A 55,353-nucleotide genomic window follows, 5' to 3' on the forward strand; every position below is an offset into this window, starting at 1 on the left:
AGCGCCAGGGCCCGCGAATCAGGCAGCAGCCCCGATCCCCAGCTGGCGCCGGCCAGCAAGCCCGAGTTCGGCGACTTCCAGGCCAACGGCGCCCTGCCCCTGGCCAAGCCTCTCGGCCAGCCGCCCCGCCAGATCGCGGCGGCCATCGTGGAGCAGCTCGCCGCCGATCCCGCCTTCAGCGCGCTTTGCCTGGAGCCGCAGATCGCAGGCCCCGGCTTCATCAACCTCACCCTGCGGCCCGAGCGGCTCACGGCCGAGGTGGCGGCTCGCCTCGGCGACCCCCGCCTGGGGGTGTCCACGGCCTCCGAGGAGGCGGGGGGGCAGGCGCCGGCTCCGGTGGTGGTGGATTTCTCCAGCCCCAACATCGCCAAGGAGATGCACGTGGGGCACTTGCGCTCCACGATCATCGGCGACTGCCTGGCGCGGGTGCTGGAGTTCCGCGGCCATCCGGTGCTGCGGCTCAACCATGTGGGCGACTGGGGCACCCAGTTCGGCATGCTGATCACCCACCTCAAGCAGGTGGCGCCCGAGGCCCTGGACACCGCTGATGCCGTCGACCTGGGCGATCTGGTGGCTTTCTACCGCCAGGCCAAGGCCCGCTTCGACGACGACGAAACCTTCCAGACCACCGCCCGTGAGGAGGTGGTGAAGCTGCAGGCCGGTGATCCCCTGTCGCTGAAGGCCTGGGGTCTGCTCTGCGACCAGAGCCGGCGCGAGTTCCAGAAGATCTACGACCGGCTCGACATCCGTCTGAGCGAGCGCGGCGAATCCTTTTACAACCCCTTCCTGCAGGCCGTGGTCGACGACCTCACGGCCGCCGGCCTGCTGGTGGTGGACGCCGGCGCAGGTTGCGTGTTCCTTGAGGGGGTGAGCGGCAAGGACGGCCAGCCCCTGCCGCTGATCGTGCAGAAGAGCGACGGCGGCTTCAACTACGCCACCACCGACCTGGCGGCGATCCGCTACCGCTTCGCTCCCAAGCCCGAGGGTGACGGCGCCGGCCGGGTCATCTACGTCACCGATGCGGGCCAGGCCAGCCACTTCGCCGGCGTGTTCCAGGTGGCCCGCCGCGCCGGCTGGATCCCGGAAGGCGCCAGCGTGGAGCACGTTCCCTTCGGCCTGGTGCAGGGCGAGGACGGCAAGAAGCTCAAGACCCGCGCCGGCGACACGGTGCGGCTGAAGGACCTGCTCGATGAGGCAGTGGAGCGGGCCGAGGCCGACCTGCGCCGCCGCCTGGCCGAGGAGGAGCGCCAGGAAGACGACACCTTCATCGAGCACGTGGCCACCACCGTGGGTCTGGCGGCGGTGAAGTATGCCGATCTGGCCACCAACCGGATCACCAACTACCAGTTCAGCTTCGATCGCATGCTGGCGCTCACGGGCAACACCGCCCCCTATCTGCTGTATGCGGTGGTGCGCATCGCCGGCATCGCCCGCAGGGGAGGGGATCTGGAGGGTGCTGGTGAATCGGTGGCTGGATCGGCTGCTGTTGCCGGTGGGGCTGCTCCTTGCGGGGACCTGAGCTTCAGCGAACCCCAGGAGTGGGCGCTGATCCGCGAACTGCTCAAGCTTGATGGCGTGATCGCCGAGGTGGAAACGGAACTGCTGCCCAACCGCCTGTGCAGTTACCTGTTCGAACTGAGCCAGGTGTTCAACCGCTTCTACGACCAGGTGCCGGTGCTCAAGGCCGACGAGCCCGCCCGCAGCTCCCGCCTGGCCCTCTGCCGCCTCACCGCCGACACGCTCAAGCTCGGCCTGGGGCTGCTGGGGATTCCCACCCTGGAGCGGATGTGAGGTGTCGGGGCCTCTCCGCGATGCAGGGGGAGGCCATCGGTGTCGACCCTTAAGACCTCAACGGCGCCATGGTCATCCTCAGGGACCGAGATCGTCCTCCCCCTGAGGCGCCAAAGGCCCCGCTGGTGGGTTTCGCTCCCCCTGTCGTTATCCGCCCACGCCGAGTCCCATGGATTCACGGACTCGGCTACCCAGATCGTTCGATGGACAAGGCCGATGGGTGTACAGACCTCCACTATCCTGATCCATGGGTAGGGATGCCCCGTGATGTCTCCAGCAACGGCATGACTCCGCTCCCGTGACCGATCCCCCCTTCCCCCTGGCCCGCCCCGAGGTGGAGCACCTGCAGGCCTACAGCGCCCCGCTGGAGGGGCGGCGGGGCCTGCTGCGGCTCGACTTCAACGAGAACACCATCGGACCGAGCCCCAGCGTGGTGGAAGCGCTGCGGGCGATTCCGGCCGATCAGATCGCCATCTATCCCGAATACGACGGTCTGCGCGAGGCGGTCGTGGCCAATCTCAGCCTGGCGGGGTTAGCCCATCCCCTCGGTCCCGACCAGATCGGCCTGTTCAACGGCGTTGACGCCGCCATCCACGCCATCTTCCACGCCTACGGCGACAGCTGGGAGACGCTGCTCACCACCAGCCCCACCTTCGGCTACTACACCCCCTGCGCCCGCATGCAGGGCATGGTGATCGAAGCGATTCCCTACGAGGGGCACCAGTTCGCCTTTCCCCTGGAGGCCATCCGCAAGGTGCTGCTGGATGAGCCCCACCCCCGGTTGCTGCTGATCTGCAATCCCAACAACCCCACCGGCACCCGGCTGGCGCCGGAGGTGATCCTGGAGCTGGCGGCCGCCGCCCCGCTCACCCTGGTGGTGGTGGACGAGCTGTATGAGGCCTTCACCGGCGACAGCGTGCTGCCCCTGGCCGACTTCAACGCCACGCCCAATCTGGTGGTGCTGCGCTCCCTGGCCAAGACTGCGGGACTGGCGGGCCTGCGCATCGGCTTCGCCATCGGCGCCGCGCCGGTGATCGAGCGCATCAGCCGCGTCACGGGCCCCTACGACATCAACAGCTTCGCCGTCACCGCCGCCTTCGCGGCCCTGGCCGACCAGCCCTACACCGATGCCTACGTGGCCGAGGTGCTGCGGGCGCGCGACTGGCTGCTGGAGCGCCTGCGCGAGGCCGGCGTGCGCCACCACGCCGCGGGCGGCAATTACCTGCTGATCTGGCCCGAGGGCCCGGCGGCGGAGGTGGAGCGGCGCCTGCGCAAGGCCGGCATCCTCGTGCGCTCCATGGCCGGCAAACCCCTGATCGATGGCTCCCTGCGGGTGAGCATCGGCACCGGCGCGCAGATGCAGCGGTTCTGGGAGGCCTATACCGCCATTATCTCCAACGACTCTTAGGGTTGAACAAGATGCGCTTGCTCACGATCAGACAATCCATGATCGGGGGATGACGGACGAAGGCTGATGGATGCATGCAATTGCATAGCATTGCGCCAAAAATCTGGGTGCCTGAGATTCCCATGTGGTCATTGATTGGCTGTGTAGCGCTGATTGCAGCAGGAGAGGAGCTTTATCCATTGCATGTTGCATGCCTGATTGTTGCCGCTGAATTAGAAATTGTTAGCTGGATTCTTGACTTACTCCGGAAGTGTTTCAAGCGCTAAGTCTGTATTGCCAGGAATGATTGCGGCCTTGCAATTGGATTCGCGGTGGTTGCTTCTCGGTGCGGCATGTATTTGATGGAGTGAGGGCCTGGCAGCCTCAACCACACCGTTGAAATGTTCATCGGCGGATATTCTTCGTTTAGAAGCTAGCTCCTATGCCGAAGTTAAACACATGCTTGTTGGACTCCTTGTCTGTATTCAGGATAAAGTCCGTAGTTGTTGGGCCGAGGTTAATGTAGGTATATCCCAGGGTGGCGAATGCGCTGAATGTCTCGTTGGAAAGCGCCTTGATGGGAATTGTCAATTGTGGACCAACGGAGAAAAATCCATAGGTTGAACCATCGTAAAACTTATTTCCCAGTCCAACCCTGAGCGGCAGTGAAAGCGTTACAGGTAGAGAAGATTCTGGTTGAAAAATGTAAGTAGGGGTGAGTCCAGGCTCAAATAGGACTGAATCAGATTGCAGGCCGAGTGTTGAGTCCCATGGGATCGTGTACAATAATGTGATTCGAGGCATCAAGCCAAAATTCTTCGCAGTCTGGCCTAGATCGTTATAGGCTATATCTGCTTTAATATAAGCTCCTTGGCCAAAAGCGTCAGCGGGAGATGTATATGTTGTGGCAGAGGCAGTAAAGTTGAGCCTGTCTGCCATGGTTATAGATAAGCCTGCGATCAGGTCAAGTTCTGTAAAGTTTTTGAACGATGAAGTTGGACTTGAAAGATTGTCGCTTGTGCTGAAGTCGTTCCACTGGGAAATAAATCCGGTAACGTTATTGACGAAGCTTTCGGGCCTGTTGTCGATGGCTTTGTCGAAAAAGCTGTAACGCAGGGAAACGAGGGTTTGAATTGTGGCGCCTTCTTCCTGAATCGTGACGCCATATGAAATATAATCTGACAAAAGATCGACTTTTATTAGGCCGGAGAATCTCTGGTCGCTCGATTCATCTGTAGCAGTGTTCTTGGCATTATCGCTTTCAGGCTTGGGTGCTGCACCTGGCTGGGACTGTTGTTGTCGGGCCTGTTGGCGTTCTCGCTTCCACTTCTCGGCAAGGTCATATTCAATTTGATCCATGTAGATGTCATTTGCTTCTGCCGGCAAGGCAGTAGCTAGAATCACTGCTGATATTCCTTTCAGGGCGGCTTTCTGAAGTGAATTCATGGCGCTTAGAACGTGTAGCGAGCACCGGTCTTGATCGTCCAGTTGCGGGCGCCATTAGGCATCAACGTGCCAAATGATGTGTCCTCGAACAGGAAAGTTGAGGTGTAAGTATATCTCCCGCCAAGGTAGAATTCCATCTGGTCTCCGAGCAAATAAGAAATGCCGGCCTCAAAGTTCAGAACTGGTTGGGTGTCGCTGGCATCCAGTTTGCGATCCACGCCGATTGAAGGAAAGAATGCTGGCTGGAGCCCGGAGATTTTGCTTGTCATCAGGCCTACGCCAGCGCCGATGTAAGGGCGAAAGCGGCGTTCATAGCCAAAGCCATTAAGGTCGTAATAGACGTTTACGGTATAGCTGTCAAGCTTCACGTCGCCATTTGCGGGAAATCGGGCGCCGTTATTGCCCACGGGGCCAACGACGGGATCTTCAACGGGAATAGGAATGCCTGGTCGGATCTTGGACACGGCATTTTGCATTGTGGAGTATTCAAAGCTAAATCTGAAGTTTCTGTCATACCGGTAGCCTATGCCCACGCCACCGTAAAGGCCCGGTTCGAATGTCAGATTCGTAATCCCGTTCTCCCCTGCGAACTCGCGCTGCTGCAGTCCGATATCGCCCTGCACATAAATGCCATTCTTGGGAAGTGCAATCTTTTTCCCCTCAGGAGTCACGCCTGCGGCGCGCTTGAGGATCATAAGCTGAACTTCAAGTTGCTTGATCTGTTCAATGATCTCGTCCTTGGAGAGTTGAGGTTCAGGCCCTACTTTCTCGTTGATTTCAGGTTGTGGCTGAGACTCTTCTCCTGAGGCCAGCGTATGAACTGAGTCGCTGACCGTTTTCTGCAGGTCGCTTCCCGTCAGGGAAGGCGAGGGTGCGACTAGAGGTTCAGCCGCCAGGGCTGGAGGCGCCATGAAAATGATGAGGAGAGGAGCAGCGCCTCGCATGGACCATGCCTCATGAATGTGGGCGATGTCTACGCGATGTCCCAGGGAAGCCGTGTTCGCCAGTGCCGCTTCAGTTACTGCACACTGATCCCGCCACTCCTGAAGAATTTCTAATGCTGATGCCTTCGTTGTGAGTTTCGCCTCGATGGAGAAGCGCACACCTGTCGAAGCCGCCTGTTGGTGCCGGGTGGATCTGCCGTTGCTCGCGATCCGCCGGGCATAGGCTTCGATGCCAGGCCCTTGCCCATGAGCTGTTCGTGATCTGGCAGTTCGGTTGGACAGGTTTGTTGAGGTTGGGCGGTGTGTGCGCGATTGGTGACCTCAGCACCAGGGATCTCACCGCAGCACCTTGATCACCGGGCCCTCCCCCAGCCCGGTGGAGAGGTTGACGGTGCGGCCGGGGCGCTGCACCGGGGTGCCGCCCATGGCCTGCAGGAACGGCTCCACGCTGCCCTGATCGCAACCGGCGGGCACCGCGCCGCTCACGTACTGCACCGGGATCACCACCCGCGGCCGCAGTTCGCGCACCACCTCGGCCGCTTCGCCGCCATTGAACACCTTGGCGCCGCCGCCCACCCCGAGGATCAGCACGTCCGGACGGCTGAGCATCACCTTGTCGGCGGGGCTGAGGGGGCCGGCGGTGCCGCCCATGTGGACGAAGCTCAGGCCCCCCTGCTGCCAGCGCCAGAGGGTGGCCCGCCCGAAGCGGCGGCCGCCCACGCGATCCCGCGGGGTGCTGAGGCCCTCGATGCGCAGCCCGCCCACCTGGAAGCTGCCCGGATCGGCCAGGAACCGCCCCGAGGCCACCGGCGCCCCCTCATCCAGCAGCCGGCTGCTGGCGAGGATCACGCTGGCGCTCACCCGTGGCTCCGCCAGACCCGCTGCGCAACCCACCGCCTTGAAGGGATTGAGCAGCACCCGGGCGCCACCGCCCTGGATCAGCAGGGCGCCGTGGCCGTAGCTGGTGATCGACACGCCGCTGGCGGCGGCTGCCGGTGGCAGGGCCACGCCCTGCAGCACGACGGCAGGCAGCGCCGTGGCGGTGGCGGCGAGGGTGGACAGCAGTCGCATCGGCGCAGCCAATCAGGGCAGCCAGCAAGGGCGCGACGCTACTGCAGGCGGCGGGGCGCCAGAACCTTTGGGGGGACGCTCGGCCGGCTGCCTGCGCTTCAACCGGTCGCCGGCCGCTCGGCCTGGCGCAGGAAATTGGCCAGCAGCTGGTGCCCCGCCTCGGTGAGCACACTCTCGGGGTGGAACTGCACCCCCTCGATGTGGGGCAACTGCCGGTGGCGCAGCCCCATGATCGTGCCGTCCTCCAGCCAGGCGGTGATCTCCAGGCAGTCGGGCAGGCTCTCGCGCTCGGCGATCAGGCTGTGGTAGCGGGTGGCGGTGAGCGGATCGGGCAGCCCCGCGAACACCCCCTGGCCGCTGTGATGCACCGGTGAGGTCTTGCCGTGCATCAGCTCGGCGGCCCGCACCACCCGGCCGCCGTACACCTGGGCGATCGACTGGTGCCCCAGGCACACCCCCAGGGTGGGCACCGTGGGGCTCAGCTCCCGCAGCACCTCCAGGCACACCCCCGACTGGTCGGGATCGCCGGGTCCCGGCGAAATCACGATCGCCGCCGGTTTCAGGGCGCGGATCTGCTCCAGGCTGAGGGCGTCGTTGCGCTCCACCCGCAGCTCGGCGGCCAGGGGGTGCTCAGAGGCCAGCTCGCCCAGGTACTGCACCAGGTTGAAGGTGAAGCTGTCGTAGTTGTCGAGCACCAGCAGCATCGGCCTCGTTTCTCAACGCCGGATCGGCGCTGGGCAGGTGGGAGCCTCCATTCAAAGGCCGAGCCGCGCCAGCAGGGGCGGGGCCAGCAGCAGCAGGGCGATCAGCAGCGAGGCCAGGGCCCCCACCAGCACGGCGGCGGCGGCGCAGTCCTTGGCGATGCGGGCCAGGGGGTGGAACTGGCGGCCGATGGCCAGATCCACCACCGCCTCGGTGGCGGTGTTGATCAGCTCCAGCACCAGCACCGCCGCCACGGTGAGCACCAGCACGGCCAGCTGGGCCGCGGGCAGCCCCAGCCACAGGCCCAGGCCGAACACCACCGCACCGGTGACCACGTGGATGCGGAAGTTGCGCTGGCTGCGGAAGCCATAGGCCAGCCCCTGGGCGGCGTAGCGGAAGCTGGCCGGCAGGTCGTTGGCCACCGCCCAGGCGCCCAGCCGGGCCGTGCGCCCGCGGCGTCGTTGCATCGGGGCCACGGTCTGGTGCTCCGCTGGACGGTCGGCTGGAGGAAGGGGCAGGGGCAGCACGTTCCTCGGAGGCTCCGGCTGCACCCTACCGCCGTCATTCGGGCTGACCAGGGGTGGTGAGCAGACGCTCCTGGCGCGCCAGCATCGCCGTCAGGCTGGCCTCGTCGGGATGGTCCCAGCCCAGCAGGTGCAGCAGGCCGTGGCTGGCGAGAAACCGCAGCTCCCGCTCCAGGCCGTGGCCATGCCCGGGGGCCTGCCGGCTGGCGGTCTCCACCGAGATCACGATGTCGCCCAGCTCCAGGGGCTCGGCGGGGCCGCGGCTCCCCGCTGGGTCGTCTTCTGGGTCGGCCCAGCTGGGCATGGGCAGCGGCGGCGTGTCATCGAGCCCCTCGTCCCGGGCGGCGAAGGCGAGCACGTCGGTGGGTCCGTCCTGGGCACGCCAGTCGGCGTTGAGGGCGGCGATCTCGGCGTCGCCCACCAGGCTCAGCCCCAGGCTGTAGGCGGGGGCACGCAGCTGCGGCGGCAGCTCGGAGGCCAGCTGCCCCAGCCAGCCGCTCAGGAGGGAGTGCCAGAGATCCGCCCCCTCCAGGGGATCGAGCCAGGCACCGGCGGCCCGGCGCAGCTCCGGCCCCAGCTCCGGATCGGCTGCGAAGGCCAGGTCAAGGTCGACCGGGGCGGCCATCTCAGCCCCCGGGCAGCTGGGGCCGGCCCAGCCAGGCGATCAGGGTGATGAAGGCCAGGAAGCCAGCCGCCGTGAGGCCGAAGTGCAGCAGGCTCTGACGGCCCTTGCGCACCATGTTGCGCATCGCCAGCTTCACGAAGCTGGGGTTCTCGCCCTGGGGCTCAGGGGCGTTGCCGGGCTCAGTCATCGCCGCCGCCGCCTGAGCCCACCTCCACGCCCGCGTGCAGCAGGCTCTGGATGAAGGGATCGAGGTCGCCGTCCATCACGCCCTGCACGTCGGTGGTCTCGTGCTGGGTGCGCAGGTCCTTGACCATCTGGTACGGGTGGAACACGTAGTTGCGGATCTGGTTGCCCCAGGCCGCTTCCACGATGTCGCCGCGGATGTCGGCGATCTCGGCGGCGCGCTGCTCCTGGGCGATCACCAGCAGCTTGGCCATCAGCAGGGCCATCGCCTTCTCCTTGTTCTGGAGCTGGGAGCGCTCCTGGGTGCAGCGCACGAACAGGCCGGTGGGGATGTGCAGGATGCGCACGGCTGTTTCCACCTTGTTCACGTTCTGGCCGCCGGCGCCGCCCGAACGGGAGGTGGTGATTTCGAGGTCTTTCTCGGGGATGTCGAGCTTCACCTCCTCCTCGATCTTGGGCATCACCTCCACGCCGGCGAAGCTCGTCTGACGCTTGTCGTTGGCGTTGAACGGACTGATGCGCACCAGGCGGTGGGTGCCCTTCTCGTTGCGCAGGTAGCCGTAGGCGTAGCGGCCCTCGATCTCGATCGTGCAGCTCTTGATGCCCGCTTCCTCCCCCTCGCTGAGCTCGTCAACGGTCACCTTCATGCCGTGGTCCTCGGCCCAGCGGGTGTACATGCGCATCAGCATCAGCGCCCAGTCCTGGGCATCGGTGCCGCCGGCACCGGCGTTGATGCTGATCACGGCGCCCTCCTTGTCGTAGGGGCCGCTGAGCAGGCGCTCCAGCTCCCAGCGGTCGAGGTCGGCCTTGAGGCTCTGCAGGCCCCTGTGGGCTTCCTCCAGCAGGTCGGCGTCGGGCTCCAGCTCGTAGAGCTCCAGGGTGGCCTCGGCGTCGGCCACGGCGCCGCGCCAGCGGGCGAGCTGCTCCAGCTGGCCCTTCACCTCATCGAGCTGGCGCATCTTGGCCTGGGCCTGCTTCTGGTCGTCCCAGAAGTCGGGCTGGGAGGCCAGTTGCTCCAGATCCTGCTGGCGGGCTTTCAGGGCAGCTTCGTCAAAGACAGTCCTGGGCTTGGCCCAGGCGGTCGGTGAGCTCGGAGAGGTCGCGCTTGAAGTCGGTGAGGTCGAGCGGCGCGGTGGCGGCTGGGGAGCCGGCGAGGCCGCTGGTGGTGGTGGCGGTCACGGCGGGGCGACGGACAGGGCTGGCTCGACCGTACTCAATGGCGGCCACTTCTAGGATCCGCCCACCTGCTTCGAGGCCCCGCATGGCGGCGAAGGTTGAGATCTACACCTGGCGCTTCTGTCCCTTCTGCATCCGTGCCAAGGCCCTGCTCGACCGCAAGGGGGTGGACTACACCGAGTACGCCATCGATGGCGATGAGGCCTCCCGTGCCGTGATGGCCGAGCGCGCCGACGGTCGCCGCTCCCTGCCCCAGATCTTCATCGACGATGCCGGCATCGGCGGCTGTGACGAGCTGCACGCCCTCGAGCGCGCCGGCCGGCTCGATCCCCTGCTGGCGGCCTGAGGCATGGCCAGCGCCGGAGCGGACAGTCCCGCGGGCGGCGGTGCCCAGCTGTTCGTGATCGATCCGATCGAGCGGCTCAATCCCGCCAAGGATTCCAGCGTCGCCCTGATGCAGGCCGCCGAGCGCGCCGGCCGGCCGGTGTGGGTCTGCACCACCGCCGCGCTGATGGCCCGCCAGCCCTCCGCCGGGGCCGCGCCTGGTGCCGGGGGGCACGGCGCCTGGGTACGGGCCCGGCCGGTGCGCACCCAGCCCTGGCATGCGCTCGGAGCGGCCGAGCTGCTGCCGCTGGAGGCCTTCGCCCACGTGTGGATGCGCAAGGACCCGCCGGTGGACGAGGCCTACCTCTACGCCACCCATCTGCTGGAGCTGGCCGAGCGCCGGGGCGTGCGGGTGATCAACCGCCCCGCCGCCCTGCGGGCCTGGAACGAGAAGCTCAGCTCCCTGCGCTGGAGCCACCTGATGGCCCCCACCCTGGTGGCCAGCCGCGTCGAGGAGCTGGCGGCCTTCGCCGCCGAACACGGCGAGGTGGTGCTCAAGCCCCTGGGCGGGCGCGCCGGCCAGGGGGTGGTGTTCGCCGCCGCCGGCACCCCCGGCCTGGGGGCCCTGCTGGAGCTGGTCACCGCCCAGCAGAGCCTGCCGGTGATGGTGCAGGCCTTCCTGCCAGGCGTGAGCGCCGGCGACAAGCGCATTCTGCTGGTGGACGGCGAGCCCCTGGGGGCGGTGAACCGGGTGCCCAGCGGCGATGAGTTCCGGAGCAACCTGGCGGTGGGCGGCCAGCCCCAGGCCACCGGGCTCAGCGAGGCCGAGCGGGCGATCTGCGCCGAGCTGGCGCCGGCCCTGCGGGCCGAGGGCCTGTTCTTCGTGGGTATTGACGTGATCGACGGCCGCCTCAGCGAGATCAACGTCACCAGCCCCACCGGCATCCGCGAGGTGGAGCGACTCGGCGGCATCCCCCTGGCGGATCAGGCCATCGCCCGGCTGCCGGTGGCCTGATCCCCTGGCTGATCCCCCGGCGGATCCAGCAGCGCCGCCCCGCAGCGGTGGCAGTAGCTGGCCCCGCTCAGGTGCTGCCGTTCGCCGCAGGCCCGGCAGCGCTGGGCCACGGCGCGGGAGGCCTCGCTGGGTGGGTTGCCGGATGGAATGCCGGATGGGTTGCCGGTTCGCCCCAGCTCGGCGGTGACGATGCCGGTGGGCACGGCGATGATGCTGTAGCCCATCAGCATCACGGCCGAGGCTGCCACCCGGCCCAGGGGCGTGACCGGTGCCACATCGCCGTAGCCCACGGTGGTGATCGTGACGATCGCCCAGTAGATGCCCGTGGGAATGCTCACGAAGCCACCGGGCTCGCCCTCGATCACATACATCAGGGCGCCGATGATCACCACCAGGTTGATCATCATCAGCAGAAAGATGAGGATCTTGCGGCGGCTGGCCAGCAGCGCCTGTTTCAGCCGCTCGGCCTCGCGGATGTAGAGCCCCAGCTTGAGAATCCGGAACACCCGCATCAGTCGCAGGATCCGGATCACGGTGAAATACTTCCCGCCGATGGCCCCAAGCCCCAGCAGCGGCGGGATGCTGGACAGCAGGTCGATGATCCCGAAGTAGCTGCGTGCGTAGCGCCAGGGGTGCTCGCTGCAGAGCAGCCGCAGCAGGTATTCCAGGCTGAACAGCCCGGAGAAGCCATATTCCAGCGGCGTGAACACCGCCTGGTGGCGGCTCTGCAGGCTGGGCTCGCTCTCCAGCGCCACCGCCACCACGCTGAGCACAATCACCACCAGCAGCAGCAGGTCGAACTGCTTGCCTGCCGGCGTGTCCGACTCGAAGATGATCCGCTCCAGCCGCCTGCGCCCCACCGTCCGGCGCATCAGCAGGGCCACCGCCAGCAGGGCCAGCAGCAGGACCAGCTGGGGGGCCAGGGTGATCAGGGCCGCCACCGGGCGCTCACCGGACCCTCACCAGCGGCCGGGCACGGGCAGGTTGAGCTGCTGCTGCAGCACCCCCAGCTTCAGGGCCACCTCCTGCAGCTCCCGTTCCACCGCCGAGCCGGGCACGAGACCGGCGCCGGCGGTGAGTTCCAGCTCGCGGCCGCGCAGGATGCCGCTGCGGATCGCCACCCGCAGGTCGGCGTCGCCGGCGCTGTCGATCCAGCCGATCGGCGCCGCGTAGTGGCCGCGCTCGAAGGGCTCCAGGCTGCGCAGCCAGCCCATCGCCTCGCGCCGCGGCAGTCCCGCCACGGCCGGCGTGGGATGGAGGGCGGCCGCGATCGCCAGGGGGTGGCGGTCGCCCAGGGCGGCGCTGATCGGCGTGTGCAGGTGCACCAGCTGGCCATGGCGGGCCAGGCGCGGGTGGCGGCGGCGCCTGGGCTGCAGCCCGGCCCGGCCGAGCACGGCCATGATCGTGTCCACCACCAGCTCGTGCTCGAGCCGGTCCTTGGCCGACCCCAGCAGCTCGTCCCCCTGCTGGCAGGGCGCGGTGCCGGCCAGGGCATCGCTGCGCAGCTGCCCCTGACGCACGGTGAGCAGCCGTTCCGGCGAGGCCCCCAGCAGGGCGGAGTCGTGGCCGCGCTGCCAGAGGAAGCGGCAGCTGCCGCTCTGGTGCCGCCGCAGCGGCGCCAGCAGGGCCAGGGGGTCCGGGGCGCGGTCGAGCCGCAGGCGCTGCCGCACCGCCAGCACCAGCTTCTCCAGCCGGCCGTCCTCCACCAGCGCCAGGGCCTCGGCGGCGGCCTGGCGGTAGCGCTCCTGCCAGCGGGAGCGCCGGATCACGGCAGCCAGGCTGGCGGATGCGGGGAGGCCGATGCCGGCCGCCGCGGAGTCCGCGGCGGCGATCCGCTCCAGATCCCTTGCCTTCTCCCACAGCTCCTCGGCCAGGCTGCGGGCGCTTGTGCCGCCGCCCAGGGGCCGCTGCAGGCGCAGCCAGCACTGCCGGCCGTGGCGGCTGAGCTGCCAGCGCGGCAGCACGGCCTGCACGCCGGGAACACTCCTGTCCTCCGTCTCCAGGGGCGCGTCGAAGAAGCTGAAGGCCAGCAGCAGCCGGGGCCGGGCGTGGCGCGGACAGGGGTGGGCCGCGTCCGCGCCGTCGCCGGTGAGCCGGGCCAGGGCGGCGGTGGCGAAGCGCTGGGCCAGCTCGAAGCGGCGCGGTCCGCTCAGCTCCAGGCTGTTGGTGCGGCCGCTGGCGGCGATGCACAGGCCAGGGGCGCCGTCCCAGAGGAAGCGGAAGCCGCCGCGATCGCCCGAGGGTTCGCCGTCCAGGTGGGGCAGCAGGCTGAAGGGGTCGCCGCCGGCCAGGGGGACCGCAAGGCTGAGCACGCCCTCGTCGTCGAGCCGGCGGGCCTGGGCGCAGGCCTGCTCCAGCAGCACCGAGAAGCTGCTGCCGAAGCCGCCGCCGAAGCCGCCGCCTGCCTGCATCAGTTCGGCCCCGGAGGTCGCCACGCCACGCGGCTTGGTTGAGCTGCTCAAATGTATGGGCACCGCCCCGGCCGCCGCCGCCGGCCCCCATGCCAGAGCCCGAGGTCGTCGCAAGCCGTTACGCCCGCCGGCAGCTCTGGAAGGCGGCGATCAAGTGGCCGATGTACGCCGTGGCGGTGATGCCGGTGCTGCTGGCGGCCGGCTGGCGCTTCGGCCGCGGCGAGCCCGTCCGCGTGGACCAGCTGCTGCTGTTCCTGCTGGCGGCGGTGCTGCTGCTGGCCTGGGAGAACCTGGCCAACGACGTGTTCGATGCCGACACGGGCGTGGACACCCACGGCAAGCCCCATTCGGTGGTGAACCTCACCGGCCGGCGCGACCGGGTGGCGCTGCTGGCCAACGGCTGCCTGGCCCTGGGGCTGGGGCTGATGGCCCTGGTGGCCTGGCGCAGCAGCCCAGCCGTGCTGGCTCTGGTGCTGGCCTGCTGCGGCCTCGGCTACCTCTACCAGGGCCCGCCGTTCCGGCTGGGCTACCGGGGTCTGGGCGAGCCGCTGTGCTGGCTGGCCTTCGGGCCGCTGGCCACCGCCGCCGGCCTGCTGGCGCTGGCGCCGACGGCCCCGGCCGACGCCGCCTCTTCGCTGACCTGGTCCGTGCCCTGGGCGCAGGCGCTGGAGCTCGGCAGCGGCGCCGCCCTGGCCACCACCCTGGTGCTGTTCTGCTCCCACTTCCACCAGGTGGAGGAGGACGCCGCCAACGGCAAGCGCTCGCCGGTGGTGCACCTGGGGCCGTCGGTGGCGGCGGCCCTGGTGCCCTGGTTCGTGGCCGGCACCCTGGCGTTCCAGTGGGCGCCGGTGCTGGTGGCGCCCGATGCCCAGCGCTGGCCGCTCACCGCCCTGCTGGGGGCGATCGGCCTGCCGCCCGCCCGCCGGCTGATCCGGCTGCTCGGTCAGCACCACCACGAGCCGGAGCGGATCAGCGGCAGCAAGTTCCTGGCCCTGCGCTTCCAGGCCCTCAACGGCCTGGGGCTGGCGGCGGGCCTGGCCCTGGGCCGCTGGCTGGGCTGAGCCGGTGGCGGCGGTGCCTGGCAGCGAGCCCGCCACCCCCGGGGGTGCACCTGGCCTGCAGCTCTGCTGGCGTCCCTTCCACCTGCCCCTCCCCAGGCCCCTGCGCACGGCCCGGGGGCTGATCCGCGAAAAGCGCGGCTGGCTGCTGCGCCTGGAGGATCAGGGCGGCGCCCTCGGCTGGGGTGAGGCGGCACCGCTGGAGGGGGAGGTCGGAGTCCTGGCCGCGGCGATCGACGCCCTGGGGGCACTGCACCAGCGGCCGCGGCTGGAGCGGAGCCTGCCGGCCCTGCCGCCGTCCCTCGGCTTCGCCCTGGGGGCGGCGCTGGCGGAGCTGGACGGGCTGCCGCGCCGCCGCTGGCTGCCGGCACCGTCCCCGGCGGTGTTGCTGCCGGCCGGCGCGGCGGCGCCAGCCGCTCTGGCGGCGGCCCTGGCCGCCAGTCCGCCGCCCCCCGCCGCAGGCCCGCTGCCGTTCACCTGCAAGTGGAAGGTGGCCACCGGCGACGACGGGGGCGAGCGGGAGGTGCTGGAGGAGCTGCTGGCGCTGCTGCCACCCGCCGCCCGGCTGCGGCTGGATGCCAATGGCGGCTGGGACCGCTCCACCGCCGCCGCCTGGGCCGCCCGGCTGGAGGATGAGCCGCGGCTGGCGTGGATCGAGCAGCCCCTCGATCCGGCCGATGCCGAGGGGCTGGCGGAGCTGCGGCGGCGGTTCCCGCGCCTGCCCCTGGCCCTGGACGAATCCCTGAGGCGCAACCCCGGGTTGGGCGAGCACTGGAGCGGCTGGCAGGTGCGCCGCCCCAGCCAGGAGGGCGACCCGCGGCCGCTGCTGGCGGCCCTGGAGCGGGGCGCGCCGCACCTGGTGCTCAGCACCGCCTTCGAGACGGGCATCGGCCGGCGCTGGCTGCACCACCTGGCGGCGCTGCAGGCCGAGGGGCCCACCCCGGCTGCCCCCGGTCTGGCGCCGGGCTGGCAGGCCGGGGGCGAGCTGGGCAGTGCCGATCCCGAGCGGGTGTGGCGGGCGGCCGGCCAGGAGAGCGGGCTCGCGAGCGGACCGCTGGGGCCATGAATCCGGAGCTGCTGCACACGGCCCAGCTGGCCCAGGCCTGGCGCCGGGGGCGGATCGTCGGCCTGGCTGGGCCGGAGCCCCGGGAGCAGGCGGCCCTGGCGGCGGCGCTCGGTCCCGGGGGCACGGCGGCGCTGGAGCGCCAGTGGGGACCGGGCGTGGTGCTGGGCAGCGGCGGCAGCCGCGGCGGCGGGGGCGCCGGCCGGCGCTGGTGCCTGCTGCCCCTCGGCCATCTGCGGGCCTCGGCCGCGTCCACCGGTCGCTGGCTGGAGGGGCTGGGGCTGGACCCGGCCGCCTGTGTGCATCTCAACCCCCTGCCGACGCATCACGTGAGCGGCCTGCTGCCCTGGCTGCGGGCCCGCCAGTGGGGGGCGCGGCACCGGCGGCTGGATCCGGCCTGGATGCGGCAGCCGGCGATGCTGGCCCAGGCCGCTCCCCTGCCGGCCGGGCGGCCGGTGCTGCTGTCGCTGGTGCCCACCCAGCTGCAGCGCCTGATGGCGGAGCCAGCCGGCGAGCAGTGGTTGCGGCGGCTGAGCGTGATCTGGGTGGGCGGGGCGCCGCTGCCGCCGGAGCTGGCTTCCCGGGCCCGGGCCGCCGGCCTGCCGCTCGCCCCCTGCTACGGCGCCACCGAGACCGTCGCCATGGTCACGGCTTTGTCGCCGGCGCGGTTTCTGGATGGTGTGGCCAGCTGCGGGCCGCCCCTGAGCGGGGTGGAACTGCGCTGCTCCGGGCCCGAGGCAGCCGTGGAGCTGCGCTGCGGCCGGCTCGTCCCCGGCTGGCTGGAGGCTGGGCAGCTGAGGCCGCTGCCACGGGATGGCGAGGGCTGGTGGCGCAGCGGCGACGCCGGCCGGCTGGGGCCGCAGGGGCTGGACCTGCTGGGCCGGCTCGATGGCGCCATCCACAGCGGCGGCGAAACCGTGTTCCCGGAACAGCTGGAGCAGCGCCTCACCGAGGCAGCGGCGGCAGCGGACCTGCCCCTGCGGGCTGTGCTGCTGCTGGGGGTGGACGATCGCGAGTGGGGGCAGCGGCTGGTGGCGCTGGTGCGCGCGGAGGCGGGTGCCGACGGCGCGGCGTTGCAGGCCCGGCTGGAGCGGATCTGCGCCGGCTGGGCCCCGGCGGAACGGCCGCGGCGCTGGCTGCTGTGTCCGGAGCTGGCGCCCTCGCCGCTGGGCAAATGGCAACGGGGCCGTTGGCAGCGCTGGCTGATGTCGCTAGAAGCGGGGCACGCCGATGTCCGCCACCGCGCCGATGAGCACCTTCAGCGATAGCGAAATCAGCAACAAGAAGCTGGCGGCGGGTCTCACCGGCATCTTCCTGGGCGCCTTCGGCGTGCACAAGTTCATCCTCGGCTACACCAAGCCGGCGATCATCATGCTGGTGGTGTCCCTCGCCGGCGGCCTGGTCACCTGCGGGGTCGCCAGTTTCGTGATGGGCGTGATCGGCCTGATCGAGGGGATCATCTATCTCACCAAGACCAACGCCGAGTTCGAGACCACCTATCTCGATGCCGAGAAGTCCTGGTTCTGAGCCGGGTGCTCCCGCGCTGACTGTCGCGCTGGCGCGGCGGCCTTCGCTGCGCCGTGGGGTCCGTGCGTCCCAGCTGGTGCTGCTGGCAGCGGCGGTCCTGAGCGCCGGGCTGATGGGGGCCGCTCCTGCACAGGGCTTCCAGCTGCCCCTGGCGGCTGTGATGGCAGCCTTGCTGCCCTTGCAGCTGGCGGCACTGTTCTATGTCTTCCGGCGCCCGTAGGGGCCTGACCACTGGGGCCCGGTGTGCCTCAGAGCGGCTGAACCCCCCGCCCCAGGGCTGAGGCCTCCAGCCAGCGGTTTATCGGCTCGGGCAGCGGGCAGCGCCGGCGGCTGGCGGCCTCGATGGCCAGATGGCGGCTGAGGGCGCGGGCCGCTTCCCGCTCGCCGCAGTGAAAGGTGACGTGCAGCTCGAAGCTGCCGGGATCGAGGCGCCGGGGTTCCAGCTGCACCAGCAGGGCATCGCCGCACACCAGCGGGGCGCGGTAGTCGGCCTGGCAGTGCACCACCGGCAGGGCCACGGCGGGCACCGGCGCGGAGGAGCCGGCCGCGGCGGTGGGAAACACCTCGGCGGCGGCGATGCCGAAGCGCTCCAGGCTCTGCTCGTAGGCCTCGTGGCACCAGTGCAGCACCCGGGGAAAGTGCACCACCCCGGCGGCGTCCGTGTCGCCGAAGCGCACCGTGCGCTTGAGCTGCAGCCAGCTGGAGGGGTCCATGGGCGCCATGCTCCCACCTCTGGCACCATGCGCGGAAACCGCCCTCTCCTCCTTGGCCGCCCCAGCCGCCTACGAATCTCCCAGCGTCAGCCGCAGCTGGGAGGCCTTTCTGGCCCACGTGCCCACGATCCTGCTGGTGTGGGTGGCCACGGCCGTGATCAGTGTCCTGGGCGCGGCGGCGTACCTCCTGATCGCCTTCGGCGCGCTGGGCTTCTCCGGCTGGGAGTCCGCCAGTGAGGAGGCCACCGCCGCCGCCTCCCTGTTCGGCCAGCTGGGACAGCTTCCCTTCTCCCTGCTCTCCAGCCTGGTGGGGGTGCTGCTCACGGCCGTGCCGGCGCTGCACTACGCCACCGGCGCCGTGATCACCGTGCGCGAGGCCTTCGCGGTGCTGCTGGCCCGCCCCTGGCGCTATCTGCTCGCCGGGCTGCTGTTCACCCTCGCCACCGCGGCCGGGATCCTCCTCTGCGTGCTGCCCGGCATCGCCGTCGCCCTGGTGACCCCGGTGTACGTGAACCTGATCTTCACCGGCGAGCGGCCGATCCAGGACTGCTTCACCGCCGCCTTCGCCGCCTGCTACGGCACACCGAACGGGCGCACCTTTGTGGGCATCGAATTGCTCACCTGGCTGGTGGTGCTGGTGGTGTCGGTGTGCACCTGCGGCGCCGGGGCCCTGCTGGCGGTGCCGGTGAGCGGCTTCTTCCTGCAGAACGCCGCCTACCACTACGGCCTGCTGCGCTAGGGCTCGGGAAAGGTGGCCCAGCCCAGGCTCTGGCGCAGCACCACCCGCAGGCCCCAGTAGCCCACCAGACCCACGGCCGCCGCCGCCAGCGGCCAGGCCGGCAGCTCCCGGGGCATCAGGCGCCGCTGCCGCACCGCCAGCACCGACCAGCCCACCAGAGTCGCCGCCGCCAGCGGCCCGAAGCCATGCCACTGCAGCGAACCGGTCAGGTCGCCGCGCAGGGCCAGGCTCGTGGCCCGGGTGAGGAAGCAGGTGGGGCAGGGCATTCCCGTGAGAGCCCGCAGCGGACAGGGCCAACCGGGCAGGGCCGGGTGGGCCCCCTTGAGCCAGAGGTAGCCGGTGAGGGCGGCGGGCAGCAGGAAGCCCGCGTGCTGGAGGCGACGCAGGAACCGGCTCAGCGGTCCACGGAGCCCATGATCACGTCGATCGAGCCGAGGATCGCCATGATGTCGGCCACCTTGTGCCCCTTGAGGATGTGGGGCAGGATCTGCAGGTTGTTCTGATCGGCGGCGCGGATCTTGAAGCGCCAGGGGGTGACGTCGTTGTTGCCCTGGATGAACACGCCGATCTCGCCCTTGCCCGATTCCAGGCGGGTGTAGAGCTCGCCTTCGGGGATCTTGAAGGTGGGGGCCACTTTCTTGGCCACGTACTGATAGTCGAAGCCGGCGAATTCGCTGCCCTTGCCCTCGGCCAGGCGGCGGGCTTCCAGATTCTCGGTGGGCCCGCCGGGGATCATCTGGCAGGCCTGCTTGAGGATCTTCAGCGACTCCCGCATCTCCTGAATGCGCACCCGGTAGCGGGCGTAGCAGTCGCCCTCCTGGTCCCAGGCCACATCCCAGTCGAAGTCGTCGTAGCACTCGTAGTGATCAACCTTGCGCAGGTCCCAAGGCACGCCGGAGGCGCGCAGCATCGGGCCCGACAGGCTCCAGTTGATCGCCTGCTCGCGGGTGATCGTGCCCAGCCCCTCGATCCGCTTGCGGAAGATCGGGTTGTTGGTGATCAGCTTCTCGTATTCGTCGATCTTGGGCCCGAACCAGTCGCAGAAGTCGAGGCACTTCTCCAGCCAGCCGTAGGGCAGGTCGGCCGCCACCCCGCCGATGCGGAAGTAGTTGTTGTTGATCAGCCGCTGACCGGTGGCTGCCTCCCACAGGTCGTAGATCATCTCCCGCTCGCGGAAGATGTAGAAGAACGGTGTCTGGGCGCCCACGTCCGCCAGGAAGGGGCCGAGCCAGAGCAGGTGGTTGGCGATGCGGTTGAGCTCCAGCATCAGCACGCGGATGTAGCTGGCGCGCTTCGGCACCGGTACATCGGCCAGCCGCTCGGGGGCATTCACCACGATCGCCTCGTAGAACATGCCGGCCGCGTAGTCCATGCGGCTCACGTAGGGCACGAACATCACGTTCGTGCGGTTCTCGGCGATCTTCTCCATGCCGCGGTGCAGGTAGCCGATCACCGGCTCGCAGTCCACCACGTCCTCGCCGTCGAGGGTCACCACCAGCCGCAGCACCCCGTGCATCGAGGGGTGATGGGGGCCGAAGTTGACCACCATCGGCTCCGTGCGCGTCTCCAGCTGCGTCATGGGGGGGCCGAGGGCTTCAGGCGTTGGTGCCGATCTTAGGTAGGCAGGGCCGGCGCAACGTCCGTGGCGGCGAAGTCGCCGCCCTTGAACAAGAGAGGGGCGTTGAGGGCCTTGGCCAGGCCATAGCTGAAGCAGTCGCCCAGGTTGAGCCCCGCAGGGTGGCGCCCCTTGCCGTAGCGCCGCCAGCCGGCAAGGGCCCAGTGCACGTGCAGTTCCTCCAGCGCCATGGGGGTGATGTCAGCCCGGCTCAGCAACAGATCCAGCTCGCCCTGGCCCGCCTCGCCCAGTTGCCGCTCCACCACGATCCGGGTCTCCAGCAGGGTGGCTGTTGAGATCCGCTTGGCGACTGGTTGCCTGAGACAGTCCACGAATGGGAGGGCCTCAGGTTCCACCTTGAGAATCGCCAGCAGGGCCGAGCTGTCGATCACCATCGCCGTCACACCGGCAGGCCGTCGTCGTCGTAGAGCTCGGCCTGGAGCTCGGCGCTGCTGCGCTGGTCGGGCCACCGCAGCCGCTTGTAACGCTGGAGCAGCTCCAGCAGCGCCGCTTTCCTGGCGCTGACCTCCTGTTCAGCGGGGTCTGGGCCAGAGCGCTCCAGCTCGGCCCGCAGGGCCTGGCGCACTGCGTCGGTCACCGTGGTGGAGCGACGAGCCGCCAGCTCCCGGGCCATGGCGTGGACCTCGGGGTCCTTGATGTTCATGCCCATGGACCCCAGGGTAGAAAAGCAAACCGATTCTACCGTGCGGTGCGGGTTGAGGATGGCTCCATGGCCGATGCCACCACCCAAGCCGCCACCCCTGCAGAGGTCTTCGACCATGTGCCCGTGCTGGCCGATGCCGTGCTGGCCGGCCTGGCGCCGTTGGCCGAGCTGCTGGCGGCGCGGCCCGGTGGCGGCGGCACGCTGATCGACTGCACCCTCGGCGGCGGCGGCCACAGCGGGCTGCTGCTGCAGGCCCATCCGGGCCTGCGCGTGGTGGGGCTGGATCAGGACCCGAGCGCCCGTGCCGCCGCCGCCGAGCGCCTCGCCCCCTTCGGCGATCGCGCCGCGATCGTGCCCACCAACTTCGCCGCCTACACGCCGGCCGAGCCGGCCGTGGCGGTGCTGGCCGACCTGGGGGTGAGCAGTCCGCAACTGGATGTGGCGGAGCGGGGGTTCAGCTTCCGGCTGCCCGGCCCGCTCGACATGCGCATGAACCCCGAGCGGGGCGAGACCGCCGGCGCGCTGATCGACCGGCTGGAGGAAACCGAGCTGGCCGATCTGATCTACGCCTATGGCGAGGAGCGGCTGTCGCGGCGCATCGCCCGCCGGATCAAGGAGCAGGGACCCTGGGGGGATCCGGGTCCCGTGGGATCCCCAGCCCGCCGCGACACCGCCGAGCTGGCCTATGTGGTGGCCGGCTGCTACCCGCCGGCGGCGCGCCGGGGCCGCATCCACCCGGCCACCCGGACCTTCCAGGCCCTGCGCATCGCCGTCAACGACGAGCTGGGGGCCCTCGATCGCCTGCTGGCGGAGGCCCCAGACTGGCTGCTGCCGGGCGGTCTGCTGGCGATCATCAGCTTCCATTCCCTCGAGGACCGGCGCGTGAAGACGGCCTTTCTGAGCGACCCGCGGCTGGAGCGCATCACCCGCAAGGCGATCCAGGCCACGCCCGCGGAGGCCGGGGCCAACCCCCGCAGCCGCAGCGCCCGCCTGCGCATCGCCCGGCGGCGGCCATGACGGAGGGGGCGCGATGGGCGGACTGATGGGGCTGGATCTGATCTGGTGGATCGCGCTGCTGATCCAGCTGCTGGCGATCCCCGGTTCCCTGCTGCCGCTGCTGCCCGGCCTGGCCCTGCTGCCGGTGGGGGCGGGGCTGTGGCTGTGGGCCGTGGGCTGGAGCGCCGGCTGGCCCGCCTTCGCCCTGGCCTGCGTGCTGCTGGCCCTGGGCTGGGGCGCCGACGCGCTGGGGCTGGTGCTCGGTCCGGCGCGGCTGCAGGCCACCCGCTGGGCCTACATCGGCGCCGGCCTCGGCCTGCTGGTGGGGTTGCTGGGCCTGCTGCCGGCCCTGCCCTTCGGCGGACCGCTGCTGGGGGCGGTGGCGGGCCCGCTGCTGGGTGCCAGCGTCGGCGAGCTGCTCACCGCCCCCTCCGCCCTGGGGCCCCTGGGCCTGCTGCGGCTGCGCCGTTCGCTGGTGGTGGGGCTGGCGGTGGTGGCCGGGATGCTGGTGAGCAAGGTGGCCCAGGCCCTGCTGGCCCTGGTGGGAGCCGTTGGTTTCGTGCTGCTCACCACCCTGGGGGGCTGACCTGGCTGCAGACCGGCCGCCTCACGGGCCGGGGTCTTCAGCCCCGCAGCTCGCGCACCGCCGCCGCCACTGCCGCGATCGCCCGCTCGATGTCGGCGCCGGTGGTGCCGCGCCCCAGCCCGAAGCGGATCGAGGCGGCGGCCTCGGCGCGGCTGCGCCCCAGGGCCGCCAGCACGTGGGAGGGCGAGCCCTGGCTGCAGGCCGAGCCGCTGCTCACGGCGATCGAGCGGCGCAGCAGTCGGTGCAGGGCGGCGCCATCCACGCCGGCCACCGTCACGTTGAGGTTGTGGGCCAGCCGTGGCGCCATGGCGCCGGTCACGCTGATGCCGCCGATCGCCTCCAGCCCCCCCCGGAGCTGATCGCGCAGGGCGCCGAGCCGGGCCGCGCGCGCCTCCCGGTCGGCCACGGCCCGCTCCAGGGCCTCGCCCAGCCCCACCACCAGCGGCACCGCCACGGTGCCGGCCCGCCGCCCCTCCTCCTGGCCGCCGCCGTGGATCTGGGCGGCCACTGCCACGCCCGGCCGCACCAGCAGCGCCCCCACCCCCTTGGGCCCGTAGAGCTTGTGGCCGCTGAGGCTGAGCAGATCCACCCCCAGCTCGGCCATCGCCAGGGGGATGTGGCCGGCGGCCTGGGCGGCGTCCACGTGCAGCGGCACGCCGCGGCTGCGGCAGAGGCGGGCGATCGCCGCCAGCGGCTGCAGCACGCCGATCTCGTTGTTGGCCGCCATCACGCTCACCAGCAGCACATCCGGCGTGAGGGCGGCCTCCAGCGCGGCTGGATCCAGCAGGCCGCCGCCGTCCACCGGCAGCAGGCGCAGCGGGAAGCCGTGGCGCTCCAGGTAGCGCAGCGGATCCAGCAGCGCCCGGTGTTCCGTGGTCACGCTCACCAGGGTCCGGCGCGGCTGCCCGCGCTCCAGCGCCGCCTCGGCCACCCCCTTGAGGGCCAGGTTGTTGGCCTCGGTGGCGCCGCTGGTGAACACCACCCAGCCCGGCTCGGCACCCAGGGCCGCCGCCACCTGGCCGCGGGCCCGCTCCACGGCGGCGGCGGCGGTGAGGCCGGGGCGGTGGCCGCGGCTGGAGGGGTTGGCGCAGTGCTCGCTCCACCAGGGCGCCATCGCCGCCAGCACCGCCGGATCGCAGGGGGTGCTGGCCTGGTGGTCGAGGTAGGCGAGCATGGCGGTGGATGCCTGCGGCCCATGCTGACAAGCCCCCCGCTGCCCTGGCGCCGGCTGCTGCCGGTGCTGCTCGCTCCGTCCGCCGTGGCTCTGGCGCCGCTGGCCGCTCCGGCAGCGCTGCTGGCGCGCACGGCGCCGCCGGAGCGGCCGCCGGGGCTGGTGGTGCTCGACGAGCGGCCCACCCCCAAGGGTCCGCAGGTGCTGGGGGTGTATGGGGTGCAGCCAGACCCGGCGAACCCCGACCTGCGCCGCGCCCAGCTCTGGCGCCAGCTCGTGCACGAGGTGCTGCTCACCACCGACACCGTGGGCTGCTCGCCGCGGGCGCCGATGCGCATGACCCGGGTGGGCGACCGCTGGGTGGTGCGCGAGCTCAACCCCGGCGGAGCGGTCACCCCAGCCAACCGCATCGACCACCTGGTGTGGTGGGCCGTGTGCCACCCCGAGCAGGCCGGCAGGGATCCCGCCACCCTCGCCGCCCTGGCGCGCCAGCTGGGCTACAGCGGCGAGCTGCGTGAATCCGAGCAGGTGCTGCCTGGACGGGCCCGCTGAGGCTCTGCAGACTGAAGCCCATGAGCACCGACCCCATCGCCGCCCGGTCCGCCGAGCCCGCCACCCCCGAGACCGGCGGGGACCAGGCCGCCATCGAGCAGGCAGCGGCCTCCGACGCGGCCGCCGCACCCGCCCCGGTCCGCCTGCTGCTGGTGGACGACGAACCCGGTCTGCGCGCCGCCGTCACCGCCTATCTGGAGGACGAGGGTTTCGCCGTGACCACGGCCGCCGACGGCGAGGAGGGCTGGCAGAAGGCCCAGGAGCTGCTGCCCGACGTGGTGATCAGCGACGTGATGATGCCCCGTCTCGACGGCTACGGGCTGCTCGGCAAGCTGCGCGCCGATGAGCGCCTGGGCGGCACGCCGGTGATCTTCCTCACCGCCAAGGGCATGACCGCCGACCGCATCGCCGGCTTCCAGGCCGGCTGCGACGACTACATCCCCAAGCCCTTCGACCCCGACGAGCTGGTGGCCCGGGTGCGCAACGCCGTGCGCCGCCAGGAGCGGCTGCTGGCCGAGGCCGCCCGCTTCGCCGACGCCGACATCGGCCAGATGGCCCGCCAGATCACCGAGATCCGCTCGCTGCTGGCCACCGGCGGCAGCGCCAAAAAGCCCGTCGAGGACACGGGGATCAGCTTCACGCCGCGGGAGGCGTCGGTGCTGCAGCTGGTGGCCGAGGGGCTGATGAACAAGGAGATCGCACGCCGCCTGGAGACCTCGATCCGCAACGTGGAGAAGTACGTGAGCCGCCTGTTCATCAAGACCGGCACCTCCAGCCGCACCGAACTGGTGCGCTACGCCCTCGAGCACGGACTTGTCGACTGAGCCAGCGGCCGGCTGGCTGCCGGCCGGTCTCAATGGCGGCCACACCTACCGCGACCGGGTGGGTCCCGAGGCGGCCGGTGAGGCCGTGACCACCCTCCTGGCTGCCCGCTACCGCCATTCGGACGCGGCGGTGTGGCGGCAGCGGCTCGCCGCCGGCGAGATCCGCAGGAACGGCCAGCAGCTCCGGGCCGATGTGGTGCTCGCCGCCGGCGACCGGCTGAGCTGGCATCGGCCCCCCTGGCACGAACCCGCCGTGCCGGCGCTGCCCGGCCCCCTGTTCGACGACGGCGACCTGGTGGCGTTCGACAAGCCCAGCGGCCTGCCGGTGCTGCCGGCCGGCGGCTTTCTCGAACACACCCTGCTGCGTCAGATCGAGCGCCACGTTGCCGCCGGTGATCTCGACGGCTCCGCCGGTCTGCCCCGCCCCGTGCACCGGCTGGGCCGCTTCACCTCCGGCCTGCTGCTCTGCGCCCGCCGTCCGGCCACGCGCGCCTGGCTGAGCGCCCTGCTGCGGGAGAGCACCGCCACAGCGGGCGCCACAGCGGATTGCGACCCCACCAGCCCATGCAGTCCCTCTGGCACCAGCAGCGCCGGCTGCCGCAAGACCTACCGCGCCCTGCTGCAGCCCCCAGCCCCCGGCTCCCCCCTGCTGGCCCTGGCGCCCGGCGCCGGCCTGGAGCTCACCACACCGATCGGCCGCTGCCCCCATGCCCGCCTCGGCACGATCTGGGCCGCCGCCCCTCCGGCGACCAGCGATCGCGATCCCAGAGACGGGCCGGCCCTGCCCGCCCGCAGCGCCCTGACCCTGCTGGAGCGGCGGCCGCAGGGCTGGCTGGTGGAGGTGACCATCGCCACGGGCCGCCCCCACCAGATCCGCATCCACACCGCCGCCGCCGGGGCGCCGTTGCTGGGCGATCCGCTCTATGGCCCGGATGGCGGCGCACGCGCGCAGGCGCTGCCGGGCGACGGCGGCTACCGGCTGCATGCCCATCGACTCCGGCTGCCGCGGCCTGCAGGGGATGGGCTGGAGCTGGAGGCGCCCCTGCCCGATGAGCTCCGCCACTGAACGCCTGATCGAACGGCCGGGTCTGCGGCTGATCCACTGGCCTGCCTGGATCCCCCCGGACGAGGCCGAGGCCCTGGAGCGGCAGCTGGGCGCCGAGGTGCCCTGGAAGCAGGAGGCGATCACCCTCTTCGGCCGGTGTCACCCGTTGCCGCGGCTCACCTGCTGGATGGGCGACCCGGGTTGCGGTTACCGCTACAGCGGCCTGGAGAACGTGCTCGAGCCCTGGTCGCCCGCTGCTGAGCAGCTGCGCCGCCAGCTGCAGGCGCTCACCGGCTGGCGCTTCAACTCCCTGCTGCTCAACCGCTACCGCGACGGCTGCGACGCCATGGGCTGGCACGCCGACGACGAGCCCGAGCTGGATCCGGCCGCGCCGATCGCCTCCCTCAGCCTGGGGGCGTCCCGGGATTTCCGCCTGCGGCCGAGGCCCAGCCCGCGCCGGCCGCCTGGCCTGCGGGAGCCCGAGGGCTACAGCATCAACCCCGGCACCAAATCCGGCCCCAACCCCGGCACCGGAGCCACCTGCACCAGCACCGGCTCCTGTTGCGCCCCCTTCAACCTCAAGCTGGCCCACGGCGACCTGCTGCTGATGGAGCCGCCCAGCCAGTGGTGGTGGCAGCACGCCGTGCCCCGCCGGCAGCGGGTGCAGCAGGAGCGGCTGAACCTCACCTTCCGGGTGGTGCGGCCCTCGCCGCCGGCAGGCTGAGCCCTCAGCCCCGCTCGAAGGCGATCAGGCGGGAGAAGTAGAAGGGGGCCTGGTTGAGGCTGCGGCGTACGGGCTGAAAGCCGGCCTCGGCGGCGGCGGCCACGATGCCGGCTTCCCTGAGGGTGTAGGCGCGGGTGGTCTTGCTGGGGCCGGGGAACAGCTGGCCGATGCACTTGAGCAATGCCAGCACCGGCGTGTAGGGGGCGAAGCTCACGATCAGGTGCTTCTCGGCCATGCCGGCCAGGTGGCGCACCATCTCCTCGGCGGCGGCCTGGGGGTAGTGGATGAACACATCCAGGCAGATCACCGTGTCGTAGCGGCCGTCGAGGCTCTCCAGGTCGGAGGCGGTGAACTGGAGCTTCTCAGCGCTGATGCCCGCCTCCTCCGCCCGACGCCGGGCTTCGCTCACCATCGCCTCGGAGAGATCGCTGGCGGCGATGGATCCGGCCCCCAGCTGGGCCAGGGGAATCGCCAGGCTGCCCACCCCGCAGCCGGCGTCGCAGAAGCTGCGCTCGCCCAGATTGCCCTGCTCCTGCAGCCAGGCCAGCACGTTATCCACGGTCTTCTGGTGCCCGATGCGGATGTTCCGCTGCACCTTGTTCACCTCGTCGGACTCGCTGTAGATGCGGTTCCAGCGCTCGAAGCCGGTGTTCTCGAAGTAGCTCTTGACTTCGTCTTTCTCAGAACTCTTTTGAGGGCAGGAAGAGTCAGAAGTGCTTTTATCGATCTGGTTTTGCTGTTGCAATGTCTCTATATCCCGAGATGGCTGGCTCGTCACGTGAGGTTACTGAAGGAGAACAATGTTCGCTCCCGAAATGCTAGCACTTTCCGCGCGCCGCAGCGCAGGGGCTCGGCCTGCAACATGAGGAGTGGCAGTCGGATGGTGCTGAGTGGCATGAAGCATTCATGGGAGTGACATAGTTTGTGCAGAATATACGCACGTCTCATTGTCATCCGAACTATCCTCTAGGCGCGCCGACGAAGGACAGTGCTGGAGCGCATTGCGTTAGTTGCCCCAGCTCCCTATGCTTCTCATGGCTATGCTGGAAGCGAAAGGGAGTCTAAAAAGGTCATGAAATGTTCGATGGAAATCACGTGGGACTTTCCCTCTGCTGGGCTGGATGGGAAGCGCATGAAGTTGCCGAGTTCTACTTCATTGGCCATTGCGAGATAAGTCCTTCTATTCATCGAGGGATTGTAAATTTCAACAATTATGCATTCGTCAGCGCAGGCAATCATGTTGCAAAGCCCAGCTCCATGCGGAGAGACAATTACTTTGGCAGAGGCGAAGATTTCTAGCTGCCTGCTAGGTTCGTAATCCTCAAGAAACACAATGGTAAAGCCATTGGCCATAAGTCGTCTCTCAAGTTCTAATTCATTTAGGAGTGGCCTTCCGGCTCGTCGCCTTGAGACGTAGATCTTGTTGTATAGATGACTTTTGGGGGTGGGGAAGTCTTCGATACGTGCCCGAACTGTCAACCTAACTTGCCGAAGGCTTGAGTAGCGTGTGATTGCAGAATTAGATTGTGAGTAATCAGCGCTGATCCTATCGAATGACTCATGGTGAGAGTCTGTTCTTAGATCTGTCTCGCACGGAACAAGCAGATTCTCGACGGTATAAAGTGTGTATGGATCGATTGGTGCGACACGAAGGTCAAGCAATGACAATAAGAAACGCGACCATTCCCAGGCCGTGCTGTAAGTCAGTATCTTGGGATTGCGTCTGAATAGCCATTGTCGCTCGGATGAATTGTTGCGGTTAATCTGGGCGAGGTTCCTCAGTACCACTATGCATGTATGCCACATATTTGAGTGATGGCCATCGCCGAGAAATATATAGTTACCTTTGAGTCTTTTTTTTCTTGGAATCGTCTGGAGGGGATTGTTGAACCTTGGCTCAAAATGAGAGACGCCTTCTATGTATCCACCAGTGGAGCTTAGGATGCAGTATCCTTTGACCCCTCGCTGATAAAAAAACTGGGCGTTCTCGCAGTGCTGCGATCTATATGAATCCTGGCCACTCGGTCTGAGCATTAAATTAAATTCAAGCGATCTTAAATGCCGCATGGCCATTGTCACATGATTGCTCGCATGTTCTTGATAAGCCAAATCAAGTCGTGTCTTCGCTGAGCTGATTCTTTCCAGGAGTAGAGAGACTTCTTCTTCACGCAACAACTCGCTCATTCCCGGGACAATTAAAATCTATCTCCGATGTTAAACGATTTCAGGGATGCAGGCCATATCAAGCATTTCTGAAATGCCTCTGGAAAGATGGATTGCGGCTGAAATAGCACACTCCTATGCCGTTGTAATCGTGGCCAACGAAGCCCCGAAAAGCCCAGCCCAATCACGTGACAATGATCCTGCGATCACGACAGGCTGGGACTGGGCTGATGGCAGCAGCCGGCTTGGGTTTGGGGATTACGAGCAGACCATCCCCAAGAGGCGCATCAAGCTAAAGGAGTTCATGGCTAACATGGATCTGGTGGTGCCCTGGCATGCCGTGATTGTATTGATCGAGCCCCGCTGACCCACCCAAGAGCGGCAGCAAGGGCAGTTGGCCGCCCTACCCACTGGCCAAGATGTTGCAGCTCCACCTGATGCAGCTGTGGTATGCGGGCAGCGCTCCGGCAATGGAAGCTGCGCTGATTGATGGGCTGGCGATCTGGCCGTTCGTGAGAATCGATATCATCAGCCGTCAGATTTCGGGTGAGATCACGTTTCTGGCTTTCCGGCGCCTGCAAGAATCACAACCTGGGCGAACAGATTCTCAAAACCGTCATGGCCCATCTCATGGAACGGTGCATCTCCATGAAGCAAGGGTCGAGAATCGACTGCATGCTTCATCGCTCGACTTGTTGCCTTTTTCTAAGTTGTTTTCATTGCTAGGATCTTGCCATGTCTACGCTGGCTCGAGCCACACTGATAGCTTTGGAAGAGAAAATGATAAACCTCGTTCAGTTTTGGCACTCCCCACAGGCTCCGCAGGATGTTAGGGCTCTCCTTGCATCTTGGGAGCGGGATCCATATTTTAAGTACTCAAGATACGATCAGAAATCTGCAGATGCTTTTATTGGTGCAAACTTTAACCTGCGTGTCCTTGAGGCGTATCGCAAGTGCGCAATACCTGCTATGCAAGCAGATTTCTTCCGATACTGCTTCCTGTATGTCAATGGCGGTGCCTATGTGGATGCCGATACCGAAAACTCTGGTCGATTAAATGAGCTACTAGAAGGCAGATCCAGAGGCCTTTTAATGAATAGAGAGCGCCGTGTCGCCAATGACTTTCTTTATGTGTGTAGCGCCAACGATCCACTATTTGCCAGGGTCATAGAATGTGCAACTAATAATATTGAAGGTAGAATCTCGAATAACGTGTGGAAAGTCACTGGCCCAGGAATTATGACAAGTCTCTATATCGACCCCAATACGCAGTCAATCTTTGAGGGATTTGACTTTCTTCCGGCTCGGATAGTCCGTGACTATGTGCTTTTTAGACATGATCTGCCATATAAATCAAGTGAAGAAGACTGGCGGAATGCACGGGACTCGGACAAAATCTCTATTTTTTCAGAGTAGGATATCTAGATGAGTAAGCGCCTACTCCTTCATACAGGGATGCCAAAAACAGGGACAAGTGCCTTTCAGAATATAATGGCAATGCATAAGTACGCCCAAATTGATTATCCTTTGCTTTTTAGAAGCGGCAAGATTGCCCACCACGAGCTTGCATATAAGTTGCTCCATCAGGGTGAGCTGAGTCAAGACAATGCTCTTAAATCTTTAAAATGTTATCTAGACGACCACGCCGCACTTGAGACAATCTTGTTTTCAAGCGAAAGCCTGATTGGCCTTTTCGGTACAAAGACATGGCCTGTTACTGAGGCGATTTCTGATCTTGCGGCCGAGCATGGCTACCAATTAGAGATACATCTGATTCTGCGTAGAATGGCAGACTTTCTTGAGGCAATGTACTTGCAAAGTCATCGATTCGGCAGACTCAAGATGGCCTTTAGGGACTATATCAAATCGCGCTGCCCTTGGATTGACTCGCTATTCCAGTCTGTCAAGCGACTTGCATGTGTGAAGGATCTGCAACTCTTTACTGTATTTTACCATTCAGGATTTGATACCAATCAGTATTTTGAAGATGTGTTAGGCCTTCCTTCAGGCAGTCTCACGGGCGCGTCATCTAAGTTGCGACCATCTTCCCGATTTGGCATGAATGGAGAGATTCTTCTTGCTAACATAGATATATTCAATGAGGAGTATTCCTGCCAACTCCGCAGACCGCAAGTGATTCATGCTCTGGAAACTCGCCAGCTTTTTTCTGCTGACGTGTTTCCCTATACCCTGTATGACGAAAATACATGGCGCAATATCACTTCTTTTTCAATCCAGTCCGCATTGCAAGCGAAGTTCTTTGAGTATGCAGCTGCCTTTCAAGGATCCGAATACAACGCATATAGGCTAACCTCTCTCGGATATGATGAGCTTAGCCGCGATGCCAAGAACGAGGTGATTCGGACATTCAATCTGGCTTGAGATAGTACGGTATGAGCTCTCGTTCTCTTAATGTTCTCCATGAGTACTGGGGCATTTGAGAAAGGTGCTCGCAACTTATCTGTAAACTGCATGTGCTTGTGTTCTTAATCTTTGGTACTAGCTTTGAACAGCTCGAGAGCTCTTGTGCAGTAATTGTAGGCGATAGTCTGAATCGCTGGATTGTCTACAAGATCACTTCGTAAGCAAAGCACATTGTACTGAAACCACTTCTGGCAATCTCGCGCGATCGGGATGAACCCATGGTTTTGCAGCATGTCCAGAATTGAACCTGCCAACGTCTGCTCTTTCCAGACAGGAGAGCTCTCAATCTCACAGTAGATAACTCCTGTCTTCTTGAGGCTCTCTTTTGCCCCTATGAGCACTCTGTCGACCGCCCCCTCTGCATCAATCCATAGACATGCTTTTGTGGAGTTGAGTTCTCGAGTGATGTCATCAAGTTTGACCGCCTTGACATCCAGCATGGTCACTTGACTATCTCGGAGCCCAACTTCGTGCAATGACCCCATACGGCCAATGGCTGGCATCTTGTTGCCTGCGATGACCTCAGGAACGTAGAAGCTGACAGTGCCAGCCTCAGTATCTGCTGCTGCATTTATATAGCGGACACCGGTCTTCGAAATCGTCTCCGCAAAATGGCTGTAAACCCTTGGATTCGCTTCTAATGCAACTACCTCTATTCCAGGAAATCTTTTGATCATCTTTTGAGAGAAATCCGCCTCAAAGGCGCCGACTTCAATAACAAGGTCTGGTTTTACTATGTCGAGAATGTCTTGAAGGGCAATCTCAAGTGCTGCGGTCACTTTCGCCCGCTCCTGCAATGGCTTCCCTCGTGTTTCGGGAGCGTCAAACTCATCTGAAAGCCTACTCATCAGGCTTGAGAAGAAATCACTATTCATCGCAAGCTGCCCTGACAGTGCTCCACATTGCAATTATGGCAGTAGGAATGTCCACTTCTCATGTTGTCTTGACGGCTAAAGAAACAGGTCGGGGTCAATCTTTCGCCGGACTCTTGGGAGGCCATGGATTTCAACGCGATCTTTGAGTTGGGGTGCGTACTCGATCTCAAAGCCACTGCGCCTCACCAAATGATCAATTGGCAATTGATTGGGATTGTGATGTTGTAAGTGGTCGCGGATGTACAGAGCGCCAGACTTGTGAGTCACCCTTGCGAACTCAGGAATTATATGGCAGATAAGCTCGCCGGGAAGCTCCCTTAGGACCTGTATGCAGTTGACGATGTCAATACATCCATCTGGTATCAGATCACTACGACACGTGGGTACGTGTACCACGTCATGATTCTTTAATGCATTCGTTCTCGTGTTCGGAGTTAAGGGTTCATCATGGTGCTCAAGGTAGTCCCATGCTGTGTGGCCAAGCTCAGCCCAGGAACAATGCTGGTAAAATAGGTCGAAGCTATGCCCTCAATTGCAATATAGCCTTGCAGGCGGTCTCTCGGGTCGGGTGCGCTGTACGAAAGGTTGGCAATCCTCCCGTGACCAGCGCCGAAGTCAAGCAATACCCTGATCCGATTGCGATCTGGAACTTGATAGGCGCGTTGGCAAAGAAAATCTTGGATGTTGTAACGCGCGATATTCTCAATTGCGTCTGCGGGTATTCGTAGTTCATAGTTGTTGGCAAGCCTCTCGTCTGCGGGCCGCGAGGCTTCTATCAGTTTTCCTGTGAGTTCTGGGTGGAAGGTGTCAATCAGATTGGCTTTGCGTAGCCAGGAAAAAACTTCGGGATGTGTGTCACCCCTTGAAACGCTTCAAAACTGATCTCACTCCCTACGCCGCGGGCCTCGAGTCGTTCTGTGAATAGCCACCGCGATAAATATCCAGGGAGTCCAAGAATCTTGAGATCTCGACTTAAGACTGCCTGAAATGGCTCGTTCAGCTCTTCCGGCGATTGGTTGATCAGCTTTTGCATGGGTGCAAGTTCACTTGGGCTTTGGATGGCTGCTTGGTTGGGTCTTGCGGATCAAGAGTCCCTCCCGCAACCCTTTCGTTGACAGGAGTAATTCAGTACTCCTTCAAAGCTTATGCACCTTGATTGCATGGGCCCAAATTCCTGGCGATCTCCTCTCCTCTCTGTCAATTTCGCAAGCTTTGGACCTCCCGGAAACGTTGGTGGTCCTTACAGGCTTAGGCAGGGCTCTCTCCTTACCCATGACCTTGTTGATCCTGGGTTGTCTGATTGCACCCAGGTAGGGATACCGCGTCACCCTCCATGGGTCAGAGCATTTCTGATTGACTACGAACATGTTGCAGGTCGCCTCCAGATGCAGCGGTCTTTCTGATGATTGCTCCACCGGATCGTCTCCCCCAGCTCCATCCCCCTCAGCATCCCCGCCCCATCCCGCCGATCCCCCAGCACCCGTCGCGGCGTCACGGTCGCGGCCGCGATGGCCTGCTCTGGCGGTACGCCCCAGACCACCAGCCGGCGCACGCCTTCCAGCAACGGCAGGGTGACACCGGCCAGGGTGCCGTCCTCGAGCCGGCAGCTGCCGTCTGTCACCAGCAGCAGCCGCTCATCCCAGCGGTGGCGGCCCTCACCCAGGCCGTAGGGGCCGAGGGCGTCGCTCACCAGCACCACCTGGTCGGGGGCCAGCCGCTGCAGCAGCAGGGCCATCGATGGCGCCACGTGCACGCCGTCGGCGATCAGGCCAAGGGCCACATCCCCGCGCAGCACCGCGGCGGCCACCGGTCCCGGGTCGCGGTGCAGCAGCCCGCCCATGGCGTTGAAGGTGTGGGTGAGCATGCCCACGCCGGCTTCGAAGGCGGCGGCGGCCTGCTGTTCGCTGGCGGCGCTGTGGCCCAGGCTCACCACGATGCCCCGGCGCCGCAGCTCAGCGATCACCTCCGCGGCTCCCTCCAGCTCTGGCGCCAGGGTCACCAGGGCGATCTGGTCCTCGAAGCCGGCGATGCGCTCCTCCAGGGCCGCCAGGCTCGGCTCAGCCAGGTGCTGCTCCGGGTGGGCGCCGCGCCGTGCAGGATTCAGGAACGGTCCCTCCAGATGGGCGCCCAGCAGCTGGCAGCGGCCAGGCCGGTGCTGCCGGCGGGCCTGCTCCAGCACGGCCAGGGCCTGGCGCAGCGGCTCCACCCCACAGGTCACCAGGGTGGGGCAGATCGCCTCCACGCCGTCGCGCCAGAGCAGCTCCAGCAACTCGCCCAGCTTCGACAGGTCGGCGGGGGTGAGTTCGGGGAAGGCCAGCCCCAGGCCGCCGTTGATCTGCAGGTCCACCCCCGCCGGACTGAGCCAGTCGCCGTCCCAGTCCTCGCCAGACGCGGCGCTGCCGGCCGGGATCGGTTCCAGTATCTGGATCACCCCGTCGGTGTCCACCCCCACCCGCCAGCGCTGATCGGCGCCGTGGCGGCAGCGGGAGCTGCGGGGCAGGCGCACGTTGCGGATCCAGCGCATCGCGGCGGTAGGCACGACAATGCCCCCATCCTCCGCCCTCGGCTCTTGAGCGCCACCCCCTCCAGCCCAGCTCCGCCCCAGGTGGCGGTGGTGATGGGCAGCGACTCCGACCTGCCCACCATGCAGCCGGCCGTGGCGGTGCTGGAGCGGTTCGGGGTGCCCCACGAGGTGCGCGTGCTCTCGGCCCACCGCACGCCATTGGAGATGGTGGCCTTCGCCCAGGAGGCGGCCGGGCGGGGCCTGCAGGTGGTGATCGCCGGCGCCGGCGGCGCCGCCCACCTGCCGGGGATGGTGGCCGCCCTCACCACCCTGCCGGTGATCGGCGTGCCGGTGGCCAGCCGGGCGCTTTCGGGGGTGGATTCGCTGCACTCGATCGTGCAGATGCCGGCCGGCATCCCGGTGGCCACCGTGGCGATCGGCAACGGCACCAACGCCGGCCTGCTGGCGGTGCAGATCCTGGCCATTGCCGACGCGGCCCTGGCCGAGGCCCTGGCCGCCTACCGCGCTGAGCTGCACGGCCAGGTGCGCGCCAAGGATGCTCGGCTGCAGGAGCTGGGTCCCGACGCGTACCTTGTTGGGATGCAACGCTGATTCACAATCAACTAGTTTGGTGAAGGTACTGACTGAAGTGCTTCATGGATCTTTTGGTCCATGTTTAGCCGATCGGAATCTGCATTCCACAGCGCATCGAGCTGCATTTGCTTATTTTCTAGGTGCAAGAGATGCCAGAGTTTGAGAGCGACGTTAACGCTTGAGGGCTGCCATGAAATCTACGCTGGGCCATGTAACTGCTTTCCTTGCCTCTGCCAACATTAACAAGTTTACTGCCGTTGGCGACTTGTCGCATCAAGATGCCACACTATCAATGGAGAAAAATTGGAGTAAGGTCACTGTATTCTCCTCCCCGTAAGCCAGCTTTGTTGCTCGGAGAAGGCTCCTTGAGGGGATGCTTGTTGTCAGTTCTCTGCAAGGGAAACGGCTAAGTGCATATCTTTATGAGCTGCCAGAGTCTAATCAATGCGAAGAAAGTGAATTGCACAATCTGTCCAGAAGCAAGCTGCAAGCTGTCGTAATATCGCTAGAATCGTCAAACTCGTTTTGAAGTCCAAGTACATTCTCTCCCAAATCTATGAGTCCATGTGCAAACTCTCTTAATGGCTTGACGTGATGCTCATCGCTGCTAAGCTGAAAAGCAGAACCACTATTGCATGCATCTTGCGTGGTAAAGAAATTAATGATCTGGCTGTGCACTCGCTCAATCAGCTTTGAAAGAGTTAGGCCTTCTTGTGACATGCGTGAATGAGGGATCTGATTAATTAAATTGCGCATGTCTTGAATAGAATTAAACCCAATATCTGCCCATCGATCTTTTGAGAATGCGTGCTGATGGGATAGATGGAGGACGTGAATCGGCTTTAATGGTCTAATCTGAATACCTGAGGCTATCAGATTTGTGAGTAAGTCATAATCCCACCAAGGGTCGCCAAAATATAAATTATTGCTGTGCCTCAAGAGTTTATCGATGTCAGATGAGTGAATGATGAACAGGTCAAAGCCAAGCCTGTAAATTGATGCACGCTTTTCCTGCAAGCTATGAATGTTAGTTCGTCGACCTACAATTGCTTCTCCGGGTTGCAAGAGAGATATGAGTTCACGGACAGAGTCCGGCATATTCATATAAATATCTGCGTTGGCTATTGCTATAATCGGGCTCTCGGACATCTTCGCTGACAACAGAATATCCCGAAGGCAAACAAGAGGCTTGGAGCAGTGGAGTAGGCTATTCCTGTAGACGAAATCGACATTATAATTCAAGCTTCTTGATTCAAGGTATTGTTTCTCTTGAAGGCTGTTTACAGATCTAACTCTGCCACAAACTCTTCTCCATGAGTCAGTGCAAACTGCTTGATAATTTATAAAGGTCTGATTGTCTATAGTTCTCTTTATTGGTGCTGGCGGGATGGAGCTAATGAAAGTGCATGACAACATTGGCTTCAGGCAAGATAGTAAAATGCGTTGTCTAGGGTTTGCCAATCGATTTGGTTAACCCCTGTATTGAATACTCTCAATGTCATTTCCATGCATTTCTCCACGAGATAAAATCATCTAGTGATCTCTCCATGATCTTCACATAGTCTTCGGGTTTTCGACTATCTGCCAATATCCTGCCATTCCTAACCAGCTTTCTCCTCAACCTCGGCTGACTCATGATGTGAAAGATGGATCTTGCGATGTCATCAGGCTGAGCAGGGTCAAAGTATCGGGCTGCATGTCTTCCCAATTGATCCAGTGCACCGTCAACGCGTGCTGTAATGACTGGGCAGCCAAGTGAGAATGCCTCTAGCGGGGGAAGATTGTCGGGGCCAAAAAAAGAAGGATAGATCAAGCAAAGTGCATGTGAATATAGAGCGGGTAAGTGATCTCTTGGAATAAAATCAAGAAAATGAACACGTCCTGAAAGCCCCAAATCCGACACTAGAGATTCGATGTAATTCCGATTGCCATGGTCTGCCCCAGTAAAGACAATATCTGGCGTGAGCGAATATGAAGACTCTAAGATCCTTACTGCTCTTAATAGCCCAGCATGGTTCTTATGGGGCCAGAACTGAGCCGGATAAAAAAGAAATCCTGGCGATAGCCCGTACCTTTTAAGAATGCACTCTTGTGTTGATTCTTCGGTTGACCCAGGTGGAAAGGTAGGCACAGGAAATGGATTAACAAGAATATTTGCTTCATTGATCCCGTAGAATGTGACAATCTGGTCTTTGCCTGTCTTTGTTCCGGTGAAGATTCTTGCCGCCCGTGGAAGAACCTTTCTATAATGGTTTTCTCTTGCATCCCAAAGCCAGCCTCGAGTGCTCACTTCCGGGAAAAAGGGATGCATCCGATGAGCCAAGTCAAAAACAGTAACAAATACCGGCACGGAATGCACACCGGCCAGTGGGTCTAGATACCAAACCAGCTCCAAGGAGTGCTTCTTTACTGCTGTGTCAATTGATGAGGCGTGCTCAAGAATGCGGTTGGAATTGGGATGATCTTCCCCAACGCGAATAACCTCTAAACTCTTGTATGTTGAGATGGGTAATGGCTCCTTGCTCAAGTCAAGGACAGCAAACTCATGCGTAAATGCATAAATGTCTACGGCGTGCAAGATTGTCTCCTGAAAGCTGTAGCCGCCGCCAACTTCTGGCTTCTGCCTTTGGCCAATAATTCCTATGCGCATTTACGACTCCAAATGGTCTAGTTCGAAGTGAGCGGTATGACGCATGCCCTTAGCCGATGTCATCCTTAAGGCCCAAGTCTTGCTGCATGGCAGGCCTTACGTAGTAGACTCTGCAAAATGCTGGGTGATTGATGCGACTTTGGCGGCGACTATTTTCTGCTTGTCTGCAGTGAGCGCCAATCCAGAAGGGATATAAAATCCTTGTCGACTGAGCCTTTCTGCCACGGGACAATGAGCAGACTGGAAAAACTTCTTGGCTCTGAACACCGGCTGGAGGTGTAGTGGGTAGAAAAAGGGCCTTGTGCCAATGCCTGCCTTGGCGAGTTCGTCAATGAGATCGCATGCGAATAGGTTTTCTTGTTTTAAGAGCAATCCAAACACCCAGTATATATTTAAGGCAAAGTCGGTGCTGTCGACCTGCGAATGAATGTGCTGATTGGCTGCGAAGAGGTGCTTGTATAGCAATCCTATTTCTCGCTTCTTCATGACTGTATGATCTAAGCGCTCGAGCTGACCGAGGCCAAGGGCTGCTTGAAGATTTGTCATGCGATAGTTCCAGCCTAATTCGTGATGCAGAAATCGCTGCTTTGGCTGGAAGCATAGATTGCGAAGGCTTTTACAACGTTCGGAAAGCGATGCGTCGTTTGTTGCTATCATTCCGCCTTCGCCCGTTGTGATGTGTTTATTTGGGTAGAAGCTAAATGTGCTGATGGTGCCAAAAGATCCACAGGGCTTGTCTTTATAGGTTCCTCCGATTAGTTCAGCGGCGTCTTCAATAACTGCAAGGCCTTGCCGGGCTGCCAGTTCAAGTATTGGGTCCATATCTACTGGCAGGCCGTAGATGTGCACTACCATGATCGCGGCGGTGCGGGGACTGATCGCGGCGGCAACCTGCTCGGGCACCATGTTCCAGGTGTTGGGGTCGGCATCGACAACCACGGGGGTAGCACCGGCTCGCACGATCGCAGCAGCGCAGGAGATGATCGTGAAGGTGGGCAGAATCACTTCATCGCCAGGGCCAAGGCCCAGAGCGGCCACAGCCAGATCGAGAGCTGCAGTGCCATTGGCGCAGGCAACGCCGTGCTTGCGCCCCACGCGGCGGCTGAAGGCTTCCTCAAACTGGCTTATAAACGGGCCTTCAGAGGAGATCCAGCCGGTGTTCAGGCATTCCATCACGAGCGCTTTCTCCCGTTCGCCTATCACCGGCTCGTTGACGGGTATGAAGTCGCTCATCGCCTTTGCAGCACCAGACATATTCCCCAGGTGGCTTGCGACGGCGGTGCCCCGCTCAACCATTCTTCGGCGGTGAGGCGCTCGAAACCTGCGCTTTCGGCTAGTAGGTCGAGTTCAGGGAGTGAGAAGTGGCGCATCGGGTGGGTTTCTTCAAAGGTCTGTATGGTGCCTGTGCTGAGTTCCTGGGCCATCACGGTGTAGTGCACGTCAACCCGGTTTTCGTTGGGGTGGACTGTGGGCTCGGCAATTCGGATGATGGAGAGATCCTCGCTTTGGAGGCGCTTGACGCGCAGTTCGGGGCGCTGGGCGGCGACGGCCGGGGAGTACCACACATCAAAAAGGAACAGGCCGCCAGGGTGGAGGTGGCGGGCCGCATTGGCGAACACGGCCTGAACGTCAGGGTTACTGGTTTGGTAGCTCACTACATGGAACAGAGCCAGGACGGCGTTGAAGCGGCGCTCCAACTGGGTGCTGTTGATGTCGCATTGTTGGCAACTGAAGCCTGGTGTCCGTTGGGCGTTGGCTACCATGGCTGCGCTGCGCTCCAAGCCGTGCACGCGATAGCCGCGTTGGGCGAGCAGGCAGCCGTGGCGTCCGGTACCGGAGCCGAATTCCAGCAGATCACGACCAGCGATGCGGTGGCGCTGGAGCAAAGCTTCAACGTAGGCGACTTCCGCAGAAGTATTTTTATCACGGTAGAGCAGGTCGTAGTAGCGGCTGCTGGCTTCAAAGGGATCGTTCACGGCTTGATTACGGCTTGATTACGGCTTGATCGGCACTGATGCCCTCGAAGCGGGTTTTGTCGCACTCGCCGGCATAGGGCCCCTGCTTTACTTCGATCATCTCGGTGGGTTCGAGCATCTCAAAGCCATGCCCGCCGTAAGCGAGTAGGATCACATCTCCTGTTTGGAGGATGCGGCTTTCAAGATAGGCGTGGTCGTCATCGTAGAAGTCCACCCGAACACGGCCGGTCTTGATGAACAATACTTCCTTGGTGTAGTGAACCTCGCGTGGCACAGGGTTGTGGACATGGGGTGGAATGACATGGCCGGAGGGACGGTTCATGTAGCCTAGTTGCTGAGAAAACTCACTAGGGGTAAAGAATTTGATGCCTTCATTGTGAAAGCCAGCTCTTACAATTACCGCCAAGGTCCGACCGCTATGACAGACTTGGTCTACCAGTTTAGTGGTCATTGCTCAACAGTGGCTCTGTATGCATTCTCAATCTCAAACTTCTGGAGCGCGTTTGCAAACGACCGATAATAGTTGTAACCTTTTGCATGCCAGACTTGAAGGGCCAGTTCCCTTGTCCTAGCGGAATACCCGACACAGAGGCTGGCTTGGCTCGTGGCGTGATTTGAGAAATAAGTGGTCTTCGTGAAGGTTTGTCATCCCCAGGGCGATGAACTCCCTTTCATCTACTCTGAATGTTTTGTGAACGAGATGTCAAGTGATTTGTTCCTCGTAACTGCTTGCTGTTGCTCGTCGATCCTTGGAGTGCCGGCCTCGGACTCCCGACGGCACTGACCTGCACTGTGGGGCATGAGCTAAGCCGTTCGTTCACAAGGCTGGCCTGGAGCTAAGATCTGGATGTTTGATATCTACTCGACTGTTAGCAAGGAATCCGATTGTTCCGATCCATATGGTGGCCTAACAGATTCAGGTGACCAAGTTTCCAGCCCAGGCAGACATTACCCTTGGCGGAGATCCTGCATGACAGGAGTAGAGTGGGAGATCTATTGCCATGAATCTCCTAGCGCATAGTGTCATGGCGATGAGACGAGTAAACGCCTACTTCTGATCCATGCTCGAAGACAAGAGGCTCAACCCAATAGACATTCGCATTGAGCTTGCAAAAGAAGTAGGTCAAGAGCCAGTCTATGCCCATAGTTATAGAAATATCCTGAGCCATCAGTCTTTGAGCAAACCGCTTAGATATGATATAGCAACAGCAGGTTCTGTCTCTTGGTGGCTCGATCTTATAAAAGTGATCACCGAATCTTGGGTGGCCTTTGGAGGCATGAAGACCCACTCCGCCTGCAATATCGACAAAATCATAATCTTTGGGAAGAGTTCGAATGATTTTCGAAAGATAATTCAAGGAGTCTTCTCGGAAGAGAACATCATCCTCTGCGACGATAGCCAGCTCAGCTTTTCCAGCGGCTATTAGAGTCCATGCAATAAGATGCTTGAGGGCAATGCTTACGTCCTTATCTGATAGCTCATATGGCTTAAGCCAGGGATGGCGTTCAAATAGTGCATGCTGTGCGAGATCTTCTTTTAGGGCGAAATCAATCTTTTCGGCCCAAGAAGTGTCTTTCCATTTGCTTGCCTGGAACGTCCCTGCGATCAAGACGTCTCGAATCGAATAAACGTGATCTGCGTATTCATCATAGTCAAACTGGTAATAGTGGTTTAGCTGAAATTCGCCCGCATCAAACTGGTCGATGATTATTGGCTTGAGCCTGCCTTGAGTTGCTTCTTTGATGTGATGCAATCGAGAAATATTTGGCTTATAATGCAATACATAGAATGGTAAGTCCATAAGGTCAAGGTCAAGGTCAAGGTCAAGGTCAAGGTCAAGGTCAAGGTCAAGGTCAAGGTCAAGGTCATGGTCAAGTTGTGGGTTGTGGCAGGTAGGCATGTCAGAAAGCTTCCAGTCTAATTTCTTTGTTGTGTTGCTTTATTGTGGGGTAGCAAGCGTGAATGTTACATGTCTTGGAAATATCAATGCAAAAGTAGGCTTGCAATCAATAATGCTGGCCTTTCTAAGAATACCGTAAGGCGCCAGCTTGGATCGCCTTCAGCAAATGCTTCTTATGCCGTTCGATATTAATCTTCTTCTGATAGAGCCTGAGCGCATTCTTACTCATTATGGCAAGTTCGTGATCTGTAATCCTGTTAAGAATGCATGGGAGCAAAGACGGTCTAGGCGATATTATTCCGGCCTCATACGTGCGAATCAGGCGAGAATACTGCCCCACCCTGTTCAGAATAACTGGCAGGCCTGCCCTGAGATATGAGGCTATCTTCCCAGAGGAAAGCCCAAGATGTTTCAAATTTCTGCCTTCCCATTGGTTTTGATATGTCGGCTGATAAAAGGCAAGGCCAACATCTGCTTCTAGAAGCATGGTTGAAACATCGTCAATATCAGAGAATGACTCTGTTGAGAAATAAATATTATGCCCGCCACGTGCTTTGAGCTTTTCAATCTCCTCAGCTCTTAAACCATAGCGATCGTGAATGAATAGGCACCACTTGCTAGGCCAGTCTTTTGTGCTGGCAATTATTTTATTGGTCATTGACCAGCCATCTGTAGATCCTACCAAGATCGCAATCTTCTGATGCTTTATCTGGTATCGCTCTCGTATCCCTCCCTTGCTCTCACTAGTGCCGTGCCTCCTGTCGCGGAGGATAAGTCTTCCCCTAGGCGACACAGGAACTTCGATAATCTTATCCCTTGAAATGTGATTTTCTCGTGACAGCAACTCTGATCGCTTCGGGTCCTGGCTAATCGCAAACTTAATCTTTCTGCACGCCTCAATCTCAGGCCGCTTAAAAATCTGACTGGTTTCGCATTCAAAGAAAATTTCATATGACAAGAGAGCGTAAGGGATGCCGGTAAGCGAAGAAAGCCTACTTGAAATGATTATGCCATCTCTGTCGACGCCAATAATTAAGCTTGGCCATATATGCTTCTCAAGAGTGTGGATGAGGCGAGATAGCAAAATCCACTTTGCGTGAAGAGTATTCATCTCAGTGGCTTGCCTGAAGTATTTTCCTCTTAGGGTAAGAAGGTTGGCGCTGCAATGTCTTGAGAGTTCATCCTTGCATATGAATACTGGAGCAAGGACTGTGACTTGGTAGCCGGAATCAGACAATATTGAAACTATTCCAAGGAGGCTGGGATTATAGTGGATATTGCCCTCTGGGTGAACGATCAGCACACTCTGCTTGCTCCCATGGAAGCGGCCAGAAATCTTCGCCATGAAGTCATTTATAGTCATTGTCAACTTGGAATGGCTCATTTGCGGGTATCAATCTTAACTTGAATGGCTTTGGCTGGTATCTTGATATTTGCCAGGATCGCAAGCACGGCGTTAAGAGTCATCATGAGATAGTCTAGCTTGACCACGGGGAATGGTGCAGCGATTTCATGCCCGGTCTGGGTTGGTGAGTTGGATGCAGCTGCGACTTGTCGATTACGACCAGACTGTTTAGTTGTCTCCCTTGATGTGCCCCATGAGATTTTGTCCAGGGTGAATGAGAGTCCTCAGCCGGCCAGACTGGGCCGTGGCCTCCACAATGAAACGCACCAGGAACAAGGTGGAGGAGATCATCCGCTAGCTAAAATTCGCCGAGCAGGTGATCGTACAGGGCATGGCCGTCGACGCCGTCTGAGGTGGCATCAAAGGGAGGCAGCTCACCTACCACCCCTGGCGGCAGCAGTAAGGCGGCATGCAGGACGAGTAGGCAAGGCACCTGACCAAGATGGAGAAGGAGAACGCTCGGCTCAAGAAGGTGCTGGCGGACGCAGAGCTGTAGAAGGCGATGCTCAAGGATCTTGTTGCGCCCAGAAGGGTACCTTGCGGTGAGATGGGTAACTTCTGAGCCCGGAACGTTGTTGCGATGCAAGGGTTCACCTCACTCTCCTGAAGGGTTTTCTCTATTTGGTGGCGAACATGATCTCATCTCCAGAGCTGTGCTGAGTAGGCAACTCTCCAACAGCCTTGACACGGAGTTCTGTCTGGATGCCCTAGAGATGTCGCCGGGAGATGGCCGCAAGCTAGAGGTCTTCCACTCCGATCAGTGTTGCCACCTCATGTCATCTGACTTCGTGGCGAGGCTGCAAGCAGAGGAGACCTAGGTCAGCTGGTCAGGTCGAAATGGCTGTTACGACATCATCCTCGTTGAACGGCTGTAGAGAACCGTCATGTGCGAGGAAGTCTATCTACGTGCCTACAAGGATGGCTGGGAAGCTGAGATCAGCCATGCCCGCTTCTTGTGGTGGCATGCCATGGAAAATTCCACAGGTCTCTGGGAGGCAGAACTCCCAATGAGGTCTACACTGAAACCGAATTCATCTCCTCCCGTCCAGGGTTAACGACTTTAGGGGCCACTTCTGTCTAATAATAGGCCCACACCTCAAACCATCATCAGGCCTGGACCGATTATGGGGTCACGTCACAGGTGCTGAATCACAAGCCGCAAGCTGCCCTTCTGGGCCAGGCGAGCATTGGGGCGGCTATGCATGAGTGTGAGGTCGGGGTTGGTGGGTCGCACCTCAACCCGTAGTGGCCTCCCCCCCCCCTGTCACTGAACGACCTGATGAGACAGAACATTTAGAGCGATCGGGCTACTTGGGGACTCACCATGGAAGTCTGCGCTGAAGAAGGGTAGAAAGACGGTTAATCCCCTCAGAAAACTCCGCATGCAACTTCTTGCGTGCATAGCTGGATATGGCAGGGTAATGCGAAAAGGGTTTTGCTCCCTTTGGAGCCTGAGGAATGACCACTCTCTCAAAACCTGGAGTGAACTTAAGGCACAGAAACTCCGATAGATGTTCCGCAAATAAGTTGTCCCAGCGAATCATCTCCTCAAAAACTATTACCAGAAACTTCTCGCGACCCCCAAAAGCCCTAAACCATCTTTCTAGGTTTGAAGCATAATCAAATGTCACGGAGTCTGTTGTTGCCAGGTGTTCTTCATGCGTGGTCGTCGAAACAAATTCATCAAAGTCTTTTGCATCCGGGAAGAAGCCCTTGCGCTTTAAAAACCAGAAATTCGAATGTAAACGTGATACTGGATCGCGAACTAACACCAAGAACTTTGGATCGGGAACCATCTCTCGCACAAGGCTTTCGACCCCTGGGGTTCTAAGGTATGAAGGAGTTGAGTCTAATAGGTACCTGTATCGGTTATCTCCACAGCAATTGTCTTTGAGTTGCTGAAAGTACTCGCACGATGAAGGACTAAAGGTCTTATCGTAGTTCCAGGAGGCCGGGCATGCTCTGTCGAAGTAGTGGAGCTCCTTCCTTTTTGTCGAGCAGATCAGAGGGTGGCCAGCTAGCTTCTCGTGAACCGTAGATGTGCCACACTTGGCTTCGCCAATAACCAGGATCACTGGTTTCCTAGGGTCTTCCATGCGTGTCATGATGTAGGAATATGTAGGTGTCGCAAAATTGCGCTAGTCTAGACATTAAGCAATGGGTTCGGATGGGTATTCGCAAGAATGCCTGATGAATTAGTGAAATGATGTCCTGCTCATAAGTAAATCATCAATCGTAGATGTCGAAAATGTCAGAATGCGCTCGTCGCGGTTTTGATGACAGGTCGCTAAGCGAATGCCTTTGCCATAAGGCTGCCCATTGGCGTCATATGTTATAGGGCTACGACGCCATTTTGCAACGCTGACGTAGGGCACTCCTGCTCGGACAAGGTCTTATGAGAGTCGGTGATCATGCAGCTAAGGAAACTCTGGATGTGACTTTTCAGCAGGATATTCAGTCGTCAGGAGCTGTTAGAGAAGCTGATGGGGCGTAAGACCATCGAGGACCAAGGAACACCTCCGTCGGTTATACATCTCGCGATAGAGTTGTGGCTACTGGTTGTGCTCGTCCGAGCACTGGAAGGCCCTGCCGTAGACCCATTCCTCCAGCAGGGTGTGGATGAAGCGTTCGGCGTTGCTATTGGTGCGAGGTGTGTAAGGCCTGGTGCACGCATTTCGCCACTCTCCGGATTGATGGGCAGTGCCGTTGTCACTGAGCTCCGCTGGCAGTTGATGCCCTGTTCGGAAAAGCAGCCAACTGCACGGGCCAGAGCGCAACCAGTGGTGGCATTCTTCTCATCGGGGAGAGCCTCGACCTACGCCAGCCGGCTGGGATGGTCCACGGCGAGCTGGAGCTTGTCGTAGCCTCCCCTTAGGAACGTTTCTGTTGTAGGCTCCGGAAACCTGCCCAAGATGATAATCTTCATCTGGCCAGACTCGGCCGGGGTCTCCACCGCAGCAGGCACACAGTGGAGTAGATCATCCGCAAGCTCAAAGCCGCCGAGCAGGTGATCGCACAGGGTAAGGCCGTCGAGGCCGTCTGCGGTGTCATCAAGGGGAGGCAGCTCACCTACCACCGCTGGCGGGAGCAGTAGGGCGGCATGTAGGCCGAGGAGGCATGGAGACTGTCTCAGCCGGAGAATGAGAACGTCCGGCTTAAGAAGCTGCTGGCAGAGGCCGAGTAGGAGAAGGATATGCTCATGGATTTCGCCGAGGGAAGCTCTTGAGCCCAGAACGTCGCCGGATGGCCGTTCTGGTCTTGCAGGAGCGTTGCCGTGCCTCAGAACGCTTCACCTGCCGGGTGGTGGGCCAGCATCGCAGCACCCGACGTCACCCCGGCAAGGTCGTCGACCTGGAGAAGGCCGAGCTGAGGGATCGTCTCCGCCAGATCGTTGTTGAGCACATTCGTTGGGGCCGCCGCATCACCTACCGCCTGCTCTTGCCGCAGGGCTGGAAGGTGAATTCCAAGCGGGTGCAATGGCTCTGGCGGGATGAGGGCCTGCAGCGGCTCACCCCCAGGAAGTGCAGGCGGGCCCGGCCAGCGGACGGCTCGGTGAGGCGTCACAGGGCCGTGCATCCCCACCAGGGTTGGGCCGGCGGTGCAAGGTCAGGATTGTGGTCTCGGTGTTGGACAAGCTCACCAGCCTCTACCCGGCACCAGCGTTCCTCTGATCGGACTGCGGACCGGAGTTCATTGCCCATGCTCTGCGGGACTGGTATGAGGCCAGCACCACCATCAGATCGGCTGCCATCGAGCCAGGAGCCAGGTGGGAGAACGGCTTCGCCGATTCGTTCAACGGACGGTTTAGGGATAAGTTACTCAACACCGAGCTATTCACCACTGCTCCCGAGGCTCAACTCATCGCTGATCGCTGGCGCTGCTAGTCCAACACGATCAGGCCACATTCGACCTTTGAAGGGCGTACCCCCCTCGAGGCAGCTCAACAAGATGCTGCAGCGTGACCACGACCATCCACTCTCATCAGCTCTGGACCGATTGGGAGGCTTCAGAGCCGTTAACCCCTCTGGAGATGGAGAATGCCCGCTTCAGGATGCTTTTTGCCGAGCACGAACTGGAGAAGGCAGTGCATAGGGGAGTTGTCGAAGAGAAACTTCTCAGGCCGAAACTACGCCGCAGAGTCGTGGTGGCCTTGCGGCGTAGTTTCCGGTATCGAAGCGAATCGCCTCCAGAGTTGTGGGCTAACAGGACTCATTGGGCTACGTTAAGCCCGTTCCTCGCTGCTTCGCAGACCCTGGTTCATTGTGCAGACCTGGCGGCGGGCGATCATCGAATTTCGTACCCATCTCCTGACTACCTCTCCTGCAGATTTAGCTCCATGGGTTGATCCCTCTGCTGTGCGTTTCCCGCCTTATGCAGATGTTGGTTTTGGTCATCGATTGACGCACTGGTATGCATCACTGCCTACTGCCGTATCCTGTCTTCGAAATGGGGGAGCGATTTACTCTTTTCTTAAAGCTATCTTCAGGCTATTCTTGTCCTGGCATGCTGATGGCCTTTTGAGGCCCAATCAATGACTAAAGCCTGCTTTCTGATGCTTGTTACTCCTCCTGATGCGCAAATTGCCAGGTATTCTATTCGGGCCGCCGTGAGTGCATTGAGCGATGATGTACACTTAATGCTATACTTTAATGGATGTCCCCCGTCCCTTCAGTGCAGCATTATTGCGCAATTGCCGGTATCGCCTTTTATCTTCAGTGCTTCAAACTGGGACGAGGTGATTCGAGTTCCAGGGGATGTCGCGGGCATGATTGGCAAGAAGATTAGATCAGATCTCTTTCAGGAAACCCGTGAAAGATTCTAAGAAACCTGTGGAGAAGTCTGGAGCCGAGAGCTAATTCGGCTTGCAGGCTATGACTTCGTGGGATTACTTGACGCAGATTGCGAGATCCTGGATAGAAGACTTCTTATTGATATGGACAACATTCTCGAGCCTAGGAAGACTGTCGCAGTCATATCAACTGACTACTCGAATACCGAATACTACTATGACACTTACCAAGGCCAAGCTGGCTATCTAATGAAGCGGTATCACACTTGGTGCTGTCTATATCGACGTTCCGCGCTGCTTTCTTGTTCGGATTTCTGGTACTATGAAGATAAATCGGGAGGGCTTCTAAGGATCTACGACCATGCATCATATTTGCAGCATGAGCTTGAAAAAAGTGGATACCGAGGAATGACACTAGGCGGAAGGCATGGTTGGCGATTTATTCATTATGGGCAATTTGCAAAGAATAAATCTTTGAATGGTTGGGCCTTGGGGGTCTATCTTCTTATTCGTCAGCTAGGCCATAATGGACTTCTTCGCGTTCACGGTTCTGAGTATTATGCCAGACTGCTCGCCGAAGTAGGTAACATGCTTTTCAATGATCTTCGTCTTGAAAGATTTGATAGAGAGCGGCTTAGGTTATTGACTTACGATGAAAGTGTCCGATTGGGATACTGCCCAAACAGCCGCAGCATTGAAGCTGAAGGCATGTTGTCGTGTGGAAGTTCTGGAAACTCTGCCTATTCAAGCGATAATTGACTTGAGAGCATGACTCATGGCAGAGTTGCTAAGTAGCCAAGAGCTTGGCACATCGGTTTAGGAGCAGACCACCACAGTTGTCCCACTTTTGTACGGGTCGGAGGGTCACTGAACTCCAAAGGTGTTTGTCAAAATACTACAACGCTGTGCTCTTCCTGCTGTTTTTAGGCTATTTAGAGGCTATACCTATGCACTCCTTTGATGCAGTGGCTATATGATTCATTCCTTGAAGCCAAGCGACCAACTGTGGCGCTCTCCAAGACCCTTCAGGATCTGATACTATATACACCAGGCCCTCGGCAGACTGGTTATGCAAAGACTATTGCGTTAGAGGCTGGCGGAGAATATCAAGTTGTCTACCCTGCCTCTTCAACAACATTCACGCCGCCTAATCAAGATAACTCCCTTCTAGGTGAATTTCTCCTCCAGTGTGCCAAGAGTGATCACCCTGAGGTCTTTATTGCCTCATTCCCTAAAGGACGGTTTCATGCTGGTGGCGTAATCCTCTCGCCAGATGGGGCAACGGTTGCTCGGGACCTGTCTGAAGACTTTGGGAGGCCTTTTTCAGAGCACTTCTTGCTCAACAAGAGGATTAAGCGACCCCGTAGAGTTCCAGGCCCAGTTCTGTTTACAGGCGTCAAGGGGGCTTCAAGCTACTACCACTGGTTAATGGATGAGTTGCCAAGAGTTCTAATAACGCCATCTGACTTTTTTCAGACTCTCGCATGTTCGCGGATTTCTGGTGTCCAGGCAGAGGCACTCCAGCTCCTGCCTATGAAAGGTAAGAGGCTTATTTCGGTAGACAATGAAAACGGGAAGTCTAGCTTTGTCGCTGACAATCTCATTTCTCCATCTTATTTGGCCGAAACGGGACACCCTAGTGATCGCCTTGTTCAGACATTGAAAGCCTTTGTTGAGCCACTTATCGACCGGACGACCCGATACCCAGAAAAACTATATATTTCTCGGAGAGGCTCTGGAAAGCGAGAGATCGTCGGCAATGGCGGCTTGGGCGAGGAATTGGGTCGACGAGGATTTACAGAGCTTTTTCTCGAGTCTATGTCTTGGCGTGAACAGGTCAATGCTTTCTCTCATGCCAGGGAGATCGTTGCAGCTCATGGGGCGGGGCTGGCAAATCTAGTCTTTTGCCGAAATACTCCACTTGTTGTGGAGCTTTTCAACTCCAAGTATGTGCACTGGTGCTTCTGGAAGTTGTCGAGTCTTGTGGGAGCAAACTATTTGCCCATTGCCACGCCATATGGCCCGGTGTCTCACCAGGCTGGCCGTAGCAATATTGAAGTTGCCCCCATAGACGTTCGAGGTCTTGTTCACTATATAGACAAGAATGGATAGTCCTGTCTCTGTGTCTTGTCACTTCAATCGCCACAATCAGATGCCACTATCGCCCGTACGCCAGGCAGCAGTTTCTTTATGATAGCGATGCAGAGGAATCCGTGGGAGTCTGCTGTGTGCTTCTGCTCGTTGTGGGGATCATGCAACGTTCGGGCTGGCTCGAATTCCCGCAGGTGGAGGCTGCGCTACATATTCCAGCAGCTCCGATCTACCTGCAGGCCCCGGGTGCCTTTATCGACCAGAATTATCAGCCGCACGGTCTTGATAGTGTTGAGCTGCGACCACGTTGCCTTGAGGGTGTGCATCTTGAAGTCGCCCGCACCCCGCATGATCTTGTGGTCGCTGAGCCCCAGACTCAAGGTTTGCCTCCTGGCTCCGGTGGGCTCGGGCTAGCCGGGAATTTTCCGGTCAGGGTAGAGATCCCGGATCGCGAGCGCCATCTCGCGGGTGTCTGGCTCCCCTAGCAACAGCTCCCGCGGGACCGCCAGCCGCTGGCGCTGCAGCCGGCCGGGGGGACTCACACGAGGAGCGAGCAATTGAAGTCTACGCCTAAGGTGAGTGCCTTTGCTGGTCAGATGAGGCCCCTGTAGTCGTTAACCATGGGCTTGAGAAGCAACTTCGTCCGCAGCATAGATCTCAAGGTCAGTTTCCCACCCAGTGCCCTGCCCCTCCCTCTGCTCAAGAAGGGCAACTTGACGTCTACCCATCCCGATCCGTTCACCTTCCCATGACCCTAACGGAGTCGATCAAGACGTACCTCGAACGAAGCCTTTGTGGCTGATGTTCGCCTGCGAATGTGTCCCGCCTCAGCGCCATGAGGTCGGCTTCTCAGGTCCGTCAAGGACCTTAGGTAATCAAGGCGTGTGGTCTCATCCACGGCGACGTGGACCTTGTCGGAGCCGAGGCCGTAGGAGTGGCCGCTGGTTATCCGATTTCGCACCACACCAAGGTGTGCCATGCCATGCCTTGACTTCGATTTCGTGCATTAGGTGTCCGGGCCGCTCAGGCTGGTATCGCTGCACAGGTGGCCTCAGTTCCAGGTTGTGGAGGTGGCCGAAGCCGAGTCGGCTGAGGGTGCGCGCAACGAGGGAGAAGGGAGCCTGCAACCGGAACTGGAGCTACCGCGCCCAGAGCGGCTACACATAACGCACGTCACCCGGCTGCTGCAGTGGTGGCAGAATGAGCGTTCGGCGGTGGAGGCGGAGAGCGTTGCTTCCATGCCATTCACTGCCGTCGAAACCCCTGCAAGTAGGCGGGCCAGCCACTCGTAGGTGCAGCGCAGGCTGATCCTTTCGTCACCAACGAGGTGCGCCGCTGGCCCGCCTTGATCAAGGAGAGGCAGTATGCTGGCCTCTAACGATGCACCATTCATCTGGGTTGTGCAGCATTCCGTGAATCGCACTACTTTTCAATGAGAGGCCAGATGTACCAAGTCAGCGCGATTGGCCCCAGCCCTCTTATCAGTGTGATTACTCCTGTTTTTAATGGCATCCGCTTTATTGAGGCTTGTATTCACTCTGTCGCTAAAGAGGCTTGCAAGCTTGATCTTGAGCATATTGTTATCGATGGTAGATCGACTGATGGCACGGCGGAAATTCTGTCAGATCTGGCATGTCACTATGCGCATCTGCGTTTTCTCTCTGAAAATGACCTGGGCCAGTCAGACGCCATGAATAAGGGAATTGGCTTGTCAAGAGGGCCAATCTTGGGCGTGCTTAATGTGGATGACTATTATGAGCAAGACGCCCTAGCCCGAGCATCTTCTTATCTCTTGGGGCTCCCTGAGCCTTCCATGGTAATAGGCAATTGTCGGATGTGGGATGAGAACTCAAGACTTCTCGGTACAAATCGACCATCCCGGTTGACTCTTGACGATTTGCTGAGGCCAGGAAATGAACACCTCCTGCCCATTAATCCCACGCAATACCTATACCATTCTAGTGTTCATCAGGCGATTGGTCTTTTCCCAGTTGATGAGCACTACGTTATGGATCTTGATTTCTTTCTAAAGGCAGTTGCGGCGATTAACATTCAGTATTATCCTGAGTTGTGGGGCAACTTTCGCTTGATTCCTGGCTGTAAGACTAAACAGGACATAGACTCCGGTTCCGCCGAAGCGCGTCTTCAAAGACTGCTTCAGAGGCATCGCGCCCAGAATGGGATGTGTATGACTCATGGCGACTGAAGCTTTTTTGTCAAGGCCATAAGTATTCTGTCTCAGCAGTTTGTTTAGTGGTTAATGGGCTGTGAGGCCTCTACCGATTGAGGTGCGCCATAGCAATCCAGACCTCCTCCCGCCTCCATGCATTGCCAGCCGAATCCCAGCCTGAGCCCCACATGTCGCCTCCTACTCGTGATCGAGTGCTAGGAGCACGTCCGCAGCCTGCTCGAGTTGGCCACCGAAAGTGGGATCAGCCTGAGCAGCGCCTACTGGGGACTGGCTCGACCTCGGCAGCTTTGTCCAACTGCACTGATGGATCCGTCAGATGTCAATCAGGTTTGGGGGCGCCTGCATCACCACAACATTCACAGGACAAGGCCCCATGAGGAAGGCAGCCGTCTGAACCCTTGATAGCTCAGATTGCTGCAGCATGAACTGCGGGGCATTGGCTCATTCAGGTTCAGCCTTTAGGAGATTTGGCATCAGGCTCTCCTTCCCAGGAGGCCCTCAGTCACCTTTTAACACTGTTGTGGCAAATCCTGTGATCAGTTTCTCCCACGCTAATGCTCCATTCTCATGGTTAAGCCAATTTTCTTGAACGCAGATCGCATTTCCCCTGAGTGATGAAATGCTGTCAAGAGCCTCTGTTATTGACTGGTGGATTCCATTGGGCGAAATATCTTGAATGGCCGGGGCTAGGCCGCCCAAATCCTCGTAAAGTCTTCTCATAGTCGACTCCATAGGAACAAGCGGAATCACGCCCGCACTTATGCATTCTAGAAATATACCAGACCCAATCGTCCTGTAGCGATCTGCATATGGCATAATCATGATGTCTAGACTTGTCATTATCTCGTCATAAGTAACGTCGTCCAGTCTCTGAGATATGTTCTGTACTCCATTGCTTTTGAGTCCGCAGAGTATCTCATCTTTGTTAAGACCGCTCTGAGTACACGCTAGATCTAGATTCAGTTTTGTGATCCACTGCACATTCGAAAATTGTTGATATTCTGTGAAATATCTTGCTAATATCCCAGGATTCTGAACTGAGCGCGATCCTCCAATGCACCCAATTCTCACTCTTTCGGTCGTTTGATGTGGCAAGTTGCGGCCTGAGAATCGCGAGCTTGCCGGATATGGATGTACCGTTACTGAGCCATGATCAAATCCGCATTGAATAAGGAACTTGCGAATCTGAGGTGACTCAGCAAGAAAGATATAGCTCTTCGAGCTTTGGGCTACAATTGACGCAGCATGGGAAAACTCACTCTTAACGATTTCAGGATTGTCGCAGTCCGGTGCCGGAAACGTCTCCATGACTCCAAATATGCCACCCTTGACGTCTCTAAGATCTTCAATCGCATGTAATGTTCCCGCAATCGTCAAATATCTAGAAGTGGGAAATAGTGCAAGTCTTGGAGTTTGCTCTGAGCATGCAAGGATATAATCTGTGGTGCGCTTCCAATAGTTTCTGAATGCCAATGACTGTACTTCGCTCACTATCTTGCCGCTCGAAAGGCAGTGATCCGGGATAGGTATTGCGCTCTTCCAGTTGCTCGGTAGTGTGCTTCTTGCTTGATATGCACCAACTACTTCTACTGAGTAGCCATATTTCTCAAGAAGAGATGTGTAGCACACTGCCAATCGCTCGAAATGCCCACTCCCTCCGGTCATTCTTGGCTCAACATAGATGATGTCCTTCTTTTCTCTGTCGTAAGCCAGCAGAAGAGCCTTCCGGCTCATCTCAAATGCTGTATTCTCATTCCCTTTCATCAATTCGTCAATAATAACTTTAGAGTTCATTGCTCATCCAGTTTGGTTAGACGTTCCAACTGATATGCCAGGGTCAGCTCCTTAGGGAGCATGTCTGCGCCAAATTTTGACTGCATTACTAGTGGCCTTGTGTTTAGCCCAAGCCATCCGTCGAGAACGGACCCTACGTCAAGTCCTATTCCTCCAAGTTCAGCAATTCTATTACAATAGGTCTTCCCGCAAATTCCTGCGCCAACAAGGAATAGCTGCCCATTGAAGCGAATTCTAAGACTGTCTAGAATCTCGTTAAATCTTGCTGGATAATGTTGCTTCCAGCCTTCACCTCTTCGATTATATCTTGAGGGTACCTCATAGAAGTCTGTCTTAATGTCATGGGCGCTCAATAGGTTGTGAAGCTCGGTGTGCCTGCTGATGATGCCAACCGATTTTTGAGAAACGATCATTCGAGCTAGAAACCCTGAGGCTGACATATCGTAATGGCACCATGCTGATGCTAGTGGTGTGGTTGCAGGTATTAGATCTTTTCTCATCTCAAGGCCTAGTATTGCAAGTCTAAGCGCTGCTTCATATCCCAGTCTTTCTTTCTCTGCGGGCCGCAGCTGAAACACCTCTTTTACCTTGTTAATCAGATCATTCGGCTTGAGCTTCAGCCACCTTTCATGGAAATCTCCTCCAATAATATCGGGCCGTACTCCCACAATACTTGCATTTAGACAGCTTTGCTTTGTTAAAGTGGCTAGGCGATCAAGATCTTGCTGGCTGATCTGACCAAAATGAGAGGCTATGTAATCTCCCAATACTGATTCTGTCAAAAGCGGTTTTGCAATCGTTACGCCTTCGCCATCCCCAATCCTGATTAGAGAGAGGCCTTCTTGATTCGAAAGGCTTTTCTCGATCATTTCTTCTATCAGACTGCTTGGAAGGATCCGTAATGAGGGCGTAGGTTCAGGTTCTTCGTGGCTGTGTCTTGAGCGCGGTGGCATGGCTGGTTTTGTGGCGTGACGGTCGACTTGTTGAAGTAAGTCGTGTTCAACTGGATTAGCGCTTTTACCGCGGTGCAATTTGGGAGACATGTATGCTAGCCATGGCCTAACATGAGCTTTGATTCAAGTGCACCGCGGTCTATGCAGTAGCTCTATGTTGTATGACCT

55 protein-coding genes (1 of these 55 only partly in view) are annotated in these 55,353 nt (G+C 61.0%); 23 read left to right on the top strand and 32 right to left on the bottom strand.

Annotated features, from left to right (window positions below):
• Both argS and KBY90_RS02280 read left to right on the top strand, forming a co-directional pair.
• On the top strand, positions 1-1,791 hold the 3' portion of the coding sequence (gene argS / locus KBY90_RS02275; protein ID WP_254966777.1) for an arginine--tRNA ligase. 69 nt of this gene lie to the left of the window's left edge; only the last 1,791 of its 1,860 coding nucleotides appear in the window; its start codon lies off the left edge, out of view; the stop codon is at positions 1,789-1,791.
• 298 nt (positions 1,792-2,089) lie between these two features.
• On the top strand, positions 2,090-3,199 hold the full coding sequence (locus tag KBY90_RS02280) for a histidinol-phosphate transaminase (protein WP_254966778.1): 1,110 nt from the start codon (positions 2,090-2,092) through the stop codon (positions 3,197-3,199).
• A gap of 405 nt (positions 3,200-3,604) precedes the next feature.
• Here the strand turns inward: KBY90_RS02280 and KBY90_RS02285 are convergent, their stop codons facing one another.
• From KBY90_RS02285 to prfB, 8 genes are all read right to left on the bottom strand, one after another.
• Positions 3,605-4,624 (bottom strand): hypothetical protein, encoded by a 1,020-nt coding sequence (locus KBY90_RS02285; RefSeq protein WP_254966779.1) that lies wholly within the window; start codon positions 4,622-4,624, stop codon positions 3,605-3,607.
• A gap of 5 nt (positions 4,625-4,629) precedes the next feature.
• Positions 4,630-5,727, bottom strand: a complete 1,098-nt coding sequence (locus KBY90_RS15050) for an outer membrane protein (protein ID WP_254966781.1) — start codon at positions 5,725-5,727, stop codon at positions 4,630-4,632.
• Between the two features lie 177 nt (positions 5,728-5,904).
• Positions 5,905-6,639 carry an MBL fold metallo-hydrolase gene (locus KBY90_RS02295; protein WP_254966783.1) on the bottom strand — a complete coding sequence of 245 codons (735 nt, stop codon included), beginning with the start codon at positions 6,637-6,639 and terminating at the stop codon, positions 5,905-5,907.
• Positions 6,640-6,737: 98 nt separating this feature from the next.
• Complete coding sequence (locus tag KBY90_RS02300) at positions 6,738-7,343, bottom strand: aminodeoxychorismate/anthranilate synthase component II (protein WP_254966784.1); 606 nt, start codon at positions 7,341-7,343, stop codon at positions 6,738-6,740.
• A 51-nt stretch (positions 7,344-7,394) separates the two neighbouring features.
• Positions 7,395-7,808 (bottom strand): diacylglycerol kinase family protein, encoded by a 414-nt coding sequence (locus tag KBY90_RS02305; RefSeq protein ID WP_254966934.1) that lies wholly within the window; start codon positions 7,806-7,808, stop codon positions 7,395-7,397.
• A 94-nt stretch (positions 7,809-7,902) separates the two neighbouring features.
• Positions 7,903-8,490, bottom strand: a complete 588-nt coding sequence (gene ybeY, locus KBY90_RS02310) for an rRNA maturation RNase YbeY (protein WP_254966786.1) — start codon at positions 8,488-8,490, stop codon at positions 7,903-7,905.
• Between the two features lies 1 nt (position 8,491).
• Complete coding sequence (locus tag KBY90_RS02315) at positions 8,492-8,677, bottom strand: DUF3285 domain-containing protein (protein WP_254966788.1); 186 nt, start codon at positions 8,675-8,677, stop codon at positions 8,492-8,494.
• Positions 8,670-9,852, bottom strand: a protein-coding gene (gene prfB / locus KBY90_RS02320) for a peptide chain release factor 2 (RefSeq protein WP_254966790.1) whose coding sequence is annotated in 2 segments (ribosomal slippage) — positions 8,670-9,725 and positions 9,727-9,852 — 1,182 coding nt in all. Because the reading frame shifts where the segments join, the coding sequence is not laid out codon by codon here. The genes KBY90_RS02315 and prfB overlap by 8 nt, the downstream gene beginning before the upstream one ends.
• A gap of 82 nt (positions 9,853-9,934) precedes the next feature.
• Between prfB and grxC the strand changes: the two genes are divergently transcribed.
• Both grxC and gshB read left to right on the top strand, forming a co-directional pair.
• Complete coding sequence (gene grxC / locus KBY90_RS02325) at positions 9,935-10,195, top strand: glutaredoxin 3 (RefSeq protein ID WP_254966792.1); 261 nt, start codon at positions 9,935-9,937, stop codon at positions 10,193-10,195.
• Positions 10,196-10,198: 3 nt separating this feature from the next.
• Positions 10,199-11,188 (top strand): glutathione synthase, encoded by a 990-nt coding sequence (gshB, locus tag KBY90_RS02330; RefSeq protein ID WP_254966795.1) that lies wholly within the window; start codon positions 10,199-10,201, stop codon positions 11,186-11,188.
• Here gshB and KBY90_RS02335 read toward each other — a convergent pair.
• Both KBY90_RS02335 and KBY90_RS02340 read right to left on the bottom strand, forming a co-directional pair.
• On the bottom strand, positions 11,158-12,129 hold the full coding sequence (locus KBY90_RS02335; RefSeq protein ID WP_254966796.1) for an ion transporter: 972 nt from the start codon (positions 12,127-12,129) through the stop codon (positions 11,158-11,160). The two genes, gshB and KBY90_RS02335, sit on opposite strands and share 31 nt — an antisense overlap.
• A gap of 18 nt (positions 12,130-12,147) precedes the next feature.
• Positions 12,148-13,599: an isochorismate synthase MenF gene (locus tag KBY90_RS02340; RefSeq protein ID WP_254966935.1), complete on the bottom strand. Its 1,452-nt coding sequence runs from the start codon at positions 13,597-13,599 to the stop codon at positions 12,148-12,150.
• Positions 13,600-13,688: 89 nt separating this feature from the next.
• On the opposite strand from KBY90_RS02340, the gene menA reads away from it, so the two are divergent.
• Genes menA through KBY90_RS02360 form a run of 4 tightly spaced genes read left to right on the top strand, consistent with a single transcriptional unit; the run spans position 13,689 to position 17,247 of the window.
• Positions 13,689-14,660 (top strand): 2-carboxy-1,4-naphthoquinone phytyltransferase, encoded by a 972-nt coding sequence (gene menA / locus KBY90_RS02345; RefSeq protein ID WP_254966797.1) that lies wholly within the window; start codon positions 13,689-13,691, stop codon positions 14,658-14,660.
• 4 nt (positions 14,661-14,664) lie between these two features.
• Complete coding sequence (locus tag KBY90_RS02350) at positions 14,665-15,723, top strand: enolase C-terminal domain-like protein (RefSeq protein WP_254966799.1); 1,059 nt, start codon at positions 14,665-14,667, stop codon at positions 15,721-15,723.
• Positions 15,720-16,988 carry an AMP-binding protein gene (locus KBY90_RS02355; RefSeq protein ID WP_254966800.1) on the top strand — a complete coding sequence of 423 codons (1,269 nt, stop codon included), beginning with the start codon at positions 15,720-15,722 and terminating at the stop codon, positions 16,986-16,988. The genes KBY90_RS02350 and KBY90_RS02355 overlap by 4 nt, the downstream gene beginning before the upstream one ends.
• On the top strand, positions 16,969-17,247 hold the full coding sequence (locus KBY90_RS02360) for a TM2 domain-containing protein (RefSeq protein ID WP_254966801.1): 279 nt from the start codon (positions 16,969-16,971) through the stop codon (positions 17,245-17,247). The genes KBY90_RS02355 and KBY90_RS02360 overlap by 20 nt, the downstream gene beginning before the upstream one ends.
• A 248-nt stretch (positions 17,248-17,495) precedes the next feature.
• Here KBY90_RS02360 and KBY90_RS02365 read toward each other — a convergent pair whose 3' ends face one another.
• Entirely contained in the window at positions 17,496-17,960 is a 465-nt protein-coding gene (locus KBY90_RS02365) for a thioesterase family protein (RefSeq protein ID WP_254966803.1), read from the bottom strand.
• A gap of 52 nt (positions 17,961-18,012) precedes the next feature.
• On the opposite strand from KBY90_RS02365, the gene KBY90_RS02370 reads away from it, so the two are divergent.
• Positions 18,013-18,699, top strand: a complete 687-nt coding sequence (locus KBY90_RS02370; protein WP_254966804.1) for a hypothetical protein — start codon at positions 18,013-18,015, stop codon at positions 18,697-18,699.
• Here the strand turns inward: KBY90_RS02370 and KBY90_RS02375 are convergent.
• The 4 genes from KBY90_RS02375 to KBY90_RS02390 are packed head-to-tail and all read right to left on the bottom strand — an operon-like array spanning position 18,696 to position 20,984.
• Entirely contained in the window at positions 18,696-19,085 is a 390-nt protein-coding gene (locus KBY90_RS02375) for a DUF2752 domain-containing protein (protein WP_396122501.1), read from the bottom strand. The two genes, KBY90_RS02370 and KBY90_RS02375, sit on opposite strands and share 4 nt — an antisense overlap.
• 8 nt (positions 19,086-19,093) lie before the next feature.
• Positions 19,094-20,278 (bottom strand): NAD(P)H-quinone oxidoreductase subunit H, encoded by a 1,185-nt coding sequence (locus KBY90_RS02380; RefSeq protein ID WP_254966805.1) that lies wholly within the window; start codon positions 20,276-20,278, stop codon positions 19,094-19,096.
• A 35-nt stretch (positions 20,279-20,313) separates the two neighbouring features.
• Positions 20,314-20,709 (bottom strand): type II toxin-antitoxin system VapC family toxin, encoded by a 396-nt coding sequence (locus KBY90_RS02385; RefSeq protein WP_254966806.1) that lies wholly within the window; start codon positions 20,707-20,709, stop codon positions 20,314-20,316.
• A gap of 5 nt (positions 20,710-20,714) precedes the next feature.
• The gene (locus tag KBY90_RS02390; RefSeq protein ID WP_254966807.1) at positions 20,715-20,984 is read right to left on the bottom strand and encodes a type II toxin-antitoxin system VapB family antitoxin; all 270 of its coding nucleotides are present in this window, start codon (positions 20,982-20,984) and stop codon (positions 20,715-20,717) included.
• Positions 20,985-21,044: 60 nt separating this feature from the next.
• Between KBY90_RS02390 and rsmH the strand changes: the two genes are divergently transcribed.
• Both rsmH and KBY90_RS02400 read left to right on the top strand, forming a co-directional pair.
• Positions 21,045-21,995 (top strand): 16S rRNA (cytosine(1402)-N(4))-methyltransferase RsmH, encoded by a 951-nt coding sequence (gene rsmH / locus KBY90_RS02395; RefSeq protein WP_254966808.1) that lies wholly within the window; start codon positions 21,045-21,047, stop codon positions 21,993-21,995.
• A gap of 13 nt (positions 21,996-22,008) precedes the next feature.
• Entirely contained in the window at positions 22,009-22,560 is a 552-nt protein-coding gene (locus tag KBY90_RS02400) for a DUF456 family protein (protein WP_254966809.1), read from the top strand.
• Positions 22,561-22,597: 37 nt separating this feature from the next.
• Here KBY90_RS02400 and KBY90_RS02405 read toward each other — a convergent pair whose 3' ends face one another.
• Complete coding sequence (locus KBY90_RS02405) at positions 22,598-23,734, bottom strand: cysteine desulfurase family protein (protein WP_254966810.1); 1,137 nt, start codon at positions 23,732-23,734, stop codon at positions 22,598-22,600.
• A gap of 21 nt (positions 23,735-23,755) precedes the next feature.
• Between KBY90_RS02405 and KBY90_RS02410 the strand changes: the two genes are divergently transcribed.
• The 4 genes from KBY90_RS02410 to KBY90_RS02425 are packed head-to-tail and all read left to right on the top strand — an operon-like array spanning position 23,756 to position 26,876.
• Positions 23,756-24,283 (top strand): hypothetical protein, encoded by a 528-nt coding sequence (locus KBY90_RS02410; RefSeq protein WP_254966811.1) that lies wholly within the window; start codon positions 23,756-23,758, stop codon positions 24,281-24,283.
• A 20-nt stretch (positions 24,284-24,303) separates the two neighbouring features.
• Positions 24,304-25,107, top strand: coding sequence for a response regulator transcription factor (locus KBY90_RS02415; RefSeq protein ID WP_254966812.1), 804 nt, complete (start codon positions 24,304-24,306; stop codon positions 25,105-25,107).
• Positions 25,097-26,173 carry a pseudouridine synthase gene (locus tag KBY90_RS02420; protein ID WP_254966814.1) on the top strand — a complete coding sequence of 359 codons (1,077 nt, stop codon included), beginning with the start codon at positions 25,097-25,099 and terminating at the stop codon, positions 26,171-26,173. Before KBY90_RS02415 ends, KBY90_RS02420 begins: the two co-directional genes overlap by 11 nt.
• Positions 26,157-26,876 (top strand): alpha-ketoglutarate-dependent dioxygenase AlkB, encoded by a 720-nt coding sequence (locus tag KBY90_RS02425; protein ID WP_254966816.1) that lies wholly within the window; start codon positions 26,157-26,159, stop codon positions 26,874-26,876. Before KBY90_RS02420 ends, KBY90_RS02425 begins: the two co-directional genes overlap by 17 nt.
• Positions 26,877-26,880: 4 nt before the next feature.
• On the opposite strand, the gene bchM is transcribed toward KBY90_RS02425, so the two are convergent.
• Both bchM and KBY90_RS02435 read right to left on the bottom strand, forming a co-directional pair.
• Positions 26,881-27,621: a magnesium protoporphyrin IX methyltransferase gene (gene bchM / locus KBY90_RS02430; protein ID WP_254966817.1), complete on the bottom strand. Its 741-nt coding sequence runs from the start codon at positions 27,619-27,621 to the stop codon at positions 26,881-26,883.
• Between the two features lie 293 nt (positions 27,622-27,914).
• The gene (locus tag KBY90_RS02435) at positions 27,915-29,060 is read right to left on the bottom strand and encodes a DUF563 domain-containing protein (RefSeq protein WP_254966818.1); all 1,146 of its coding nucleotides are present in this window, start codon (positions 29,058-29,060) and stop codon (positions 27,915-27,917) included.
• Positions 29,061-29,106: 46 nt separating this feature from the next.
• On the opposite strand from KBY90_RS02435, the gene KBY90_RS02440 reads away from it, so the two are divergent.
• The 3 genes from KBY90_RS02440 (at position 29,107) to KBY90_RS02450 (ending at position 31,421) form a co-directional block, all read left to right on the top strand.
• Positions 29,107-29,406 carry a hypothetical protein gene (locus KBY90_RS02440; protein WP_254966819.1) on the top strand — a complete coding sequence of 100 codons (300 nt, stop codon included), beginning with the start codon at positions 29,107-29,109 and terminating at the stop codon, positions 29,404-29,406.
• A gap of 368 nt (positions 29,407-29,774) precedes the next feature.
• The gene (locus KBY90_RS02445; RefSeq protein ID WP_254966821.1) at positions 29,775-30,455 is read left to right on the top strand and encodes a glycosyltransferase family 32 protein; all 681 of its coding nucleotides are present in this window, start codon (positions 29,775-29,777) and stop codon (positions 30,453-30,455) included.
• 81 nt (positions 30,456-30,536) lie between these two features.
• Positions 30,537-31,421 (top strand): hypothetical protein, encoded by an 885-nt coding sequence (locus KBY90_RS02450; RefSeq protein WP_254966823.1) that lies wholly within the window; start codon positions 30,537-30,539, stop codon positions 31,419-31,421.
• A 104-nt stretch (positions 31,422-31,525) separates the two neighbouring features.
• Here KBY90_RS02450 and KBY90_RS02455 read toward each other — a convergent pair whose 3' ends face one another.
• The 3 genes from KBY90_RS02455 to KBY90_RS02465 all read right to left on the bottom strand — a co-directional run bounded on the left by KBY90_RS02455 (position 31,526) and on the right by KBY90_RS02465 (position 34,862).
• Positions 31,526-32,338, bottom strand: coding sequence for an FkbM family methyltransferase (locus tag KBY90_RS02455; RefSeq protein WP_254966824.1), 813 nt, complete (start codon positions 32,336-32,338; stop codon positions 31,526-31,528).
• Between the two features lie 811 nt (positions 32,339-33,149).
• Complete coding sequence (locus KBY90_RS02460; RefSeq protein ID WP_254966825.1) at positions 33,150-33,371, bottom strand: hypothetical protein; 222 nt, start codon at positions 33,369-33,371, stop codon at positions 33,150-33,152.
• Between the two features lie 324 nt (positions 33,372-33,695).
• Positions 33,696-34,862 (bottom strand): amidohydrolase family protein, encoded by a 1,167-nt coding sequence (locus KBY90_RS02465; protein WP_254966937.1) that lies wholly within the window; start codon positions 34,860-34,862, stop codon positions 33,696-33,698.
• Positions 34,863-34,907: 45 nt separating this feature from the next.
• Here KBY90_RS02465 and purE point away from each other — a divergent pair, with 45 nt between their 5' ends.
• The gene (gene purE, locus KBY90_RS02470; protein WP_254966826.1) at positions 34,908-35,453 is read left to right on the top strand and encodes a 5-(carboxyamino)imidazole ribonucleotide mutase; all 546 of its coding nucleotides are present in this window, start codon (positions 34,908-34,910) and stop codon (positions 35,451-35,453) included.
• Between the two features lie 423 nt (positions 35,454-35,876).
• On the opposite strand, the gene KBY90_RS02475 is transcribed toward purE, so the two are convergent.
• The 9 genes from KBY90_RS02475 to KBY90_RS02515 form a co-directional block, all read right to left on the bottom strand.
• The gene (locus tag KBY90_RS02475) at positions 35,877-36,584 is read right to left on the bottom strand and encodes a hypothetical protein (protein ID WP_254966827.1); all 708 of its coding nucleotides are present in this window, start codon (positions 36,582-36,584) and stop codon (positions 35,877-35,879) included.
• A 349-nt stretch (positions 36,585-36,933) separates the two neighbouring features.
• Positions 36,934-38,085 (bottom strand): glycosyltransferase family 1 protein, encoded by a 1,152-nt coding sequence (locus KBY90_RS02480; RefSeq protein WP_254966828.1) that lies wholly within the window; start codon positions 38,083-38,085, stop codon positions 36,934-36,936.
• A 96-nt stretch (positions 38,086-38,181) separates the two neighbouring features.
• Positions 38,182-39,339, bottom strand: a complete 1,158-nt coding sequence (locus tag KBY90_RS02485) for a DegT/DnrJ/EryC1/StrS aminotransferase family protein (RefSeq protein ID WP_254966829.1) — start codon at positions 39,337-39,339, stop codon at positions 38,182-38,184.
• Positions 39,315-40,061, bottom strand: coding sequence for a class I SAM-dependent methyltransferase (locus tag KBY90_RS02490; protein ID WP_254966830.1), 747 nt, complete (start codon positions 40,059-40,061; stop codon positions 39,315-39,317). Before KBY90_RS02490 ends, KBY90_RS02485 begins: the two co-directional genes overlap by 25 nt.
• A gap of 7 nt (positions 40,062-40,068) precedes the next feature.
• On the bottom strand, positions 40,069-40,512 hold the full coding sequence (locus tag KBY90_RS02495) for a hypothetical protein (RefSeq protein WP_254966831.1): 444 nt from the start codon (positions 40,510-40,512) through the stop codon (positions 40,069-40,071).
• A gap of 559 nt (positions 40,513-41,071) precedes the next feature.
• Positions 41,072-41,962, bottom strand: coding sequence for a glycosyltransferase family 25 protein (locus KBY90_RS02500; RefSeq protein ID WP_254966833.1), 891 nt, complete (start codon positions 41,960-41,962; stop codon positions 41,072-41,074).
• Between the two features lie 124 nt (positions 41,963-42,086).
• Positions 42,087-43,307: a hypothetical protein gene (locus tag KBY90_RS02505; RefSeq protein ID WP_254966834.1), complete on the bottom strand. Its 1,221-nt coding sequence runs from the start codon at positions 43,305-43,307 to the stop codon at positions 42,087-42,089.
• A gap of 1,379 nt (positions 43,308-44,686) precedes the next feature.
• Positions 44,687-45,472 (bottom strand): sulfotransferase, encoded by a 786-nt coding sequence (locus KBY90_RS02510; RefSeq protein ID WP_315858696.1) that lies wholly within the window; start codon positions 45,470-45,472, stop codon positions 44,687-44,689.
• A 1,174-nt stretch (positions 45,473-46,646) separates the two neighbouring features.
• Positions 46,647-46,769, bottom strand: coding sequence for a hypothetical protein (locus tag KBY90_RS02515; RefSeq protein WP_254966836.1), 123 nt, complete (start codon positions 46,767-46,769; stop codon positions 46,647-46,649).
• A gap of 332 nt (positions 46,770-47,101) precedes the next feature.
• Between KBY90_RS02515 and KBY90_RS15140 the strand changes: the two genes are divergently transcribed.
• The 4 genes from KBY90_RS15140 to KBY90_RS02530 all read left to right on the top strand — a co-directional run bounded on the left by KBY90_RS15140 (position 47,102) and on the right by KBY90_RS02530 (position 52,453).
• A complete protein-coding gene (locus tag KBY90_RS15140) occupies positions 47,102-47,251 on the top strand; it encodes an integrase core domain-containing protein (RefSeq protein WP_396122502.1) in 150 nt (49 codons plus the stop codon).
• Between the two features lie 1,910 nt (positions 47,252-49,161).
• Entirely contained in the window at positions 49,162-50,268 is a 1,107-nt protein-coding gene (locus tag KBY90_RS02520; RefSeq protein WP_254966837.1) for a DUF563 domain-containing protein, read from the top strand.
• A 116-nt stretch (positions 50,269-50,384) separates the two neighbouring features.
• Positions 50,385-50,732, top strand: coding sequence for a hypothetical protein (locus tag KBY90_RS02525; RefSeq protein WP_254966838.1), 348 nt, complete (start codon positions 50,385-50,387; stop codon positions 50,730-50,732).
• A 959-nt stretch (positions 50,733-51,691) separates the two neighbouring features.
• Positions 51,692-52,453 carry a glycosyltransferase family 2 protein gene (locus tag KBY90_RS02530; protein WP_254966839.1) on the top strand — a complete coding sequence of 254 codons (762 nt, stop codon included), beginning with the start codon at positions 51,692-51,694 and terminating at the stop codon, positions 52,451-52,453.
• A 483-nt stretch (positions 52,454-52,936) separates the two neighbouring features.
• On the opposite strand, the gene KBY90_RS02535 is transcribed toward KBY90_RS02530, so the two are convergent.
• Both KBY90_RS02535 and KBY90_RS02540 read right to left on the bottom strand, forming a co-directional pair.
• Positions 52,937-54,232 (bottom strand): hypothetical protein, encoded by a 1,296-nt coding sequence (locus KBY90_RS02535; protein WP_254966840.1) that lies wholly within the window; start codon positions 54,230-54,232, stop codon positions 52,937-52,939.
• Positions 54,229-55,101 carry a hypothetical protein gene (locus tag KBY90_RS02540; protein ID WP_254966841.1) on the bottom strand — a complete coding sequence of 291 codons (873 nt, stop codon included), beginning with the start codon at positions 55,099-55,101 and terminating at the stop codon, positions 54,229-54,231. The genes KBY90_RS02535 and KBY90_RS02540 overlap by 4 nt, the downstream gene beginning before the upstream one ends.
• Positions 55,102-55,353 lie beyond the last annotated feature (252 nt).

It is taken from the genome of Cyanobium sp. CH-040 (assembly GCF_024346135.1).
Lineage (GTDB): Bacteria > Cyanobacteriota > Cyanobacteriia > PCC-6307 > Cyanobiaceae > NIES-981.

What these genes read in the sequence shown, in the direction of transcription:
- KBY90_RS02285 (WP_254966779.1), bottom strand. Translation starts at nt 4,624, where the DNA reads ATGAATTCACTTCAGAAAGCCGCCCTGAAAGGAATATCAGCAGTGATT.
- KBY90_RS02295 (WP_254966783.1), bottom strand. Translation starts at nt 6,639, where the DNA reads ATGCGACTGCTGTCCACCCTCGCCGCCACCGCCACGGCGCTGCCTGCC.
- KBY90_RS02300 (WP_254966784.1), bottom strand. Translation starts at nt 7,343, where the DNA reads ATGCTGCTGGTGCTCGACAACTACGACAGCTTCACCTTCAACCTGGTG.
- KBY90_RS02305 (WP_254966934.1), bottom strand. Translation starts at nt 7,808, where the DNA reads ATGCAACGACGCCGCGGGCGCACGGCCCGGCTGGGCGCCTGGGCGGTG.
- ybeY (WP_254966786.1), bottom strand. Translation starts at nt 8,490, where the DNA reads ATGGCCGCCCCGGTCGACCTTGACCTGGCCTTCGCAGCCGATCCGGAG.
- KBY90_RS02315 (WP_254966788.1), bottom strand. Translation starts at nt 8,677, where the DNA reads ATGACTGAGCCCGGCAACGCCCCTGAGCCCCAGGGCGAGAACCCCAGC.
- grxC (WP_254966792.1), top strand. Translation starts at nt 9,935, where the DNA reads ATGGCGGCGAAGGTTGAGATCTACACCTGGCGCTTCTGTCCCTTCTGC.
- gshB (WP_254966795.1), top strand. Translation starts at nt 10,199, where the DNA reads ATGGCCAGCGCCGGAGCGGACAGTCCCGCGGGCGGCGGTGCCCAGCTG.
- KBY90_RS02340 (WP_254966935.1), bottom strand. Translation starts at nt 13,599, where the DNA reads ATGCAGGCAGGCGGCGGCTTCGGCGGCGGCTTCGGCAGCAGCTTCTCG.
- menA (WP_254966797.1), top strand. Translation starts at nt 13,689, where the DNA reads ATGCCAGAGCCCGAGGTCGTCGCAAGCCGTTACGCCCGCCGGCAGCTC.
- KBY90_RS02355 (WP_254966800.1), top strand. Translation starts at nt 15,720, where the DNA reads ATGAATCCGGAGCTGCTGCACACGGCCCAGCTGGCCCAGGCCTGGCGC.
- KBY90_RS02360 (WP_254966801.1), top strand. Translation starts at nt 16,969, where the DNA reads ATGAGCACCTTCAGCGATAGCGAAATCAGCAACAAGAAGCTGGCGGCG.
- KBY90_RS02365 (WP_254966803.1), bottom strand. Translation starts at nt 17,960, where the DNA reads ATGGACCCCTCCAGCTGGCTGCAGCTCAAGCGCACGGTGCGCTTCGGC.
- KBY90_RS02380 (WP_254966805.1), bottom strand. Translation starts at nt 20,278, where the DNA reads ATGACGCAGCTGGAGACGCGCACGGAGCCGATGGTGGTCAACTTCGGC.
- KBY90_RS02385 (WP_254966806.1), bottom strand. Translation starts at nt 20,709, where the DNA reads ATGGTGATCGACAGCTCGGCCCTGCTGGCGATTCTCAAGGTGGAACCT.
- KBY90_RS02390 (WP_254966807.1), bottom strand. Translation starts at nt 20,984, where the DNA reads ATGGGCATGAACATCAAGGACCCCGAGGTCCACGCCATGGCCCGGGAG.
- rsmH (WP_254966808.1), top strand. Translation starts at nt 21,045, where the DNA reads ATGGCCGATGCCACCACCCAAGCCGCCACCCCTGCAGAGGTCTTCGAC.
- KBY90_RS02400 (WP_254966809.1), top strand. Translation starts at nt 22,009, where the DNA reads ATGGGCGGACTGATGGGGCTGGATCTGATCTGGTGGATCGCGCTGCTG.
- KBY90_RS02405 (WP_254966810.1), bottom strand. Translation starts at nt 23,734, where the DNA reads ATGCTCGCCTACCTCGACCACCAGGCCAGCACCCCCTGCGATCCGGCG.
- KBY90_RS02410 (WP_254966811.1), top strand. Translation starts at nt 23,756, where the DNA reads ATGCTGACAAGCCCCCCGCTGCCCTGGCGCCGGCTGCTGCCGGTGCTG.
- KBY90_RS02415 (WP_254966812.1), top strand. Translation starts at nt 24,304, where the DNA reads ATGAGCACCGACCCCATCGCCGCCCGGTCCGCCGAGCCCGCCACCCCC.
- KBY90_RS02425 (WP_254966816.1), top strand. Translation starts at nt 26,157, where the DNA reads ATGAGCTCCGCCACTGAACGCCTGATCGAACGGCCGGGTCTGCGGCTG.
- KBY90_RS02435 (WP_254966818.1), bottom strand. Translation starts at nt 29,060, where the DNA reads ATGAGCGAGTTGTTGCGTGAAGAAGAAGTCTCTCTACTCCTGGAAAGA.
- KBY90_RS02440 (WP_254966819.1), top strand. Translation starts at nt 29,107, where the DNA reads ATGCAGGCCATATCAAGCATTTCTGAAATGCCTCTGGAAAGATGGATT.
- KBY90_RS02445 (WP_254966821.1), top strand. Translation starts at nt 29,775, where the DNA reads ATGTCTACGCTGGCTCGAGCCACACTGATAGCTTTGGAAGAGAAAATG.
- KBY90_RS02450 (WP_254966823.1), top strand. Translation starts at nt 30,537, where the DNA reads ATGCATAAGTACGCCCAAATTGATTATCCTTTGCTTTTTAGAAGCGGC.
- KBY90_RS02455 (WP_254966824.1), bottom strand. Translation starts at nt 32,338, where the DNA reads ATGAATAGTGATTTCTTCTCAAGCCTGATGAGTAGGCTTTCAGATGAG.
- KBY90_RS02460 (WP_254966825.1), bottom strand. Translation starts at nt 33,371, where the DNA reads ATGCAAAAGCTGATCAACCAATCGCCGGAAGAGCTGAACGAGCCATTT.
- KBY90_RS02465 (WP_254966937.1), bottom strand. Translation starts at nt 34,862, where the DNA reads ATGCGCTGGATCCGCAACGTGCGCCTGCCCCGCAGCTCCCGCTGCCGC.
- KBY90_RS02475 (WP_254966827.1), bottom strand. Translation starts at nt 36,584, where the DNA reads ATGTCCGAGAGCCCGATTATAGCAATAGCCAACGCAGATATTTATATG.
- KBY90_RS02480 (WP_254966828.1), bottom strand. Translation starts at nt 38,085, where the DNA reads ATGCGCATAGGAATTATTGGCCAAAGGCAGAAGCCAGAAGTTGGCGGC.
- KBY90_RS02485 (WP_254966829.1), bottom strand. Translation starts at nt 39,339, where the DNA reads ATGTCTGGTGCTGCAAAGGCGATGAGCGACTTCATACCCGTCAACGAG.
- KBY90_RS02495 (WP_254966831.1), bottom strand. Translation starts at nt 40,512, where the DNA reads ATGACCACTAAACTGGTAGACCAAGTCTGTCATAGCGGTCGGACCTTG.
- KBY90_RS02500 (WP_254966833.1), bottom strand. Translation starts at nt 41,962, where the DNA reads ATGCCTACCTGCCACAACCCACAACTTGACCATGACCTTGACCTTGAC.
- KBY90_RS02505 (WP_254966834.1), bottom strand. Translation starts at nt 43,307, where the DNA reads ATGGCGAAGATTTCTGGCCGCTTCCATGGGAGCAAGCAGAGTGTGCTG.
- KBY90_RS02510 (WP_315858696.1), bottom strand. Translation starts at nt 45,472, where the DNA reads ATGACACGCATGGAAGACCCTAGGAAACCAGTGATCCTGGTTATTGGC.
- KBY90_RS02530 (WP_254966839.1), top strand. Translation starts at nt 51,692, where the DNA reads ATGTACCAAGTCAGCGCGATTGGCCCCAGCCCTCTTATCAGTGTGATT.
- KBY90_RS02535 (WP_254966840.1), bottom strand. Translation starts at nt 54,232, where the DNA reads ATGAACTCTAAAGTTATTATTGACGAATTGATGAAAGGGAATGAGAAT.
- KBY90_RS02540 (WP_254966841.1), bottom strand. Translation starts at nt 55,101, where the DNA reads ATGATCGAGAAAAGCCTTTCGAATCAAGAAGGCCTCTCTCTAATCAGG.